Origin of the sequence: Streptomyces sp. DSM 40868 (assembly GCF_011820545.1) — a bacterium.
In the GTDB taxonomy this organism is placed as follows: Bacteria; Actinomycetota; Actinomycetes; order Streptomycetales; family Streptomycetaceae; genus Streptomyces; species Streptomyces eurythermus.
Genome location: NZ_CP050504.1, coordinates 7,556,335 through 7,614,005 on the forward strand (window position 1 = coordinate 7,556,335; position 57,671 = coordinate 7,614,005).

Sequence of the window (57,671 nt, forward strand, 5' to 3'; positions counted from 1 at the left end):
TCCCGAACTGATGCCTGCGGAAGTACAGCCAGCGATTCCCCACTCCGGCCGCCAACTTGAAGCACGCGGTTTCACAGCGGAGCATTCCGAGTCTCACGCGGAGGAGTTGGTCGCGATGGCAGACTCCTGCACACAGCCCCCCGAACCGACGAGCAGTAATGTCACCGACCGCATTGCACAGTTGCGCGACAAGCTGGAGCTCGGCGTCATGGTCGTCATCGGAACAGGGCTGTCCCTTTCGACCCCGTACCCAACCAGTACAGGGCTGACCGCACTGCTATGGGACGCCATCGACGCCGATCCCGAGGCTCGAGCGCTGCTCGCTGCTGAACTTGGCCAGCCCGATCAACCTGCGAAGATTCTCATCGGCGACGACTCTGCTCGTAGCAATCTCGCGTGGCGCACTGTGGACAACCACATACTGGCCAGACGGCGCTTCCAACAAGAGATGGCCAACCTCGATCTCCGTCGCAGCGCACAGCCATCCACTGCCCACGAGGAACTCGCGGCGCTGATCCACGCCAGCGTCATTGAGTGTGTCGTCTCGCTCAACTGGGACACCTTTCTTGAGTCTGCTTATCGCCGCCAGTACGGAACCGAGATCCCTTCCGGAATCCTGTTCAAACCCAACGGCGATGCTGCTCGTCCTGAACGGCCATGGGTGCTTCCTCATCTGCCCGGAACCCTCAGCCCTGAGCTTGATGCCCGCATACAGCACCTCGTAGCCCACCACCCGCGCACCCTGCTCCTGGTCGGATACTCAGAACGCGACCGACACATGGTCGAGCAACTTATCGCCCCTCTCGGCCACGGGTGGCTCATCTGCCGCATTGGGCCTGAAGCGTCTGGCATCGACGACATCCCCTCCACAGCCGACACAGCTCTGACCTTCCTTGCCCGCAACGTCCGCGAACGAGAAGCCATGTCGGCATGGCACTCGGTCACGTTCACCGGCAAAGGAGATATTGGGCGTGCTTTGGCCGGAGCACGCCTCGGGCCTCGCGACGTGGACGCCTGTCCGCGACTCCTCGAAGTCGATCTTCTCGCCGACGCGCTACGCCGCGATCACGCCGTCGTGCTCAACGGGGACAGTGGCTGTGGCAAGTCGATTACCGCGTATCAAGCTACGAGTGATCTCCTCAAGGGCGACGGCTACGAGGTACTGAGGCTGCGCGACGATGCTCGCAAGCGCGATCCGCGGCAGTGGGCGGCCGATCTCGCCCTGTATGCACATCCCAAAGTCCTTCTGATCGACGATGCGCAGGACCTGTCTGCAGATCTTGTACGTGAGTTGGCCGAGACCGCCACCACAGATCAGCTGATACTGATCGTCGGAGTGGATCATGTGGCAGGCGGCGTCAGCACTTACCGCATCAGCGGTGCTGCTGCGGTAGGCACGCTTGCCTACGAAATGCGCAAGCGTGCGGACGAGATCCTCCCTGCGGTACGCAGGCTAGACGACTCCGTTGGGGAGCAGATCGGTGACGAGCGGCTGCTTGACCGCCTTACCGAAGCCGGTCAAGCAGAGTCTGCCTGGCGTTTCTTCTACACGCTTACCGGCGGCTGGCGGCGCACCGAACGCGACGTGCTCGACTTGCGCGACCATGACCGTGCGGATCTGCTTCTGCTAGCGCTCGCCATCGCGCAGGTTGCCAGTGTGGATGCCGGTGTGACGGCTCGCGACCTTGAATCCTATGCTCACGCGCTTGGCCGTGACCGCGCCTGGATCGTTCGGGGTCTGCGCATCCTGCAGGTCAAGCGCCTGACGATTGTGAGTGACGGGATTCTGCGCTGCGCACACCTCAAGGCTGCTTGGGCGCTGATCACGTGGATGCTGCATCCACCACAGGTTCCCCTCCCGTCCCAGTCACGCATCGTGATTCCGTCTATCGCCTCAGCAGTGGCTCCCGCGCCACCGACGCCCGTGCCTGCTGCTCGCCGGTCGCGCCGTGTCCGAGCCGCACTGCCTGAGAGTCAGATTGAAGCAGATCGTGAGGCTGCAGCGGTCCTTCTCTGCCTCGCGCTGGACGCACCCGGAATACCGATGCGGGGCGCCGCGTGGCTCATTGGACGGAATCACAGTTCGGAAGCGCGTTGGGTGCTCGCGCGGCACGGGGTTCTTACTCGCTCACGTATTTGCGCGCTGGCCGAACGTGCGCTCTCCACGCCTGCCGGAGCTGATGCCGGCATGGCTGCCCATCTCCTCGAACGACTCCTGCTTCTGGACGAGAGTGTCTGCCTGGATCTAGTTCGCAATCGTTTCGGTAACATCCGTGAATGGCTAGTCGACGTCTCACCGGAGAACGGGTGGGCAATCGGAGACTTGATCAATTCTCTATCTTACCATGATAGGGAATTCACTGAGAATCTTCTCGTCGATGTGGACCCGCATGCGCTCGCGCGGCTTGTTTCCGAGGGTGGGTGGCCGCATATCTACTCCACCACCCGCGCCGTAGATAGAATCACGCAGGGAGGCGGGCTGCGTCTTATGGAGAGAGTCGGCGACGCCTATGACCAGAATTCCTTCCAGATGCTTGTCGACCACCCTCCTGCGAGTATTGAAGGCATCAGCGAACTGCTCAAGACTCTGGCCTACACGGCTCGGGATCTAGGTCTTTCGATATTTGAAAAGTTGATTCCCTACCTTGCGGCGCAGATCTCAAAGAATCCTCCCGTTGAGTCTCAAAAGATATTTGATACCTGGGCATTTCTCCTCGGGTTTGCTCCACGATTCCTCCGGGGAAGGCGAGCCCCCGACCGCGCGGCTCGCCGACTGGCCAAGAAGTTTGCCCGGAGCCTTGACCTTGACCAACTTGCGCAATCCCTCTCACGGCCTCGCGCAGACCTGACCTGGCACAACTTCCACTATTTCGTCTCCTTCGTTTGGGAAGCCGATCCCGCGATAGGCAAGGCCGTAGTAGGCCGGATGGACCTTGACACGCTCGCAGCTGAGTTCGAGCGAAGCCTGCCGTCTCCTCCCCAAAACCATCTGTATGCGGTCGAAGTTCTCCACGAATTCAGACCGGCCGAGGCCCGGGAACTCCTCGAACGATACGAGGCTCAGTACGCCACGATCGATCCTTTCCTAGCCCACATGGCCCCAGAGATGACGATCCGGTTGCTTCGCCGCGGTCTGCCACTCGACCTCGGCCTGCCCAGCCAGCACTGGGAATTCGCCGCAGAACTCCTGAACAGCCTGGCGAGCTATGACACTCAGGTTGCAGTCGAACTCGCCGCTGCCAACTGCTCTGGATTTGTCGCAGGATTGTCCCCTAACTACACAGACCCGTTCGAAGGTCTCTCCGCCTGGGTGCAAGCATGCGACACCCACGCTCCCGGGCTTGTAGACGATGTAATTCGCCTGCTCCCCTCCGGCGCCGTTGCGAATTGGGCGCGAGCGCTTCGGAAGCGTAACCGGAGGCGCGAGATCGCACCACTTCTATACCGAGCTCTGGAAACGGATGGGGCAGCCGTAGCGGAAGCGCAAGAGTTGATGCGCCAATTCCCTAGCTTGAAACAACCCTGAACCGGGCGAACGTGGTTGTGCGGGCGTCCTCTGGTCGAGGCAATCCTTGCGGACGCTTGGAGCGCCGCCTATTCGGCAGCATCTGCGAGATCAGCCTTGGCGACTTTGAGGTGAAACGGGCGACACATCTGAGCCCGGACCCCGAGACGTACATCAGCATGTCTTCAACGTCCTGGATTGTGCCCGCCGCCACATTCCCCGCTCCCTCTGATCACTTGGGCGTACCGGGGCTGGCTGGATATGAGCTTGCCAGTACGAGGATGCGGCTTCGCTTCACTCTCCCGCGGTAGCGGGTTTCCGCCTATGGAGGGCGTGGAGGAGGCACGACCGGTAACAGGTCACAGATCCTCGACGTACACCTCGCGGAGTACGAAGCGATAGGGGCGAGGTTAGCCGCAGATCCCGCTTCTGGGTCAGTCAATAGAGCAGGTGCTTAGAAGGCGCCTGCTCTATCCCGTGTAGATCTACTCTGACCTGCGCCTTATCGAACGTATGGCGGGGACGTTGGTGCCTGTGCATGGTTCCGAGGAAGCCTTTCACGCCCTCTTCACATTCTCGAAGCCTCTCGTGGAAACAATTCCGCACCTCCTCGGCGTTGATGATCTACGAGCCGTGGAGGGGAAGGTGTCGGGCCTGAAGTTGTTTCGCACGGACACGACGAAAAGCGGCGTGACCGAGGTCATGCCGCGTCTTGCTGAGGTCGAGGCAGATGTGCAGCGCTTCGTCGAGGCGCATATGGAGATGCTGCTGGGAGTCCGGTTCCTGGCGAGCGAGTACGGCACCGGGCCCGTCCACGGGGGCCGGATCGATTCGCTCGGGCTGGACGAGAACGGGTCGCCAGTCATTGTGGAGTACAAGCGCGGCGTCGATGCCGGCGTCATCAACCAGGGGCTGTTCTACTTGAGCTGGCTCGTGGACCACAGGGCGGAGTTCGAGCGTCTGGTCCGCGACCGGCTCGGAACCTCGGTCGCGGCCCAGGTGCTCTGGAGCAGCCCGAGGCTGATCTGCGTTGCCGGTGACTTCACCCGTTACGACGTCCACGCCGTGCGTGAGCACCGGCACAGCATCGATCTGGTCCGCTACCGGTTGTTCGGTCGCGACCTGTTCGGTCTGGAGACCGTTGCATCCGCCGTCGGTGGCGGCCGGGTGCCCGGGGAGGGGCGGGTTCGCCGACAGGGGGGTGCGAAACGGGCTGGCCGTGGCGTGGAGGCAGGGCCGGCCGAGCTGGTGGGGCTGGTTGAGGCGGTGGACGAGGCGCTGCTGGGCCTCGGCGGTGAGGTGAGCCGGGTCCAGCGCAAGACGTACCGTGCGTATCAGCGGTTGCGGAACTTCGCCTGCGTCTGCCCGCCGCAGAGGTCCAAGCTCCTCATCTACCTCAAGGCCGATCCCAAAGAGGTCGACCTGGTACCCGGCTTCACCCGGGACGTGACCGGACTCGGTCACCACGGCACGGGCGACCTTGAGGTGCAGTTGCGCACCCTTTGGGACGTTGAGCGGGCAGAGGATCTGTTCCGCGCGAGCTACGCCGCGGCGTGGGGCACTGTTGCGCGGGGTGGCAGGCAGCTTGCGTGACGTGCAGTGAGCAGGTCGCGTTTGCGGCACCTTCCGACGTGGGGTCAGGGCGTGGCGGTGGACTATCTATGATGCGCGGGATCGCCGGTTTGGCTAACCGGTGATCCCGCGCTATGTTGCTCGATTCGTAGGATGCCGGCGTGCATTCACCGTCTCGATGGCATCCCCAGGTGAGCGGCCCCGAAGACCCCGCAGCTCCTCACGGACTGGTGGGGCGGTCGCGACAGATCGACGAGAAGTCGCATGTCGCGCAGGTGTCGCACCATGTGGTTTTGCGGGGCATGTCGTTGCGGCGGATCCGGTCTCCGGCTTCTGCGATCTTGTCTGCAATGTCCTTCATGAGGACATCGTCCACCGGCTCGCGAACGCTTCGGCTGCGCTCGTCCAGGTTGAGGATCTCGACGACATCGGCACGGTTGCCGCTGAGTTCTTCGTACCCAGCGACGTAAATGTGCAGTTGGTCGCGTGTGACTTCTTCCGCGTGGGCGCGTTCGTCCGACTTGTAGTCGACGATTGACTGTTCGCCGGTGTCGAGGCGGCGAATCAGGTCGATCCGGCCGGCGACGGCAACGCCTGGGGTGAGATGAACTTCGACCGGGAGTTCCGAGTGCTCGGTCCACGGCAGCCGGGAGCGGTTCTCGGTCAGGTAACGGCGAACTGCACGAATGGCGGCGAGGCGCAGCTTTTGCTTCAGGGGGTCGGGAGCGAAGGGAGCATGTAGGTGACGGTCAACGAGTCCTTCGACCTCGGTGTCATTGACGATGTCACCCTTCACAGCGCGCTTGTGGACTTCCGCCATGACGTCATGCAGGGACTTGCCATAGCCCAGCTCCTTCTGCAGGGGGGAGTCAAAGCCATACAGGAAACGCAGCTTGAACTGGTAGGGGCACTCGAATAGGTACTTCAGCTCGCTGAAGCTGAAGACGATGTCGGGCTTGCTACCTGCGGGGGTTGGCTCGATCCGGTTCAGTGTGGACTCGTCCGGGACCGTCGGAGCCTTCGTCATGACGTAGGTGTTCCGGGTGGCCTCGACGAAGAACTTTGACTCCTTGCGGTAGAGCTGGCTGGTTCCGGGAGAGAACGACAGGGTGAGGTACTTCTGGGCGCGTGTGGCGGCGACGTAGAAAAGGCGGCGCTCGTCTTCCTCGCTGCCGCGATAACGGTCGGCGTCGCTTACGGCGGCCTGGGGGACAACGTGGAAGACGTTCAGGCCGCCATGCTTCTTACTCGGGAAACGGTTGCTACGCATGCAGGGGATGAATACTGCCGGCCACTGCATGCCTTTGGCCTGATGGACAGTGGCGATGGTCACGGCCTCCGGCTGCGCGTATCCGTCGTCGGCGTCGCTCTCCTCGTAGTAGTAGCCAGCCTGATATTCCAGCCACTTTGCGAAAGTGGTGAATCGGTCGGGCGGGCTGCTGAGGAAGTGGATGCGCTCGTAGTCCCCAATGGCTGTGCTGAATCGTCCGAGGTTGTAGAAGGCCAACTCGCTGCGCTGCGGGCCGATGCTGGCTTCGAGATGGTCCTCGCGGAGGCCGATTTCGCCGAGGAAACGTTGGTAAATTCCCTGGATGGTGTAGGTGTCCCACGGCGTCCCCTGCGTCCAGCCGCGAGCGTCATCGAGGATCTTGATTCCTCGCCGCAGATCTTCCTCACGCAGGCCGAGCTGGGCGTCCAGCCAAGCCGCGATGACGGCGCTGCTGTCCACCGTGTCCGCGATGTAGTCGAAGCAGCTCTTGGCCGCCTTGACTTCAGGCGTCTCGAACAGGCGGTGCAGGCCCTTGATGATGTAGGGGATACCCCGTGCCCGCATTTCGGCCACCAGAGCGTCAGCGTCCTTGGCCACGCTGCGGAACAGGACGGAGAAATCCGAATAGGTCAGCCCCCGCGGCTCGCCCCCCGGCCGGTCGATGAAAGGAAGGCCGAGCATCCACTCGATCCGGTCGCAGATCCCGGCTGCCTCCTCCTGGGGCGACTTGAAGGCAAGAGCAAGCAGGTCGCCTCGGTCGTAGCGCTGGTGCCCGCTGGCGGTCATGGACTTGGTCAGGCGGTGGGACGGGTCGATGCGCTCCACGACTTGGCGAGCCAGGTCCACCACGGCCGGCGAGGAACGAAAGTTCTCGTTCAGGTCAACGATCTTGGCTCCAGTGTAGCGACTGGCGAACGTCAGGATGTTGCTCACCGCGCTTCCGCGCCACTGATAGATGGTCTGGTCATCATCCCCGACGACGCAGAGATTCGCGCCGAACTGGGTGAGTCCCTTGATCATCTGCTCCTGTACGGGGTTGGTGTCCTGGTACTCGTCCACGACGACGTGCTGCACCGTCTCTCGGACGTGGTCCCGGAGGTTGACCACGGGCGCTGCTGCGGTCGCGGCGGTGCTCGACGGCGGAAGCAGCAGATCTGCGGTTAGGCGGATAATTTCCGTGTAGTCAAGGTAGTGATGGCGCCGTAGGAGCATGCGGTACGCGTTCAGGCCGTCGACCACATCCGCAGGCAACTGGTCAATGTCTACGTGATCTTCCCGCATGAGGTCCATGGCCCGCTGGTAGAGACGGGACTCACGGTACCGCTTCATCTTGCGTGGCGGCTTGCCGGTAGAGCGGATGTACGTGTTCGTCAGGCCGCTGCTCTTGCTGTTCCTGTCGATCAGGACCCGGGACTGCACCTCGCTGAGGACGGTGCACTTGAACGTCTCGGGCACATGCGACTGCAGCAGGTTCAGCGCGTAACCGTGCATGGTCCCGACGAACAGCTCAGCGAGCCCACGAACATCTCCGAGCTGCTCACGGACACGCGAGAAAATGCGCTGCTTCAGTTCCGCTGCGGCTCGCTCGGTAAACGTGAAGGCCACGATGTTGCGCGGCTCAACTCCCGGCTGGCGCAGCAGGTTCACTACTCGCTGAGCGATGACTTCCGTCTTCCCGGATCCCGCACAGGCCACGATTCCCAGGTGACCATTGACAGTCTCGATCGCTGCTCGCTGCTTGGTTGTCAGCCGCATCTCACACTCGCTTCCCACCCCCTGAGACCATCTCCGGGGATGTGAACGGTGTACCGCCGGGCACTGACAAACAGATGGTCACCGTAACAGCGAGGCGGCCATATGTTTGATTCCGATTTTGGTGGTCAGTGTGTAAATTGGCCGATTGATGCTAGCCGTGGCCTCGAAAGGCGCCCGGCGTCACTCACTCTCACGTGTGCAGTCGTTCGATTTCTGTCTGAAAGGTGAGGTGCTGATGTCGACGAGTCGGGCTGCTCGGCATCGCCCGAAAGGGGGCGTGCATCAGCGGTCTTCTGGTTCGGTCAACGCAGACGCGGGGCTGGTGGCTCGTACGGCGGTCTGGACGGCAGCGTGGTGGCGGACGGGGAGGCCAGCTTCACCGGCCGTGGATGATGCTGACGCGCTCCGATTCCGTGAGCCAGCTCGTCGGCGAGGTGGGAAAGGATGCTGGTAGGAGTGTAGTTGGAGGCGCGGATGGCCCACTAGGGGCGATTCATGTCCTGCCCTGCCCAGATCATCCAGGTGTTGAGGATATCGCCGGGGTCCTGCGCCGCGAAGGCATCGAAGGTCAGCCTGACGTCTGCGTCATGGGGCTTCCAGTGCAGGTAGCGTCCTCGGAGTGTGCTGCCAACCGACGTCGGCGAGGGGGCGTGTTACCTCGGTGACGGTCTTCTCGCTGATCAGGTCACCATCGGTATTCCTGACGTCATCGGTAGCGAGCACGGTGAGCACGGCCTTGATAAGCCGAAGCGGCGGGTCCACAACCGGCTCGGGTTCGCGGTGCAGATGACCACGGTCCGGTTCCTCGGGGTGTTCCTGGACGATCCGACCGACGTGCCGGCGGAGGTGGTCGACTACCTAGCCGAGCAGCTCGGTATCGGGGACGCGTCGGCGCTGAAGGCGTACGGCGAGCGGGAGAACACCCGGCTCGATCACGTCCGTGAGCTGCGGTGGGTCCTGGAGTACACGGAGTTCGCCGAGGCGGAGGCGGAACTGCGGGCGTGGGTGGACGCGCGGGTCTGGACGACCGGTGAGGGTCCGAAGGCGCTGTTCGACGCGGCGGCGGGGCGGCTGCGTGAGCGGCGGGTGCTGCTGCCCAGGGTGACGACGTTGGCCCGGCTGGTGGCCGCGGTGAGGGAGGCGGCGAACCAGCGGCTGTGGGACACCCTCTACGGCCTGCTGAGCGCTGGTCAGCGGGCGGTGCTGGACTCCCTGCTGACGGTGCCACCGGGCGCCCGGGTCGGAGCTGGACCGGCTGCGCCGGGGGCCGGTGCGGATCTCCGGGCCGCAGATGAAGTGGGCGTTGGAGCGGGCGGAGGAGGTCGCGGCCTTCGGGATGGGCGAGGTGGAAGTGTCGGGGATACCGCCGTGGCGGCTGACGGAGCTGTCGCGGTACGGGGTCGACGGCAAGGCGTCGCTGCGGCGGCACGGTGACTCCCGGCGCCTGGCCACGCTGCTGGCCACTGCGGTCTACCTGACGTCCCGGGTGGTCGATGAGGCCCTGGACCTGCTGGAGGTGCTGATCGCGGCGAAGCTGCTGGCCAGAGCGGAGCGGGAGACGGCGAAGGAGAAGCTGAAGACGCTGCCGCGTGTGGAGAGGGCGTCGGCGCAGCTGGCCGCCGCGTTCCAGATCGTGTTCGACACCACCAGCGAGCAGGTCAACACCGACACCGGGGAGATCAGCCCGCCCGAGGTGGAGACAGCTGGAGACGATGTGGGAGCGGATCGAGCAGGTGGTGCCCCGGCACGAGCTGGCGGCGGCGATCGCCGCGCTGTTCGAGCTGACCCCGCCGCTCGACTCGGACGCTGACGAGGCATGGCGGGCCCAGCTAGTCACCCGGTTCGGCACCGTGGGGCCGTTCCTGAAGCTCCTGGTGACGGTGGTCGACTTCGGCACCACGCCGGAGGGCGCGGCGGTCCTGAAGGCGCTCAAGTCGCTGCCGGACCTGATGGGACGCAAGAAGGTCGGCCCGGCGGAGATCGAAACCGGCCTGCTCACCAGGTCGTGGCGGCGCCTGGTGCTCTCCGCTCCGCACCTGGAGCCGGGCACGGTCGACTGGAAGGCGTACGCGTTCTGCGTGCTGGAGCATCGTTCCAGCTTCCTGAGCTGTCCGGCGGGCTGCGCCCGCTGCGGGACAAGGACGCCACCGACGACGAATAACACCAAGGAGCAGCGGTCTCGGAGGTTTCCGATCGGCACGCGAGATCCTCGATAATCTTCCTCTCCGAACCGGGACTTGGGCCACGTGGCTAGGGGGATTACGTATGCCGAACTCTTCAGGCACCACCGGCGGAAACACGAGCGGAAGCTCTGCGGCCGATGGAGCGGGTGCTCAGGTGCCCCCTGCTGCCGCACCAGGCGCGCAGGGGGCACCAGGGGCCCCCGCGCCGGCTCCACAGTCTCCTCCGACTCCCCCCACCACGCCGCCGCCGGGGACAGCACCAACGTCAGCCGGTTCGTCGGCCACCCCGTCGGCCTCGGCAGGGGCGCCAACCGCGCCTTCGGCGACCGGCACCCCGTCTACACCTGCCAGCGATCCGGAATCGAGATGGAGGCACAAGCCCAACCTCATCGGCCTGCTGACCCTGGTCGCCACCGTCGTGGGCATCGTTCTCGCGATCTATTACGGCAACGACTCCTCCGAGTCGGGGCAGTCGCAGGCGAAGAGCGGAGATGTACAAGCAAGCACGGGTGTGTCAGAGGCAGCCCGCCAGCCCAATCTCAAGGTCGCGAGGATCGCCGCCTACATCAAGGAGGGCATCGACGGCAAGGAGCAGACCGATGAGGGACAAGAGGCCCTCACGGATCTGCGGGGCCCGCACCTGGACATCACGTTTGAGAACCGGGCCCCTGGTCCGTCTCTGATCACCAAAGCTACGCTGCGGGTTCGTGAGGCCGGAGTACTGCCGGGGTGCCATCAGATCGGAGGCGAGCTGGCGATCTCCATGAATTACGACTTCCCCCTGCCCGACCGGCTGCCGAAGACGCCTTATGAGCAGTCGAAGGACATCAGCTTCACGATCGAGGACAACAAGCTCGATCGCCTGACCCTCACCATGGGGCCGGAAAACCACGGATGGGAGAACCCGTGGTACGGAGTGGTAGACATCGTCTTCGAACACGACGGGACCAAGACCACTGTCGGCCCCATCGCTGTGGTCGACACAGGAGGCGATGCTGAGTTCTACCCCGATGGCGACACGTGGGTCATCGAGAACATCGACATCCCCACTTGCTTGGACGAGAATGCCGCGCTGGTGGACCGCCTCATGAGCATCCCTGATGTCACCGTCTCGAAGGAATTGAAGACGCTGCGAGAAAAGCTCACCTCGATGGGCCACTGATTCCCCGCACGGGACCCTGGCAGGCCGCCGACGGGCACGCTTCAGCGCCTGCTGCCGCCGGGAGCGAGCAGGCTGGTGACCTCGGCGATCGCCTCCGCCGAGGGGTGGAAGTAGCGCCGTACGTTCTCCTGCTTCTTGTGCCGGGACTTCGCCATCAGCATCTGCAGGCTGGCCCCGGCCTCGCCGAGGTGTGTGAGGCCGGAGTGCCGGTACTCGTGAAGGTCCCAGCCCGTGCCCGGCGCCCCGCCGACCGCGGTGTGGGTGTCGAGCAGGGCACGGGCCTGCCCGTACGACAGCCGCACCAGCCCCGTGTCCGGGCAGACGTCATGGGAGCTGAGAACCTTGCCGGGCCCGGCTTGCGGTGGGTGACGAACACCGGCCCCCGGGTACGGCCCTTGATCAGCCGGAGCAGCAGGCGGACGGTGCCGGCGTCCCAGAACACGGTCTCCAGCACGAACTTCTCGCGCGGGGCGCCCCGGCGCCGGGTCCGCGGCCGGGCACCCTTTGCTTTCACCGGGGCCCGGCGACCGGCCAGGTCCATCTCCTCGATGTTGACGCCGAGGATCTCCTCCGCCCGCGCGTAGGTCTCGTAGAGCATCCGTCACAGCGTCTTCTCCCGCGGGTGGACGTCGCGGCGGGCGATCAGCCGATCGACCGCCATCTTCGAGCGGGCGGGGGTCTCGGAGTCCGGCGGGGTGAGCTTCACTCAGGCCGGGACCGCCGGGCCGTCGTAGCCGCGCTCGGCACACCAGCTCAGCCACGACAGCACGGAGGTCCGGCGGGCGTTCCATGTGTTGACCGCGGAGGTGCCCCACAGCAGTTCGAGAGTCTCGCCGATCTCGTCGTCCGCGACCGTGGCGAGCGGGCGGCCCTCTCCGAGGCGTTCGGCGGTCTTGCCGACGCCGATGCCGTACGAACGGGTGGTGTTCGGGTTGTTGAGCGAGTCGAGGAACACGTCTGCCGCCGTGCGGACGGTCAACGCCTTCCCGGCGGGCAGCTGCACGACCGCGGGCACGGTCTCCTCCTTGCCGCAGATAACAGGGTCGCTTCGCGCACGACCCCGAGAACGTCTCCGCAGGTCGTGATCAGCGTTGCCACGGATAATAGGGCGTTATCCGTGGGACGACTTCAGCCCGGTTCCACGGCCGACGCCCCGTCAGCCGCCCACCAGGGCCGACGGAGGCTTAGACGCCGTTTCTGTTGGTGTGTTCGCTCGTTGATCCGTGCATGACGGATCTGGTGGAGCGGTTGGTGCCGGGCGAGTTGTGGACGTTGTTCCGGCGGGTGGTCCCGCCGACGGATGTCATTCGCCCGCAGGGTGGCGGTCGCCGACGGGCCGGGGACCGTGAATGCCTGGCGGCGATCATCTTCGTCGCCACCTCGGGCTGCGCCTGGCGGCAGTTGCCGCCGGTTTTCGGGCCGGCCTGGCCCACGGTCTACCGGCGCTTCGCCCAGTGGAGCCGGGAGCGGGTGTGGGCCCGGCTGCACCGCGTCATCCTCGACGAACTCGGTGCTCGGGGTGAGCTGGACTGGTCGCGGTGCGCGATCGACTCCGTCAGCGTCCGGGCGGCAAAAGGGGGCCGCTGACGGGACCGAATCCGACCGATCGCGGCAAGCCGGTATCGAAAATCCACCTCATCACCGATCGCAACGGCGTGCCGCTGTCGCTGGGTGTCTCCGGCGCCAATATGCACGACAGCCTCGGCCTGGAACCGTTCGTGCGCGGGATCCCACCCATACGTTCCCGCCGCGGACCCCGCCGCCGGCGTCCGGCCAAGCTTCATGCCGACAAGTGCTACGACTACGACCACCTGTGGAAATGGCTTCGCGAGCGTCGCATCCGCCACCGAATCGCCCGCAAGGGCATCGAGTCCTCCACGCGGCTCGGCCGACACCGCTGGGTCGTCGAGAGAACGGTCTCCTGGCTGGCCGGATGCCGAAGGCTGCACCGCCGTTACGAGCGAAAGGCCGAGCACTTCCTGGCCTTCGTCGGCATCGCCGCGGCCCTCATCAGCTACCGCAAACTCACCAACTGAAACGACGTCTTAGCGCCGGTTTTCGTTCCGAGGTTCCTCAACCCCCGTGAGGCCCGTGGGTTCAGGGAAACCGAAGTCCCTTCAGTGGGAACTCGCGGGTCGGTCCGTGTGCATCAGCTGGGCGAATCCGTGGGTTCGGCGGGAACCGTGGGGTGGGCTGCGAGGCGGCGGGCTTCGGCGGTGACCTCGGCATCGATCTGGTCCACGGTTCTGTCGCCGTATTCGAGGATGTCGTACTCGTCGTCGAGTTCAGCGAGGCGCTCGGTCAGGGGCAGCTCATGTCCATGGCGCTGGTGAATCCGGAGGGTGAACTCCCGAGGCGTGAGCTCTCCTGCGAGCATGCGGCGTGCGAGGGCTCGGGCGGCGGCTTCCTGACCGGCCTCGCTGCCGACCGGATAGAAGGCGAGGCCGAGTTCGTCGAGTGCTGTGGGAAGCAGGTGGTGGACGTCGTAGTCCGCCTCGGCGCGCGTGCAGGCGGCGAGCATGCGAAGGCCGGGGGTGTCGAGTCCGGCGACGAGCGCATCACAGGCGGCATTCACGACATCGCTCGCGCGGATTTCCCCCATGCTCCAGAGAGCGGCATGGTCCTGAAGAGTGATTGCTGCTGCTTCGGTCGACGTCACTCGTCCATGATTCCTGTCATGCTGCGTCCTGGCGAGCAGATTTCATCGAAGGTGCTGTTCAGCGGCCTGTTCCAGCAGAGATCGTGCGGAGTCCGCGTAGCGCATCGCTGTCTTCTCGTCGAGCCCGAAGACCTCCGCGAGATGCAGTGGGTCAGGCCCGTGGGTCAGGGCCTCTTCGAGCTGCCGTCAACGCGAAGCCGCTCCAAGGTGGCGTCCTGCCCTCGATGAGGAGCACGGAGGGTTTGTGGACCTTCGCGATGGCCCCATCGTGCTGGCCGACCACATTGCGATGCACCGGGCGTCAGACACAGGAGCCGTTTGGACGGACGTGCCCCTTGGGGACCAGTTGGGGACCAGTTGGGGACCAGAGGGTGTCCGCGCACCTGAACGGAGCGCACGGCACCGCGCGCTCCGCACCCTAATTTCTCGCTGTATATGCGAATAAATGGGATACCCCCTACTCCTGGGGGTCAAGGGGTCGCAGGTTCAAATCCTGTCGTCCCGACTGGAGACAGTCGCAGGTCAGGGCCGGTATCGGAGAAATCCGAGACCGGCCCTTGATCGTTCTTTTGGTCCCCGCATCGTCCCGGTTCGACGAAGGAACTCGTCACACTAGTTCGCGCACTTCACCCACATCGGGAGTTCGACGAGACCGTTCATGACCGCGGTGTCGTGGAAACGCAGCTCTGACGGCTTTACGGTCAGGCCGAAACTCGTCGTTCCCGAGAGGAACACGCGCAGGGCCTGCGCCGCGATGAGACGTGTGACCGGAATGCCCAGGCATGAATGTTTTCCGCGGCCGAAGGTCAGGTATTCGAAATCCCGACCGCGAGTGGGGTCGAACCTGTGAGCATCGGGAAGCACGGACGTGTCCCTGTTGCAGACGTCCACCCCGATGACGAGCAAAGTACCCGCGGGAACCGCGTACCCGCCTATCACGGATGACGCCTTCGTCATCCGGTAGATCCCCCGCGCGATCGGGCTCGCGTACCGCTGCACCTCATGGATGAGACCGGGCAGCAGCTTCTCGTCCTCGCGTACGAGACTCTGCGTGCTCGGATCTTGCGCCAGGCAGAGAATTCCATTCGTGATCAGGGCCGCCAGCACCTCGACACCCGACAGCGCGAGCAGTCGAGTGTTCGCCGCGACCTGTCGATCGTCGAGAGAGGGAAGTTCCGCCATCAGGTCCGACACGAGGTCGTCGGCGGGGTCAGCACGCCTGTCGCGCACCCAGTCGACGAGCGTGGCGTCGAGCTCGCGCACCGGGTATCCCTCGTAGACCGCGGTCCTCAAGGCCGAGACGAGGTTCTCGTCCAGCCCGAGCAGGCGCGACATCACGCTGTCGGCGATGGGCACGCCGATCGACGCGACCGCGTCGAACCTTCCCAGGGCGAGGGCGCTCTCGACCACTTGCCGCACATCCTGGACCAGCTGGTCCGAGACATCGCGCACGCGGGCGTCGATGACCCTCCGGAGCGCGCGCCGTACCCGACGGTGCTCTTCCCCGTCGGTCTGGTTCACCGAGAAGACCGCCTCGGACGACGCGTCCGGATGCGACTGGTCCGGCTCGTCGAAGACGCTCGCCATGAGTTCGCCCGCGCTGCCGTAGGTCTCGACGTCGGACAGGATGCGGGTGGCTTCGCGGTGATCGTTGACGAGCAGTCCCAGCCCGGCCGTCCCCATGCGCATGGGGACGACGGCGGCGGCCGGATCCCCCGGCCCTCGCAACACCGTCCGCTCGTCGAGCGTCCCGCGGAAGAGGACGTGGCCTTCAGACACACCAGACTCCTTGTCTCACGGCGATGCCCACACCGTGGTCGCCGGCACGAAAGACGAGGTCGTGCAGTTCGAGAGCGTCCAGACCGGCCGACTCGGCGGGGGTGAGCGCGCGCCCCCAGCGGCTCTCGTCGAGGACGGCCGCCGCCGGTTCCGAGCGGTCGACGTCGATGCGTCGGCGCCCCCCGTGGCGCGTGTCCTCGACGGCCAGGAACGTCGGACCGCGCCGGACGACGAGGGATCCTCCCCGCTGCGCCGACCACGCGAAGGAGCCGTCCGGCCGCCGCGGCGGGTCGAGGTGGCAGAGGCCCCCGACCTTCAGGGCACCGCAGTCGCCGCTCCACGAAACCCGCAGACCGACCCCGCGGGCGTCACGGAGCAGCGCGATCAAGGAGACCAGTTCGGCGTCGCCCATCTCCGGCATGACCAGGTGGCCGGCCAGCCGGATCCCGGCGTATCCGGACCGGCTCAGGGCGACGAGGTCCTCCCTGCTGCGCACGGAGTGGAGATCCACCGGCGCGAAGAGCCTCCGGCGGCTCGACCGCCGCTCTGCCGTCTGCTTCGTCACCAACGCAGTCCCGTCCTTCGTCACCAACGCAATCCCGTCGCGAGCGCCAGATGGGTGGAGTCCTCATGGAAGACGATGCCGAGCTCCGTCCAGTTCTCGACAAGCTCTTCGAGCCGGCCTTCCCGCACGGCGATCCCGAGCGAGCGCATCGCGGAAGCGAGCGCGGGAAGCGTCCTGCCCTTGGCCAGTGCCCGGTACGCCTCGGCTTCGAGCCCCGGTCGCAGCACCAGCTCACGGGAGGGCCAGGCGGGCCGGTCGTCGACGACGACGAGCGAGTCGTCCGGCGCCGGCAGGGCGACCAGCCGGGAGACCGATGCGGTGGCCTTCCAGTTCGCGACCGCCTCGCGCAACAGCTCGCCCGTCTCGGGGGAGAGGCCGGCCGGCTCGGACTCGAACACGTAGACGAGGTCGTCGAGGCCGTCCGCCACCCCCTCGTAAGCGCTCACCAGGTTGAGCGAGGGGCCGAGAGCCTGGAGACCGAGGGCGGGATCGTCGAAGTAGGGGCTGAAGCGTTCCAGTTTGATCGGGAACGCCCCGGCGGGCGGCGTCAGGTGATGGAGGGCCGGGAGCGAGTCGATCAACGCCTCGTAGTCGCTGTCCTGCTCCCCGGGGAAGCCCAGGAGGATGTTCCACGACGGGTAGATCCGGCAGGTGGCGCAGTCCCGCAGGAACCGCACGTTCTGCCACCCGGTCACCCCCTTGCGCATGATGCGCAGGATGGGCGTGCACAGGCTCTCGACACCCGGCTGCAGCTGCGTGAAACCGGCGCGCGCCAGGGACTCCAGTTGGCTGAAGTTGAGGTTCGACTTCACCTCGGCGAACAGCCGGACGTCCCATTCGGCGGGCAGCGCCAGATCCGTGGTCAGCTGCACGACGTGCTCGGGCGCCAGAATGTTGTCGGAGAACACCAGGTCGAGCACGTTGTGCCGGCGGATGGCCCGGCTTGCCTCCGCCTGTACGCGCTCGGCGGGCTTCGCGCGATGGGTCATGGCCGACCCGTTCAGGCCGCAGAACGTGCAGTGGTGCTTCGCGCCCCACCAGCAACCGCGGCTGGCCTCCAGTGGAATCTTGACGTCGATGAACGGAGCGGCCGGAGACTTCCCCAGATCGCGGAAGTAGTGATCGTAGGTGGGCTCCGGCACCACGTTCATGGAGACGGGCGTCCGCCCGATGGGGTTGCTGACCGTGGCTCCGTCGGCGTCGGACCGCCAGCACAGGCCGGGCACGGCGTGCAGCGGCCCGTCGTCCTTCTTCCCGTCACCGCTACGGCATTCCGCGATGTGGGCGATGAGCGGCGCGATCGAGTGCTCCGCCTCCCCCCGGATCACGTAGTCGAACTCGGGGCGGGCGCGGTGGACCGCCGTGCCCTGGACGCCGTCGCAGTTCGCCCCGCCGAGGATCGTCACGATGTCCGGCCGAAGCTCCTTGACGCGGTGCGCGAGCGCGAACGAGGCGATGTTCTGGTCGAAGGTCGACGTCAGCCCGAGGACGTCGACGCCCGACGCCACGAGATCCCGGGCCAGTTCGTCGATGAAGGCGGGCGCCGCACGGAACATCGCACAGTAGGCGTCGACGTGCTCGCTGTCGCGCACGAGGTCGTAGAAGCTCGTGTGGCGCGGGTCGACACCGGGGCGGAAACAGCTGGAGAAGACCCACTCGCCGACCCCGAACACCTCGGCGTCGACGATCAGCTCGTAGTGTCCGCCTTCGAGGCCCGCCTCCCGGACCAGGTGGTCGAGCCACCGGATGTTGCCGTAGACGACGTCGAGCTTCTCGACCTCTCCGCGCCGCTCGAACAACGGGGCGATCGTGCTCAGAGCCAGGGAGGGCATGTCGACCACGGCCCAGGGCATGCAGACCAGCGCAACCGAAAGGGCGTCCTCGTGCACGACCGGCGGGGTGAGATCCGGCACCGGTTGTGTGTGCCCGATCTGCATCAGTTCCACTTCGGCTCCTCATCGATCGGGGGCGTTGTCCGAAACGGGCTGTTTCAGGATTCGTTCGGGCCGGCGGTCCGCTCGCTCCCGGTGGTCACCCGCGTTCCCCGGATGAGCACCGGGAGCCACAGGAGACACGCCAGCAGGGGGACCGCGGCGTAGACGGCCATGCCCGCGCCGGAGCCCAGTCCGCCCATGAGCGCGCCGAGGACGAGATAGCCGATGCCGATGAGCACCGACTCCACGAACGCGATCATCGACAGCAGGCTCGCCCGGTGGCGCGACGGCACCGCCTCGTTGAACACGTTGTCCACGAGCACGGCGGTGATCTCGGGAATTCCGACCAGGAGCAGAAACGCGGCGATGGTGACCCAGACGAGGCCGAGACCGGTCAGACCGAGCGCCGCGGCGAGCGCCAGGAGGGACAGCGGGGCGATGATCCGGTACCCGACGCGCCGGTCGGCGCGGTCCGACAGCAGGGGAGTGAGGCCGCCGATGAAGAATCCCGCCGAGACGACCACGCTGACCAGCGCGGTGCTCGCCCCCTGATCGGAGAGCGTCTTCTGGGTGAAGATGATGTACGGCGTCAGCGTGGCGTGCATCAGTCCGGACACCACGACGAGCGTCACGAGCGCCGGTGTGGCGACCCGGAGCATCGCCCGCCATGCCGTGGTGTCGACGTGCTCCTTCCCGGCTCCGTCCTGCTTGTCCACCTCGTCCGCGCCGCGGATCTCGGGCACCCGGGCCAGCAGCACCAGCACGGCCACGACGAGGCACGACGCCGAAGCGGCGTAGACGATTCCCCAGGAGAACTGCTGCAGTTGGCCGCCGAGGACGATGGCGATCCCCGAGGTGACCGTCCCGAGCATGGTGAACCGGGACCTGATCCTGACGTAGCCGCTCGTCGCGCCGCGGCGCACGAGCAGGTCGTACAGCAGGGCGGTGTCCGAACCGGACACGCAGGCCATGCCCACGCCCTGGCCGATGAACAGCGCCAGGAACAGCCAGTAGTCGGAGGTCGCGACCTGACCGAGCAGGCATCCGGCCACCAGCACCTGGCCGATCACGATGCTGGCGCGCCTGCCGATCCGGTCGGCGATGATTCCCGTGGGCAGCTCCGCGAGTCCGCTGACCAGGAAGAGCAGGGTCTGGAGGAGGGCCACTTGCCCGGCGGAGAAGCCTTGCTGGTAGAGGAAGATGACGAACACGCCGCGCTGGAACATCGAGTTGGAGAGCACGGCGTAGATGTAGAACGGACGCGTGACGCTTCGTGCCGCGTCGACCGCCGCCGGTCCGTCAAGGACCTCCGTGGTGCCGGTCATGCTGCGGGTTCCCCCTGGTGTATCCGGTGGTCAAGGACGTTCTCCACCATCACGGGCGGACTCGGCTCCTGCTCGGCCGCGTTCACTTACCAGCTCACCGGCATTCCCTTGAGACCGTATCCCAGCCCGTCGTCCATGAACGGGAGGTCGTCGGGGTCGACGGCCAGGGCCAGGGTCGGGATGCGCCGGAACAGGGCGGTGAACACGACCTGGAGCTCCAGGCGGGCCAGTGGCTGGCCGGTGCACTTGTGCACACCGAACCCGAAGGCGAGGTGCCGGCCGGCGTCGCGGCGCAGGTCCAGCGTCTCCGGGTCGGGGAACACGCTCTCGTCGCGGTTGCCGATCTCCTCCGGGAGGATCAGGCCCTCGCCGGCGCGGATCAGCTGCCCGGCGATCTCGATGTCCTCCACGGCCACGCGGCGGCGGCCGGGCTGGACGGTGGTCAGGTATCGCAGCAACTCGTCGACGGCCCCCGCGACTCCGGTTTCGTCGGCGTCCCGCAGCACGGCGATCTGGTCGGGATGGAGCAGCAGGGCCAGTGTGCCGAGCGCGATCATGCTGGCCGTGGTCTCGTGTCCCGAGATCAGCAGGAACAGGACCAGCATCACCAGTTCGTGCCGGTTCAGCTGGCCGGTGGCCAGCCGTTCGGTGGCGAGCTGGGACAGCAGGCCGTCATCGGGGTGGGCGAGCTTGTGGCCGATCAGCTTGGCCAGGTAGTGGTACAGCTCGCGCTCGGACTTGCTCGCGACCTCGGCCGGGACGTCGCTCTCGGTCACCGCCCTGATGGCGCGATGGAAGAAGTCGTGGTGCTGGTAGGGGACGCCGAGCACGTGGCAGATGACCCTGGACGGGATCGGCAGGGCGAACTCCGACACGAAGTCCGCCGGCTCGGGGCCGGCCAGTAGGGCGTCGATGCGGTCGTCGACGATCTGCTCGATCGTGGGCCGCAGCTTCTCGACCATGCGGGGGGTGAACGGCCGGGCGATCATCCGGCGCAGCCGGAGGTGCTCGGGGCCCTCCATGGCGGTCAGGAACTGGCCTTCGCTGTGGTGGTCGCGCAGGAACCGGGTGTGGAACGGGTAGCCCGGCTGCATCCAGTCGGCGCTGACCCGGCGGTCCGACAGCAGCGCGCACTGCTCCGCGTGCCGCGTCACCAGCCACGGAGTGCTGCCGTCCCACAGCCGGACCCGGACCAGCGGCGCCCGCTCCTGCAGCTCGGCGAGCTCGGGTGCCGGATCCAGCGGACAACCGGACGCCCGGGGCATCGGAAAGTACGGGATCGCCGTGAATTCCGGATCGGAAACGTTGGCCTGCGAAGACGTCACAATCCTAGCTCCGTTCCGAAGTCCCATAACAGAAGACACATGAACAATGGGGCCGATGCTCGCTGAATGATGTGATCGCCGAATCGGCTTCCGCGGCCTGCGGATTCCGGTGATCGATCTTCTTGCGTCACAGGGCGGAAAACCGGCCATACCGGCCCTCGCCCGCCGAAGGCGGGCACCGTCGATCGATGACCTCTCCGCTTGGCGCTGTTCCGACCCGAAGCAGCCTACCCAGAATTGATCAAGCCGGGCAAGAGGCGGGAAGGCACTGTATCCGTCGTCCGGTGGAGATCGGGCACGTGCCGGAAGTGAGATTTCGGGGATGTGACGGGGATGTGAAATGGCCCGAATCGCTGGGGTTTTCAGTGGTTCCCGCGCCGCGGAATATCCTCCATCCGGAGCGGCGAGGTGCTCCTCCACGCTCCGGCGTGACAAGGGTCCTGACCAGGGAATTCGCGGCCTGCCGCGCCGGCGGTCGGGGGAGGAGCGGAACCGATCGACCGGCGGCGGTCCCTCCGTTCGCCGACGGGAACCGGGATCGGATGCCGCGCCGGATCACGTGTGCGCTCACCATTGACAGGACCTCAAGACCTGTATGGGATGGAGATGTTGGTGCGAGTCGAGGGCAAAGAAAGGAAAACGATGACGCAGGAACTGCAGGAGCGTCCGGTGATCGCGATGACCGAGGCGGAGGCAGAGCCGGACATGGTGCTTTTCACCGATGGCGAAGGGTTTGACCTCGTCGACGACGTGGAGCTCATCTCCCTGTCGTCGGCCACCCTGGGTGCCATCGTCGCGCGGCGCTGCTGAACGCATCTGATGGCGACTCCGAAACGACTGGCCCTCTCGTTCGCCGGGGAGGGCCAGGTGTCGGTCCGGTCGTCCATGCGGAACGTTCGCGTAACGCTGGGCCGGCCCCTGATCAATTCCGACGTCAATTCCCCGTTCTTCGTCCCTCTCGGTCTGCTCTGCATTGCCTCGCCCCTGATGGCGCATGGCCACCCCACCGTCGTCGTCGACCTGGAGTACGAGCACCGGATCGGTGCCTTCGAGCCGGGTGACGCCGACTGGCTCGACCAGACCTGCGAGCGCCTGCTCGCCGCCGATCCCGACGTGCTCGGCCTCACCTGTCTCGCGGACACCCTCCCGTCGTGCCTTCTCATCGGGCGCCGGGTCAAGCTGCTCCGGCCCGATGTCACGGTGGTGCTCGGCGGACCCGGGACGTTCGGTGTCTTCCCCGACGCCCTCCCGCGCTTCGCCGACTGCGTCGACTTCGTGTGCCGCGGCGAGGGAGAGCTCGCGATCACCGCTCTCGCGGACGCCCTCGCCGACGGGACCGATCCCGCCGGGGTGCGCGGCTTCTGGTCGTGCGAGAACGGCAAGGTCGTGTCCAGCGGGCCGCAGCCGACCACGAACCTGAACCTCGTGCCGATGCCCGCGTACGACGCCGTCCCGATGGGCGACTACATCCGGCTCTCGACCCCGCACATCTTCGATGTGCACATCGGCTCAGGGTGCACCTACTCGTGCAAGTTCTGCATGACGTCGACGTTCTGGGACCGTGACTTCCGGATCAAGGACCCCGCGGTCATCCTCGAAGAGCTGCGTTTCCTGCACCGCACCTACGGGGTCACCCAGTTCAACTTCCTGCACGACAATTTCGCCAACAAACGCACTTATCTCGACGAGTTCGTGTCCTATTTCGCCGAGCACAACGACATCTTCGAGTGGGGCTGCGCGGTCAGGCCGGACAACGTCAATCCGCCCCTTCTGCGGCGTATGGCCGATGCCGGGTGCTTCAACATCTTCTGCGGCACGGACGCGGGATCGGAGAAGATCCTCAAGTCCATGCTGAAGATGCCCTCGACCAAGCGGACCTACGAGTTCTTCCGGTCCGCCCAGGAAGTCGGCATCCAGTTCGAGACGAACACGATCGTCGGGTACCCGGAGGAAGCCGCCGAAGACCTCGAGAAGTCCCTGGAGGTCGTGTTCGACGCGATCGCCTACGGGGCCGTCAACAGCGACCTCAGCGTGCTCCAGCCGCTTCCCGGTGCCGAGATCACCGGTGAGTACCGGGCCGAACTCGAACCGCTGGAGGGCGAACTCGACGTCATGGGAACCTTCCTCCCGCCGGACGTCCGCGCGCTCATCAAGGACGAGGCGGAGATCTTCACCGGCTTCAGCTTCATCCGCAGCGGAAACCGGGAATACGACTACTACCAGGACGTGCTGCGTCTTTCGCGGTACTTCACGCGCCGCTACTACCACCTGCTGCGCTTCCTGAAGCAGGGCGCGGGGCTCACGTACGTGGAAGTCGTCGACGCACTGCTGGAGCGGTCCGCCATGCCGGTCGAGGAAGCACTCGAAGAGATTCTGGCCAAGCTGGACGGCGCGCCTGCGCGAACCGCCAAGGCGCTGTACACGTACGACTCGATGCTCGCGGAGTTCCGCGGCGACGAAGTCGAGGAAGAACTCGTCAACGTGTACCGGCGGCCTGCCACCGTGGGGGAGAAGCCGCATTTCCTGACCGCGGACCTCGACGTCGACGTCGTCGCGATGGTCTCCGACCCGCGGGAGATCACCTGGGAGCCGGAGCTGGATCGCCCGACCGTCGTGGTCGTGTACCGCGCGAGCGAGGCGGAGGTGTCGACTCTCCGCCTCACGCCGGCGCAGGCCAAGATGTTCCGGGCCCTCATGCCGCGCGGGCCCGAGGAACGCGAAGCCCTCCTCGCCCGGGTCGTCCCCGGCCGGCTGCGCGAGGTCGCGACGGCGGTGGCGGGACTGTGTGCCCGGATCGACGCCTCGCCGGACGCCCCGGAGCGGACTCTGCCGGCGGCCGCCAGCCCCCTCCCGGTCACGTGAGCGCCATGCGCCCCGTCGTCGTCGAGGTGGACGACGACCCGATCCGATGGCACGGACCGACGGGAGGCGACTACCTGAGCCGCTGGTTCGCCTCGGCGAGCCAGCACAGTCGGCTCGACCTCCTCTGGGTCACGGACGACGGGCTCAGCCAGCACTACCGCGTCCAGCAGGGCGCGTCCTTCTCCGACGGGAGCCCGGTGCGTGCGAGCGATCACGCCCGGGCGATCCGGACCGCGCTCACGGTGCCGTCGCTCCAGCGGTTCCTGCTCGACATCCGCGCGGTCCGCACCTCGAAGGACACGCTCGTCATCGAACTCCGCCGCCCGGTGCCGCACCTGCCCGGCCTGCTCCAGAGCGTCGACCTCGCTCCGATCTCGGCGTGCGGACAGCTGTCCTCCGGCGCGTACCAGCGTGCCGTGCGCACCACCGACGACGAGTACTGGCTCGAACCCGTCAGGGCCGGTACACCACCCGTGCGGGTGCTCGTACGCCGGGATCCGCACGGTGCCCCGGAGCGGTTCCGGCGGGGCGAGGTCGACGTGACGTGCGCGACGGCGTTCCCGCTCGACCGCGTCACGGACTTCGCGGACAGCCGGGCGTTCCACACGGCACCGACCGCGATCGAGATGTGCCTGGAGGTCGTCCCCGACAGCCGGTCGGCGGTGCGGGACGCGGAGTTCCGCCGCCAGCTCCTCGGCGCGCTCCGCTACGAGCGCCTGGTCGCCCGGTGCTGGAACGGCGTGGAGCCGGCGGCGCCCGACCACCACGTCGAAGCGCCGCCCAGCACCGCCGGCGCCGGTGAACGCCTGCGCCTGGGGTACTGGGACTACTACCCCAACCTGGACGTGGCCGAAGAGGTCGCGGCCCAGCTGACCGAGAACCTCGGCGTCGAGGTCGAGCTGGCACCCGCCGACTTCGTTACGGGCTCGGCACACTCCTTCGACCTGCTCCTCGCCCTGCGGGGCCCGCTCTTCGCGGATCCGATCGGCGCCCTGGACCTGCTCGACCCGGCACGCCGCGACCCGGTCCTCGCGCCGCTGCTGAGCCGGCTGTCCGAGGACCCGGACGACGAGGACGCGGCCGGCGAGCTGCGGCGAGCGGTGCGCGAACAGTGCCCGGTCCTGCCGCTGCTGCGGCTCAGGGGCCACTGGCTGCAGCACGAGGCACTGGCGGGCCGGCCCTGGCCGTCGATGGACGCCGTGCGCTTCCCCCGCTTCAGCTGGAGCGCCGATTCCCCCTGACCCCCGGCAAACGGTGATCTCGCTACGAAGGAAGGCCAGGGATGGCTGACGGAAGCGACCGCTACGTGCTCTCGCCTGCGGCGACCTGGTCCCGCGACGGCGACGAACTGCGCGTCTTCTCCGACGACGTACTGCTGGTCCGGCGCTGCCCCGAAGCGATGTTCGCATGGCTCGACGCGGTCTCCGACGACCCGCTCGGCCTCCCGGTGCCGAGCGGAGGGAACACGGACGTCATCGTGCGCACGCTCCTACGGCTCCGCCTCGTCGTCGCACCGTTCGACCGCTCGTGGCAGTCGTCCGCCTGGCGGAACCAGGTCGAGTACTTCGCGGCCCTGGGTCTGGACGCCGGCGCGGCACAGGAACGGCTGCGCGCGGCGCACGTGACCGTGCTCGGCGTCGGCGGCATCGGCGGCGTGGTGCTGGCCGAGCTGGTGGGCGCGGGCGTGGGCGGACTCACGCTCGTGGACGGCGACCGGGTCGCGTTGGAGAACCTGAACCGCCAGTACCTCTACCGGCGTCGTGACGTCGGCCGGCCAAAGGTCGACGCGGCCGGCGAGTGGGTGCGTGAGCGCCTCCCCGAAGCGGAACTCACCACCGCCATGGAGACCATCACGACCAGCGAGGCGCTGGTGCCGCACCTGCGCGAAGGCGGGTTCCTCGTCGTGGCGGCCGACCGCCCCGCGGCGCTGCCGGAACTGTGCGCCCAGGCGTGTCTGGAGCGCGGAGTGTCGATGATCACGGGCGGCTGCGGCCTCCGGGTGGGATCGAGCGGCCCGCTGATCCGGCCCGCCGACGTCCCGGCCTTCCTCGCGTCGCTCCAGGAGGCGAAGGCCGCGGCCGGAACCGCGGTCACGCCGATGGCGGCCTCGTTCGGCCCGGTCAATACGCTGGTGGGCGCGACGATGGGCCGTGATCTCCTCTTCGGCATACTCGGTGTGAGCGCCCGGACGACTTCGCATCGCGTCGAGCTGCTGGGGACGGCCCTGACCTGAGAGCGCGCGTGCGCTGGCCGAGAGCGCGTCGCACCATGTGCCTGCCCGCTCAGGTCCATGCCTGACGTTCCTGGCCGTGAGGGTCGTCGACCTGTGTCCAGTCGGCGTCGACACGCATGGTGGCCCGGCGTGCGGTGTCGTACGGGTCCCAGCCGGGATCGCCGGTCCTGGCGAACCGGATCCAAGTCCCGTGCACACGGGAGGCCAGAGCGGCGGGCGGTCTGTCGGGGCCGAGCAGGGCATGGGCACCGTGCAGCCGGGACAGGTGCGTGAGATCGAAGACGAAGGGCAGCTCCACCGCGTGGGCGGCACCCAGTCGTCCGTCCAGGGCGCGGGAGCGCCACGCGAACTCGTAAGCGTAGGTGGCGCCACCGGACCGGTCGGCGTGTGCGTCGGCCAGGGCCCGGCTGCCCGCGCCGAACAGGGCGTCGCCCATGATGGCCGACCGCAGCTCGCCGAAGGTCGCCCTCGGGCGGGTGCCGCGGTACGTGTCCACGAGCCGGACCGGATCGGGATGCACACGTGCCGCGACGGCGTCGACGTCCGCACGGGTCGAGGTGGCGTAGGCGTCCAACGGGACGAGATAGAGGTTCCCCTCCTCCGTGTTGGTCCCGACGAGCAGGTCGACGTCGGCGCCGGGGCCCGCGGCGACGGATTCCGCGGGCTGGGTGTCCAGGACCAGGCTGAAAGGGCTGAGCCCGACCAGCGGATCGTGGTGGGTGGCCGTCCGCAGGTCCGTGCCGGCGAGCGCGGAGGCCGCTTCCACCAGGCGGGCGTCCGGGATCTCCGCGAAGGCGTCGACGTGCGGTTCGACGCCCAGGACCCGGGCCGCCGCCCCGGTGACGCGGGCGGCCTGCTCGGGCGTGAACGCGCCCAGACCGTTGCCGCTCTGGACGATCGCCCGGCGGAACAGGCCCGCGGCTTCGGGAGTGGCCAGGACGCCCCCGACGACGGTCGCTCCCGCCGACTGGCCGAACAGGGTGACGTTGTGCGGGGCACCGCCGAAGGCGGCGATGTTGTCCCGTACCCAGCGCAGCGCGGCCACGACGTCGAGCAGCCCGCGATTGGCGGGCGCACCGGGAAGGTCGAGAAACCCTCCGATGCCGAGTCGGTAGTTGAGGGTGACGAGGACGACACCGTCGCGGGCGAAGGCGGAACCGTCGTACAGCGCGGACCGCGTCGACCCGGCGACGAACCCGCCGCCGTGGACGAACACCATGACGGGCAGGTCGCCGTCCGTGTCGGCGGGCGTCCAGACGTTGACCGTGAGGTAGTCCTCGCCACGGCTCCAACCAGCCCCGAAGTAGGGGGACATGTCCAGCCGGCCGAGCGTGCGTCCGGGCTGCGGAGCGTTGGGTCCCGGCGTCGTGGCGTCCCGTATGCCGTCCCACGGTTCGTGCGGGCGGGGCGCCGCGAACCGGCCGGCGCCGCGGGGCGGGGCGGCGTAAGGGATGTTCAGGAATGCGGCGACGCCGCCCTGGCGCAGGCCGCGGACGGGTCCCCGCGTCGTGGTGACGACAAGGGTGGTGCGATGGTTCACCGGAGTGCCTTTCCGCAGGGCTCAGCCCTGTTCGGTGTAGGGGGCGAAGGAAGCCCAGTCCTTGATCGCGAACTTGCCGCCGTGGCGTACCACGTGCGCGGCGCCGTGGCCGCCCAAGTGCGCGGGCACGACGAGGGCGTGGTTGTCCGCGGCCCAGCCCAGGATCTTGCGGCGGGTGGCGCGCGCCTGCGCGGGGTCCTCGCAGAAGCAGCTGTTGGAGTCCGGTTCGAGGATCTGCACCGGGCTGTGCAGCAGGTCGCCGACGAAGACCGCGCGGTCCGTCCCGGAGGTGAGGGTCAGTACGGAGGACCCGGGGGTGTGCCCCGGGGCGGACTCCAGGCGCAGAGCGGCGTCGATCTGGTGGCTGTCCTCCCACAGCAGTGTCCGGCCGGCCTGGTGCACCGGGGCGACACTGTCCTCGAACACGTTCTGGTTGCCGCGGCCGAGCACGCTCGTACGGCCGTTCTCCGGGTTCCAGAAGTCGAAGTCGTCCTTCGGCATCAGATAGGTGGCGTTGGGAAAAGTGGGCACCCAGGTACGCCCGTCGAGATACGTGTTCCAGCCGACGTGATCGATGTGAAGGTGTGTGTTGATCACGATGTCCACGTCCTCGGGGCGGACTCCGGCGCGGGCGAGGTTGTCGAGGAATCCGGTGTCCATCCGGCTCCAGACCGGGGCGTACGGGCGCTCCTTGTGATTGCCCACGCCGGTGTCGACGAGGATGGTCCTGCCCTCGCTGCGCAGGAGCCAGGTCTGGACCGCCGAGTTGACGATCCGGGTGCCGTCGTCCAGGAAGTCCGGGACCAGCAGGGCGCGGTGGTCCTCCCACGCCTTCGCGGGGCTGTCCGGGAAGAACGTCTCGGGGGTCATGTCCACGGGCCCGAAGTACTCCCGGACGCGGGTGAGCGTGACGTCACCCAAGGTGATGGTGTCCATGGTGGCTTTCCTTACGAGAGGTGTGCCGCACGGGGTGCCGTCGTCGCGACGGGTGAGCGGTGCGGGACCCATGTCAGCGGCATCACGGCGACCGGGCCAGACCGGACCGTGCCTATCCCCGGCCGGGTCAGGTTCCCGTCCGGCGAGGCCCGCATACTGGGCCACATGAGCGGACAGCGAGAACTCGGGAACTTCCTGCGGACTCGGCGGGCTCAGCTGCGCCCGGAGGATGTCGGGCTGCCGGACTACGGAGACCGGCGCCGGGTGCCCGGCCTGCGCCGTGAGGAACTGGCACTGCTGGCCGGTGTCAGTTCCTCGTACTACACCCGTCTGGAACAGGGCCAGTCCATGAGCCCCTCACCAGAGGTCCTCGACGCCATCGGCCGGGCGCTGCACCTGGACGAGGCCGAGCAGCGCCACCTCCACGACCTGGCGGACCGCGCGAAGCGGCGTACGGTCGTCCACCGCCCACCCGCCGAACACGTCGACGCGGCGACCCTCGACCTGCTGGAGGCTGTCGGTGACGTTCCCGCCCTCGTCAGCGGGCGGCGCAGTGACATCCTGGCCTGGAACCGGACGGGGCACGCGCTGTTCGCCTCCCACCTCGACCCGGCCGGCCCGGCGGATCCCGGCAACCGGCCCAACCTGGTCCGCCTGATCTTCCTCGACCCGCACACCCGCGCGCTGTACGCCGACTGGCCGGGCAAGGCACGGGCCGTCGTCGAGAACCTCCGTATGACGGCCGGCCGGCACCCCGACGACACGCTGCTCACCTCGCTCGTCGACGAGTTGACCATGAGGAGTCCGGAGTTCGCCGCCATGTGGGCCGATCACAGGGTCGGCCCCTGTGACTCCGCGGTGTACGAGATGCGCCATCCGCTGGTCGGCAGCCTCACCGTCCGGCAGCACAGCCTGCGTCCCGCGCAGGACGAGGAACGGCACATCGTGCTCGCCCTCGCCGAACCCGGCTCCCCGTCGCAGACCGCCCTCCACCTGCTCACCCGGGCGACCGCCCCGCCGGCCCGTCAGCGGTGACGTGCCGGCGACGTGTGCCGGGAGCACGGGACGACCCGCACGGCCCGGCCCGGGGTTCGTGCACACCGTCCCGCACGAGGGGCCTTCCGACCGCGCCCGGTGAGCCGACCGGATGATCCCGGAATCCGCCGACTCCATCGAGGAGCTGTTCGAGCGGCCGGCGGAAGCGGCCGTCCTGGCCGGGGAAGCATGGATGCGGCTGTACCCGCTGCTGACCGAGTGCTTCACGGTGCCCGTGCTGATGCCCGAGTTGAAAAGCGGCAGCCCCGACGCCGAACTGCTCGGCCGGTGCCGGGACTTCGTGGAGCGGATCGTCGCCCACCCCAGTGCGCTCGTCAGTGGCGCTGTCTGCTTCGAGGTTCTCGAACAGCTCCTGAACGCCGACGGGCTGGTGGAAGCCGTCTGGCCCCATATGAAGGGCCGGACGCGGACGGAGACCTTGCGCATGCTGGACGGCTACGGTGTGCGGCTGCGCGGCATCAACCGGCGTTGACGGACTGTCAGGCGGCTGGTCGGCGGAACAGTCCCGCACCCAGCGGGCGTTGGCGGTCGAATCCCGGGAGGATGAGGAAGGTCGCCCCGGCGGTGGTCGTGGTGTAGCGCAGCAGCGCGTCGGAGCCGTCCATGTGGGCCAGTGTCTTGGTGAAGGTGCGCAGGTCGTTCTGGAAGCTGATGAAGAGCAGGCCGGGAGTGGGCCCGTCGGTGCTGTAGGAACGGCGGAGCATGAGGCCGACGCCGACCACGCCGGGATGGGCCCGGCGGACGTGGGCGTCGGCCGGGATCAGATAGCGTCCGTCCGGTGTCTTGGCGCCGAGGTCCGGGTCCGAGGCGGCGGTCCCGCCGGACAGGGGCGCACTGCCGGCTCTCCGCCGGCCGAGGACCGCCTCCTGCTCGGCCACGGAGAGCGCGGCGAACCCCTGCAGGTCGAGTTCCATGCGCCGTACCACGGCGATCGTGCCGCCGGCGACCGGAGCGGGTCCGGCCAGCCACAGATGGCGTCGTTGTTCGGCCGTCGTGTGCGGGCCCACGATGCCGTCGACGAAACCGAGCAGGTTGCGTGGCGCGGAGACGTCCTCGGCCACCCGGACGTCCGGGCCGCGGCGTCCGGACTGCCGCCAGCGTTCCCGGATCCGGTCCCCGGCCTGCCCGAGCAGCGCGGCGGCGACGACCGGCAACAGCAGGGGGTCGCCGGCGCAGATCTGCAGCAGCAGGTCCCCGCCGCGCGACCGCGGGGCGATCCGCTCGCGGGAGAACCGGGGCAGGTCCGCCGCGCCGGGCAGGGCGGGACCGGCCCCGCGCACCAGCCGTGGTCCCACCCCGATCGTCACGGTGAGATCGCCCGGTGGCAGGCCCAGCAGGCGCGGATCGGTCCCCGCGGTGAGCGTGCGGACGGCCTCGCCGAGTTCGGCCAGCAGCGGGCCGACGGCCACGCCGTCACCGACATCGGCCACCACCGCCAGGAGGTTCGGCTGGGCCGTTCGCGGCAGCGTGACGCCCGCCTGGTGACGACCGGTGGGGGAGACCCGTGGAGTGGGCGTGGGGGAAGGGGGGCGGTCCTGCCGGACCGCGGGCGATTCGCACCCCGCCGTGAGTCCGGTGGCCGCCACGGCCCCACTGGCGCCGATGAACGCGCGGCGTGACGGGCGGGGTTCGGCTCGGCTCACGGTGTGCAGGATGCCATATCCCTTCCAGGCCGGGCGAGTTGACCGGCCCCGCGGCGGGCCCGCTTCATGCCAGGATGAGGCCATGCCTCGTCTCCGTCTCCGTCTGATGGCCGCGTTATTGAGCACACTGGCATGCGTACTGGCGGGCTGCGGGTCCGGCGACGACGGGCCGGACCACGGCCGGCGACCCGACGGGGCGCACGTGACCATCAGGGTGCCGGCCGACGCCCCGACGATCTCGGACGCGGTGTCCCTCGCCCGCCCCGGTGATCTGGTGCTGGTCGCAGCGGGCGTCTACCACGAGTCGGTGAAGGTCGCCACGCCTCGGGTCACCCTCCGGGGAGAGTCCCGGGACAAGGTCGTCATCGACGGGCGGACGCGGCAGCCGAACGGCATCGTCGTCTCCGCGCCCGGAGTGGCCGTGGAGAACCTGACCGTGCGCAACAACACGCAGAACGGGGTCCTGGTCACCGGTTCCGCGAAGGCGGCCGCCGGGCTGCCGGGGCGTGCCGGGGGCTACGACACCGGCGACGAACCGGTCACCTTCCTGAAGTCGTTCCTGGTCTCCCATGTGACCGCGACCCGCAACGGCCTGTACGGCATCTACGCGTTCTCCGCGCAGAACGGTGTCATCGAGCACTCGTACGCCTCGGGCGCGGCCGACTCGGGCATCTACGTCGGCCAGTGCAAGCCCTGCCGCATCGTGGTGCGGGACAACATCGCCGAGCTCAACGCGGTCGGTTACGAGGGCACCAACGCCGGCGGGGACATGTACGTGGTCGGCAACCGCCTCGTCGGCAACCGGGTCGGGCTCACCACCAACTCCGACCACCAGGAGAAACTGCTCCCCCAGCGGGACGCCGTCATCGCGGGCAACCTGATCGCCGGCAACCAGCAGCGGAACACCCCGCAACAGGCCGACGGCGGATGGGGCACCGGCATCGGCGTCGACGGCGGCAGCGACAACGCGTTCCTGCGCAACCGCGTCACCGGCAACAGCACCGCCGGGCTGGTGATCACCGCGACCGCCGACATCCCTCCGGTCGGCAACCGGATCGAGGACAACACGTTCGACGGCAACGGCGTCGACGTCGGCTGGACGTTCCCCACCGCCACGCGGGGACGGGGCAACTGCCTGCGCGGCAACGAACTGGACAGCACCGTGCCGGCCCGGCTCACGACGACCGCGGCCTGCCCGCTGCCCGCCGGGGCGCCCTCGCCGGCCGGCACCTGGGCGGCGCCGGCGGCACCCGGTGGCATCCCGTTCACCGAGGTCGCCCCGCCCGGTCCGCAGCCGCAGTTCCCCCACGCGGCGACTACGGGCGCCACCGCCGTCCCGGCCGTTCCGGCCCTGCCCGAGACGGCGGACGTCCCCCTGCCGCCGGTGTCCCTGCTCGCCGCGCACGCGCGGGTACGCATGCCCTGACCGGCGGCTACCGGGCCGGGGTCACCCCGGGCGCCGGCTCCACCGGAACGTACTTCCGGGTACCGAAGGCGATGACCACGGGCTGTTCCTCGGACTCCACGCGGACCCGGACCCGGTACATGGTGCCGTCCGGGCCGACCCAGTAGCGCACATTGCCCGCCGTGCCGGAGCGGTCGGGGGAGGACGGCCCGGTCATGACGTCCACCCGGTGCCCGTCCACCTGGTCCCGTCCCCACCAGGCGGCCCCGTTCTGCGGCAGCAGCTCGGCGTTGTCCGGCCGGTCGCTGCCGAGCTTGAGCGCGATGGCCAGCGAACTGTCCAGCGCGCTGCCGGACGCCTGGAGCGGACGCTCGTACCAGCCCGAGCCGGGTGGTGACGCGGGGGCCTGCGCCGGGGCGTGCGCCATCGGGTGGACGTGCACGGAGGTGGCCGTCCACTGGATCAGCCCGTCGCTGGACGTGTCGCGCCCGGAGCCGCGTACCACGCCGTACCCGACCTGGCCCCGGTAGTCGACGGACCCGGTGACGGTCAGCCCGCCGGCGGTGCCCGGCACGGTGATGGTCACCGTACGGCCCCGCACCTCGTAGTTGCGGAACCGGGTGATGGCCAGCCGGTTCGCCTCGTCCTCGGTGAGCGCGCGCGGACCGCTCGCCTCCGAGCCGCCGCCGGCGAGGAGGAACACGGTCACCGCGACCGCCGCCAGGCCGGCGGCGGCCGCCGCCCAGTGTGGCCACCGCCATCGGCGCCTGCCGGGCGCGCGGCCCGGTGGGGCCTGCCGGATTCTCCCGCCGCGCACGCGGTTCGACACGGGCACTTGGCTGCTTCACCCTCTCGATCATCACCACCCCGGCCGGGCGGGGTGCTGGCGGACGACACCAAGGCCGGCCCTCGCCGGGCCGGCCGGGACGTGATCCGCCCGTCGGCGCCGTCCGGATCACGGACGGGCGTATCGCGGACGGGCGGATCACTGTGGTGCGGTGTGTTCAGTGGCGCGGTGCGTTCAGTGCTGCCGGACGCGACGACTCCGGGTCACGAACGCGATGACCAGGCCCGCGCCCACCAGCAGACCGGCGAGGCCGATCAGCGTCGGCACGCCGGACATACCGGTGTTCGCCATCGAACCGCCCCCGCCCCCGCCCCCGCCGCCCGGGGCCGGGTTGGCCGGCGGCACCGGTGACGACGGCGGCGTCGGGACGGGAGACGAGGCCGGCGGGGAGCTCGGGACGGGCGTCGGTGTCGGTGTCGGAGTCGGGCTGGGGGTCGGGGTCGGGCTGGGGCTGGGGGATTCCTTCGGGATGTACACCCCGGCGTCGATGGTGTGGTCGACGCCGCCCGGCTTGTCAGGAGCGGTCACGGGCGCGTAGCCGTTGCACAGCTCCCCGGTGGTCGGCGGGGTCACATTGGAGTCGTGCGCACGGTTGTCACCGGCCCGCGGGAGCGTGAACCGCAGTTCGCTCGCCGCCGGCTGCTCGGGCACCTGGCTGGTGTCCGCGGTGCACACGTCGAACTGCACCGTGTACTTCGCGCCGGGCGTGAGCTGGTACGCGGCGCCGACACCGCCGAAGTAGTACTCTCCGGCCGCGTTGGTCCTGGTCGTGGCGACCTGTTCGCCGTCCGCGTCCAGCAGGTTGATCGTCGCCCCCGGCAGCAGTACGTGCCCCGGGTCCTGGATCCCGTTGTGGTCGCCGTCGAACCACACGACGTTGCCGATCTGGATCGGCGCGTTCGCCGCCGCGTACGCGATGTCACCGAGCCCGCCGGCCTTGCCGAACCCGCCTTGGTCCGCGCTGACGAACTGGTATCCGTTCTCCTTCGGGGCGTTGCCCGGGCCCTGACCGGTCGTGATGTCGAAGTACCCGGTCCCCGAGGTCGCGACGTGCTCGACCGGGTCGAACTCGGTGCTGACGACCCACTGTTGCTGCGGGATGTAGGCCACCGACCCCAGCGAGGTCTCCTGGTGGGTGTTGGCGAAGGAGTCTCCCGGGAAGTATTCGACGACATCGGCGGGCTGGCCGCCGTTGTTGGCGGGGGTGGCGTTGCTGGGGCAGCTCCCGGTGCCCTCCCACTGGTATTCACCGGTGGGAGTGGCGCAGACCATGGTGATGTCACCACCGGACATGGCGGTTTCCGGATAGTCCTTGCCCGGACGGGGGTCCAGCCCACCCCAGCTGAGCACGTCCATGAACCGGTCGCGGAAGCCCAGGATCATCGAGCCGTCCCGGGCGAAGGCGAGGGAGGCCAGCTCCGGCTGCGGATCGATGAAGTTGTTGTTGTGCGCCTTCCGGTCGTCCCACGTGTCCAGGCTGGTGTTCCACGGGTTCCAGTGGGTGGCCCGGTCGCCGGTACCGTGGACGCTGCCGCGTTCGTACGTGAGCGGGTGGCTCAGCACCGTGGTGAACCGCTTGCCGTCGAAGGTGGCGACGACGGCCTTCAGGTCCTCGCGCTTCTGCGTGCTCTCCGCGCTGCACACACCGCCGACGTACAGCGTGTTGTCGTGGGTCTGGAGCCCGAACGGCCGCCAGTCGGCGCGGTTCGCGCACCCCGGGTCCGGGATCGGGACCGTCGACTTGGGCGCGGAGGCGGTGGCCCCGGTCGCGTCGAAGCTCACCAGGCTGCGGGTCCGCAGGTTCACCGCGTACAGCGTGGTGCCGTCCTCCGACAGGGCCAGGCCGCCGATGCTCTCCTTGCCGGGCGCGTCGGTGAACCCGGCGTCCTTGATCATGTTGGTGGTGTCGTGCCGCGTCACCGTGGCGTCCGGCACCCGCGCGAACAGCTTCGGGGCACCCGAGCCGTCGACGGGCACCGTGTAGATCGCGTTTCCGCCCTGCGGCCCGTACGGGGTGTACCGGCGGGCGAACGCGCTCTGGAACAGCCGGGTCCGGTACGTGTCGTACGCCAGGCCGAACGTCGTACCCACCTGGTCCTGGGTGGCCAGCGTGGTCGGGCACGCCGCGTCGGTGGGACACGTGCGCCGGACCTCCGTCCCGAACGCCACCAAGGCCCGCTTGTCGTTCCCGTTCGGGCCGTTGTGGACCGGCACGAAGTACCGGGTGTCCGGCAGCGCGTAGTCGGCCGGGTCCCACACCCCGGTGACCACCGAGGCGTCCTTCCCGTCCGACACGTCCACGAACGACGTGAAGCTGTCGAAGTGGTTCTCCGCCGTCGACGCGGGCGCCGCCCGCAGATAACGGCGGTACGGCTCCGGGACGCTGACGTCGACGCGGTACCGGCCGCCGTCGAGCGCGTTCGTCCCCGACACCACGACCTTTCCGGTGGTGTCCGTGACACCGGCAACCCGGTGCCCGGCGGGATCGGAGACCTCCACCCTGATGCCCCGCTGCGGCACGTCCATCGCCGTGTTGATCACGCCGGTGCCGAAGAAGTCACGCAGTACCTGGACCGTCAGCGTGCCGTCTTCGGGCGCTGCGGTGGCCGTTCCGGTCGTCACCCCGGCGGCGGCGCCCGCCAGTAAGAGGAGGGACAAGCCGGTGCGCGCCAGCGGCTTCGCGAGCCCCCCGGCCGCCCGGCGCGAGTCTCTGCCGACTCGGTTCATGGCATCACACTCCACACTTCCTCTGTCTTGAAAACGAAGTCCCCGTGTCTGGAAAACGAAGCCCCCTAGGCAAAGAAAAAGGGCCCGCGCCGCTGTGCGTGGGCCGCTTTATGGTGATCGCCGGAGGATATCGCGGGTGAGCCGTAAGGAGTGCGGGCCGAAAAAAGCGAACACGCGTCCAGGCTCTTGGGCCGGGCCGCCCGGGGCCGGGAGTTTCCGCAGCTCGAACGCCGGGAGTCTGCGCAGCTCGAACACGGTTCCCTCGCCCCCACCACCGACCTCGCCGACCGCCATCGCGAGCGGCGCGCGACATTCTATCCATGGGGATCTCGCCGTTACCACCAGAACTCCCCACATGCGCGAGGATCCGCATTCCCGAACACCCTCACGGTTATCGGCTCCGTACCGTCCGGTCAGGGCTACGAGACCTTTCGGAGCCAGGCCAGCGCGCGGCGCGCGGCGTTGTACCCGCACATGCCGTGGGCGCCGGCCCCGGGCGGGGTCGCGGCGGAGCAGAGGTAGACCCCGGGGATGCCCGTGGCGTACGGGTCGAGCGCCGCGCGCGGCCGGAACACCAGCTGCCGGGCGTCGTTGGCACCGGCCACGATGTCACCGCCGACATGGTTCTCGTTGCGCCGGCTCAGCTCCGTGGTGGACCGCACGTACGTCGCCCGGACCCGGTCGCGGAACCCGGGGGCGTACCGCTCGATCTGCGCCGTGATCGCCTCGGTGGCGTCGCCGGTGTAGCCGGCCGGCACATGGGCGTAGGTGTACAGGGGGTGCACGTCGCCGGCCGAGCGGGACTCGTCGGCGAGGTACTGCTGGCCGACGAGCACGAACGGCCGCTCGGGCATCCGGCCGGCCGCCACGTCCCGTTCCGCGGCGGCGATCTCCGCGACCTGGCCGCCGAGGTGCACGGTGCACGCGAGGCGCGAGCCTTCGTGGGCCCACGGCACACCGCCCTCGACGGCGTAGTCCACCTTGAACGCGCCGGGCCCGTGCCGGTACCGGGTGTACGCGCGGCGCACCCCGGCCGGCAGCCGGCCGCCCGCGATGCGGACGGCGGCCGACGGCGAGGTGTCCAGCATGACCAGGTCGGGGTCGCCCAGTTCGGCCAGGGAGGTGACCCGGCGGCCCGTCTCGAACGCGACGCCGTACTCGGCCGCGCGGCGGACGATCGCGTCCCGGATCGCGGCCGAACCGCCCTGGGCGACCGGCCAGCCGCAGGCGTGCGCGGCCATGACCATGGCGACCCCGATCGCCGAGGACGCGAGCGTGCCCAGCGGGCGGAAGGCGTGCGCCGCCACGCCGATCCACAGGGCCCGGGCCTCGGGGGAGCCGAAGCGGCGGGCGAGCAGGGTGGCCGGCAGCCCGGCGCAGGCGCCGAAACGGGCCAGGTGGAGCGGGTGGCGCGGGAGGTGCGGCACCGGCCGCAGGAACTCCTGGCTGATCGTGCCGAACCGCTCCGTGAGCGGGCCGAACGTGCGCCGCCACCCCGGTCCGCCCGCGCCGAGCCCGGCGGCGGTCGCGGCGACGGACCGGACCGCCACCGCGCCGCGCCCGCCGTCGAGCGGGTGGGCGAACTCGGCCGGGGCCCAGCGCCAGGTCAGCCCGGCCCCGGCCAGGTCGAACCGCTGTGCGAACGGTGAGCCGGGCCCCAGCGGATGGATGCCGGAGCACTCGTCGTGCACGAGGCCGGGCAGCGTCAGCTCGGCGGAGCGGACGCCGCCGCCGAGGACGTCCGCGGCCTCGACGACCCGGACGCGTACGCCCCCAGCGGCGAGGGTGAGGGCGGCGGCGAGCCCGTTGGGCCCGCTGCCGACCACGACCGCGGTGGTCATCCGACCACTTCCTCTCCTGTACGGGCCGGTGTACGGGCCGAGTTCCGCACCCAGACCACGAGCGTCCGGTGCCGCCGAGCGGCCGACCGCTCGCAACTGCGTGCCGTGCGCCACCCGGCCGGGTGGCGGTCCGGCGGATCCGCGGAATCGCCGTGTCCGCAAGGGTAGTTTGACGGCCCTCAGTCGTGGACGCAGCAGGAGGAAGCACAGTGGCCGACTCACCTCAACACCGGATCTTCGCGATGCTGGACGTGGACGGCGACGGCGCCATCACCCACCAGGAGTACCTCGCGCGGGTCGACCGGGTGGCGGCCGCCGTGGGCCGCGACGCCGGAGATCCGGTCGTCGCCGCCTCCCGGGCCGCTCATGAGGCTGTCTTCAGGGACATGGACGCCGACGGCGACGGACGCGTCACGTTCGAGGAATACCGCGCGTGGGTCGGGCACGAGGCGTTCGAGCGCTCCTGCCGGCCCGCCCTGGGCTCCCTGTTCGACCTCGCCGACACCGACGCCGACGGACACCTCGACCGCGCCGCGTTCACCCGGCTGCGCACGGCGGCGGGGAACGCCGAGACCGACGCCGGCGCGGCGTTCGACGCCCTCGACACCGACCACGACGGACTGATCGACCGCGACGCCTACCTGACGGGCATCCGGGACTTCGTCACCACCGGCAGCTCCCCCATGGCCGCGGCCTACGGCGCCGGGCCCGCGCTCGGTACCCGCTCCTGACGGGACGGGGACCCGGTGGCGCCGGTGACCGGCGCCGGCCGGGAGCTGTCCCTTTGGTTTTGGGGTGCGTACACTCCACTGCGACGTGTGATCTTCGCGGGCCGGAGGGCGCGGCATGGGTGGACCCGGGACTCCCCGACGTGAAGTGGTCACGGGGGCTCCCCGGACGTCCCGCCCGGCCCCCGGGCCGGTTCCCCCCGCCCGGACGAGCCCCCAGGACACCGCCGCACTCAGGGATTTGATGCGCCGTCAACTCCGGCTCGGCGTCCTGGCCTTCGGGATGCTCGTCGCGGTGATCGGGCCGCTGCCCCTCGTCTTCGCGACCCTGCCCGACCCGGCGGTCCGGCCGGGCAGCGCGCTGCTCGTCTGGGCCGTACTCGGCGTCGGCGCCTACCCCGTGCTCGTCGTCATCGGCCGGTGGTACGTCGTGCGGGCCGAGCGCAACGAACGGGACGCCGCGGAACGGGACGAAGGGGCCCGGGCGGTGAACGGGGGCCGGGCGTCCGGAGCCGCCGGGTGAACCAGACGTACGGCATCGTGGCCGTGTCGGCGGCGGTCCTGGCCACGCTGGTGATCGGCTCGGTGGGGCTGCGTGTCTCGCGCACCACGTCCGACTTCTACGTCGCCTCCCGTACCGTCCCGCCGTACCTCAACGCCATGGCGGTCAGCGGGGAGTACCTCTCGGCCGCCTCCTTCCTCGGCATCGCCGGGCTCGTCGCCGCCGAGGGCGTCCAGATGCTCTGGTTCCCCGTCGGCTACGCGGCCGGCTACCTCGTCCTGCTCGCGTTCGTCGCCGCCCCGCTGCGCCGCTCCGGCGCCTACACCCTGCCCGACTTCGCCGACTCACGGCTCGGCTCCACCGCCGCCCGGCGGGTCGCCGGAGTGCTCGTCGTCGGCGTCGGCTGGCTCTACCTGCTGCCCCAGCTCCAGGGCGCCGGCCTCACCCTCGGCCTGGTCACCGGCGCGCCGCACTGGCTCGGCGGTCTGCTCGTCGCGGTCGTCGTCACCCTGGCCGTGGCCGCCGGCGGCATGCGCGGCATCACCTTCGTGCAGGCGTTCCAGTACTGCCTGAAGCTGACCGCGCTCCTCGTACCCGCGCTGTTCCTGCTGCTCGCCTGGCACGGCGACCCGCGCCCCGCCGGCGCCCTGGAGGAACCGCCGGCCTTCCGCCGGCACACCCAGGTCACCGTCGACAGCACCGTACGGCTGCGGATCGAGGCGCCGCTGCGGGCCGTGGCGAGCGGTGCCGTGGACGGCAGGGCCTACGACGGGGCCCCGCTGGCGCTGGACCCCGGGGTGCACGAGATCCGGGCCGGGACCACCCTGCGGTTCCCGCCCGGGACCCCGGTGCCCGAGCGCGTGCCCGGCGACGGCGGGCCGGGCGCCGCAGGCTGGGCGGCGCCGCTGTCCGGCGGCGAGGAGGAGCACCCGCTCTACGCCACGTACGGGCTGATCTGCGCCACCTTCCTCGGCACCATGGGACTGCCCCACGTCCTCGTCCGCTTCTACACCAACCCCGACGGCCGCGCCGCCCGGCGCACCACCGTCATCGTGCTCGCCCTCGTCGGCGGCTTCTATCTGCTGCCGCCCCTCTACGGCCTCCTCGGCCGGCTCTACGCCCCCGACCTGCTGCTCACCGGCAACACCGACGCCGCCGTCCTCGTCCTGCCCGAGCGGCTGCTCGGCGGCACCGCCGGTGATCTGCTCGGCGCGCTGATCGCCGCCGGTGCCTGCGCCGCCTTCCTGTCCACCGCCTCCGGGCTCACCCTGTCCGTCGCGGGCGTGCTCAGCCAGGACGTGCTGCCCTCGCTCGGCGTCCGCCGCTTCCGGCTCGCCACGCTGCCCGCGGTGGCCGTACCCGGCACCGTGAGCGTGGCCGCCGGCCAGCTCCCCGTCGCCGGCGCCGTGGGACTCGCCTTCGCCGTGGCCGCCTCCGCCTTCTGCCCGCTGCTGGTGCTCGGCATCTGGTGGCGCGGGCTGACCCCGCCCGGCGCGATCGCCGGACTCCTCGCCGGCGGAGGCGGCGCCCTCACCGCCGTCACCCTCACCATCGCCGGGCCACCGGCCGGCGGCTGGGCGCACTCCCTGCTCGCCTGGCCCGCCGTGTGGTCCGTCCCGCTCGGCTTCCTGACCATGATCCTGGTGTCCCTGGCCACCCGGGACCGCATACCGCCCGGCACCGAGGCCGCCATGGCCCGCCTCCACCTGCCCGAACACCCGGCCGGCCGGGACCTGCCCAGCACCCGCCGAGGAGTGACGACGCCATGACGACCCACCGGTACCGGCGGTACGCGGCCCACGGCACCCGCCCGTGAACGGCCTCGCCCTGCTCGCCGCCGGCGCCCCGCTGCTCTTCGCCGCCGGGCTCGCCACCGGACGCCTGCTGGCCCGCCGGGCGGCCCGGGGCGGCCCGGACCGCGGCACCCCCGTGGAACGCGCCACCTTCCGCACCCTGCACACCGCGTCCGTGGCCGCGCCCCCGCTGCGCGCCGGACTCACCCCGGACGCCGCCCGCAAGGCGGTCCGCGGGCTGCGGCCGCTGTTCGGCACGGCCGCGCTCGGGCTCACCGCCGAGGACCGGCTGCTGGCCTGGGAGGGACCGGGCCGGCACCACGCGGAGGCGGCCCTGGAGCGGGTCCGCCAGGTGCTGGCCACCGGCCGCGCGCAGACCTTCGCCGTCGCCTGCCCGGACCCGGACTGCCCGGTGCGCTGGGGTGCCGCCGCGCCGCTCACCGTCGACCGGCGCGTTCCCGGCGCCCTCGTCGTGCTCGGCGCGGGGGAGCCGGGGTCCGGGGCGCGGGCCACCGAGGAGGTGGCGCGCTGGGTCTCCGTCCAGCTGGAACTCGCCGACCTCGACCGGACCCGCACCGGGCTGATCGAGGCGGAGATCCGGGCGCTGCGGGCGCAGATCTCCCCGCACTTCGTCTACAACTCCCTGGCGGCGATCGCGTCCTTCGTGCGCACCGACCCCGAGCGGGCCCGCGAGCTGCTGCTGGAGTTCGCCGACTTCGCCCGCTACTCCTTCCGCCGCCACGGCGCGTTCACCACCCTGGCCGAGGAACTGCGCGCCGTCGAGCAGTTCCTGGAGCTGGTCCGGGCCCGGTTCGGGCCGCGGCTGGAGGTCACCCTGCGGATCGCCCCCGAGGTGCTGCCGGTGGCCGTTCCCTTCCTCTGCCTCCAGCCCCTGGTGGAGAACGCGGTCAAGCACGGGCTGGAGGGCAACGCCGGGCGCGGCCGGATCACGATCACCGCGCACGACGAGGGGGCGACGGCCCGGATCGCCGTCGAGGACAACGGGGTGGGCATGGAGCCCGGCCGGCTCCGCCGGATCCTGCGCGGCGAGAACGGACCGACGGCGGGCATCGGATTGCGCAACGTGGACGAGCGGCTGCGCCAGGTCTACGGCGACGAGCACGGCCTGGTCATCGAGACCGGCGTCGGCGCCGGTATGAAGGTCACCCTCCGCGTCCCCAAGTACCGGCCCGGGGTTCACAGCACGCCCCAGGAGACCCCGCCCGCGGACACCGGTCCCGTGAACACCGGACCCCCGGACACCGAGGTGCCGGGGGTCGCGGAGCCGGGGGACGGCGGGCTACGCCGCCTCGACCGCTGAGGCCTCGGCCGTCGGCGTCCCGCCCGCCTGCGCCCGCCCGCGCTGCCGGCGCGCCGCCATCACCGCGTAGACGATGATCCCGACGAACAGGAACAGCACACCCTGGTACACCGCCGCGTACCCGGCGCCCGCCATCAGCCAGACGGAGAACGCGGCGGCCACGGCCGTGATCACGGAGTCCCGCACCAGCCGCCCCCGGTCGACCTGCCCGGGCCGCCCGGCCACGAGGTGGAAGATCTGCGCGGCGGTGGCCAGCAGATACGGAACCGTCGCGGTGAACGTGGTGACCAGGACCAGGACGTCGAAGACCTTGGCCGAGCCGGAGAAGTAGTTGTAGACGGTGAGCAGCGAGGCGAGGACGACCGTCACGCCCACGCCGACCGTGGGCACGCCCCGCCGCCGGCGGGCGAAGGCGCTCGGGAACAGTCCGTCGCGCGCCGCCGCGTACGGCGTCTGGGCGCTGAGCAGGGTCCAGCCGTTGAGGCAGCCGGTCATCGACACCAGTGCGGCGAGCGCCACCGCCGTACCGCCCCAGCTGCCCCCGAACATCGTGTTCACGGCGTCCGAGAACGGCGCGCTGGAGGACACCAGCCGGTCGTGCGCGACCGTGCCGAACACCGACACCGTGCCCAGCAGGTACACCAGCGCCGCGCCCGCGGTGCCGATGACGGTGGCGCGGCCCACGTTGCGGCGGGCGTTCTTGACCTCGCCCGCGCTGACGGCGGCGGACTCCACCCCGAGGTAGGAGAAGAGCAGCAGGGCGGCGGAGGCGGAGACCGCGCCGACCGCGCCGTGCCCGCTCGCGTTGAACGGCCCGAGCCGGTCCGGGTCGAAGAAGAACAGCCCGCCGACCGCGACCAGCAGCAGCGGTACGAACTTCAGCACGGTGGAGACCAGCTGGACGGCGCCGACGTACCGGGTGCCGGCGAAGTTGGCCAGGGCGGGCAGCCACTGGAGGACCAGCGCGGCCAGGCAGGCGGTCCAGCGGTGGTCGTTGACCGGGATCAGCACGTCCAGGTAGCCGACGGCGGCGACGGCGAGCGCCGCGTTCGACACCCACGTGGTGATCCAGTACGACCAGGCCGCGAGGAAGCCGGCGAAGTCACCGAACGCCTCGCGGGCGTAGACGTAGGGGCCGCCGGTGCGCGGGTCCCGGGCGGCCAGCCGGCCGAAGACCAGGGCGAGCGCGATGGCGCCGACGGTCAGCACGACGAACGCGACCAGGCTGACCGTGCCGTAGGGGGCGATGGAGGCCGGCAGCAGGAAGATGCCGCCGCCGATGATGTTGCCCATGACCAGCGCGGTGGCGACGGGCAGGCCGAACCGGCGGGCATGCCGGCCGGCGTCGCCGTGCGGGTCCTCGGCGGGAACCGTGGGCGGCGCCGCGGGAGTCTCCGCGGAGGCCGGAGCCGACCGTGCGACGGTTCCGGTGTTGTGCATGGGTGGTGCGCCTCTCATGGAACGGATGTTCCCGGGATCACCGGGACGGGCTCCATGGTCGGGGATGCGCCGATCTGGCTCAAAATCGCCGTTTTTTGTTCCGTGCGGGCCGCTTGATCACGCAAAAAACGTCGCGGCGCGGACCTCCCGCCGCCAGATGTCCGGCGCCGGTCGCGGTCAGTCCGCCGCCCACAGCCCGCGCACATGACCCAGATGCCGGGTCATGATCGCGTCGACGGCCTGCTCGTCGCGCTCCAGCAGGGCGTCCAGCAGCTCCAGGTGCTCCTCGGCGGAGGCGAGCAGCCGGCCCGCCCGGACCAGCGCGGTCAGCCCGTACAGCCGGGAGCGCTTGCGCAGGTCGGCGACGACCTCGACCAGGTGCGCGTTGCCCGCGAGGGCGAGCAGGCCGAGGTGGAAACGGGTGTCCGCCTCGACATAGGCGATCAGGTCGCCCGCCGCGGCGGCCTGGACGATCTCCCGGGCCGCCGGGCGCAGCGCCTCCAGCGAGACCCGGTCCGCGGTGCGGGCCAGGGCCGTCACGGTCGGGATCTCGATGAGCGCCCGGATCTGCGTGTACTCGTCCAGCTGCCGGTCGGAGACGACGGTGACCCGGAACCCCTTGTTGGGCACGGTGTCGACCAGTCCCTCCTTGGCCAGGTCGAGCATCGCCTCCCGTACCGGCGTCGCCGAGACGCCGAACCGGGCGGCCAGCGAGGGCGCCGAGTACACCTCGCCCGGCCGCAGCTCGCCCGCGATCAGCGCGGCGCGCAGGGCGTCCGCGACCCGCTCGCGGTAACTGCTGCGCCGCCCGCCGAGCCGGGGGAGGGCGGACAGCTCCGCGTCGCGCGTGTTCTGTGCCATGTCACGCATCACCGGGGTGAGTGTAGAGGAGACCGGCGGGCGGGGGAGGAGCCCGGGGGAGGCTACAGGACGAACCCCTCGGGGAACGGGTCGTCCGGGTCCAGCAGGTACTGTGCCGTCCCGGTGATCCACGCGCGGCCGGTGAAGCTGGGCAGCACGGCCGGCACCCCGGCGACCTCGGTCGTGCCCAGCAGCCGCCCGGTGAACCGGGTGCCGATGAAGGACTCGTTCACGAACTCGGTGCGCAGCGGGAGTTCACCGCGCGCGTGCAGCTGCGCCATGCGCGCGCAGGTGCCGGTGCCGCAGGGGGAGCGGTCGAACCAGCCCGGGTGGATGACCATGGCGTGCCGGGAGTGCCGGGCCGTGGCGCCGGGCGCGTACAGGTGGACGTGGTGGCAGCCGCGGATGGACGGGTCCTGCGGATGGACCGGCTCGTCCTGCTCGTTGACCGCCCGCATCAGCGTCAGCCCCGCCGCCAGGATGTCGTCCTTGCGGGCGCGGTCGAAGGGCAGCCCGAGGGCGTCGACGGGCAGGATCGCGTAGAAGTTGCCGCCGTAGGCGAGGTCGTAGCGGACGGTCCGGCCGTCCGGCAGGGTGACCTCGCGGTCCAGTCCGGCGGCGAACGACGGCACGTTCCGCAGGGTCACGCTCCGCGCGGCGCCGTCCGCCACCGCGACCTCGGCGACCACGACCCCCGCCGGGGTGTCCAGCCGGATGGTGGTCACCGGCTCGGTGACCTCCACCATGCCCGTCTCGACCAGGACGGTGGCCACCCCGATCGTCCCGTGACCGCACATCGGCAGATAGCCGGAGACCTCGATGTAGATGATGCCCCAGTCGCAGTCGGGGCGGGTCGGCGGCTGCAGGACGGCGCCGCTCATCGCGGAGTGGCCGCGCGGTTCGTTCATCAGCAACCGCTTGACGTGGTCGCGGTGTTCACGGAAGTACAGCCGCCGTTCGTTCATCGTCGCGCCGGGCACGGTGCCGATCCCGCCGGTGATCACCCGGGTCGGCATGCCCTCGGTGTGCGAGTCGACGGCGTGCAGGACGAGCTTGCTGCGCATCTTCCGGCCTCCTTCCCCTCGTCAGGCCGGCCCGGCGGCCAGGGCCTTCCCGGTGGCCGCGCGGACCTCGGCCTCCTGCTCGGGCAGCAACGGCACCCTCGGCGGGCGCACCGGGCCGCCGTACCGTCCGGCGAGGTCCATGGAGAGCTTGATCGCCTGGACGAACTCGGTCCTGGAGTCCCAGCGCAGCAGCGGATGCAGCTGCCGGTACAGGGGCAGCGCGGTGGCCCGGTCGCCGGACACGGCCGCGCGGTACAGCTCCACCGAGGCGCGGGGCAGGGCGTTGGGGTAGCCGGCCACCCAGCCCTTGGCGCCGGCCGTCGCCAGCTCCAGCAGTACGTCGTCGGCACCGGCCAACAGGTCGAGTTCCGGGGCGAGTTCGGCGATCCGCCAGGCGCGGCGCACATCACCGGAGAACTCCTTGACGGCCTGCACCAGCCCCTCGCCGTGCAGCCGGGCGAGGAGTTCGGGCACCAGGTCGACCTTGGTGTCGACCGGGTTGTTGTAGGCCACCACCGGCAGACCGGCCCGGGCGACCTCCGTGTAGTGGGCGAGGACGGAACGCTCGTCGGCGCGGTAGGCGTTGGGCGGCAGCAGCATCACCGCCGCGCAGCCGGCCGCGCCGGCCTGCTCGGCCCAGCGGCGGGCCTCCGCGGAGCCGTACGCGGCCACGCCCGGCATCACCCGTTCCCCGCCGACCGCGGCCACGGCGGTCTCCACCACCCGGGCCCGCTCCTCGGGGGTGAGCACCTGGTACTCGCCGAGCGAGCCGTTCGGTACGACGCCGTCGCAGCCGCTCGCGACGAGCCAGGCGCAGTGCTCGGCGTAGCGGTCGTGGTCGACCGAGAGGTCGTCGCGGAAGGGCAGTGCGGTGGCGACGAGGACGCCGTGCCAGGGGCGGCGCGGAAGGTCGGACATCGGAAGTCCCCCATTCTCGGCAGGTAACCCTCTTGGTGAGGTGTGATATGGCACTGTTGCCACGGCTTACTCGGTATCCGGCAGTCCGGCCAGGACGCCGAGCGGTACCGGCCGGGCGAACGGCCGGCGTCCGGGATCGAGCGGGCAGCCCGTCAGACCGGCCACCGCGGGTCCGCACATCCGGCCCTGGCACCAGCCCATCCCGGCCCGGGTGAGCAGCTTCACGGTGCGCGCGTCCCCGGCGCCGAGCGTGCCGACCGCCTCGCGCACCCGCCCCGCGGTGACCTCCTCGCAGCGGCACACCACCGTCTCGTCCGGCAGCCGCTCCGCCCAGCCCGCGGGCGGGGCGTACACCGCGTCCAGGGCGGCGGCGAACGCGCGCGCCCGCGTCCTGGCCCGGTCGGCGGCCGCCCAGCGGCGCGGGTCCGGGGCGGTGCCGTACAGCCGCGCGGCGGCCGAGTGCCCGGCGATGCGCCCCTCGGCGAGCGCGAGCGCCGCGCCGCCGACCCCGGTGGCCTCCCCGGCGGCCCAGACGCCGGGCACGTCGGTGCGCTGCTCGGCGTCGACCCGTACGGCGGTGCCGGACAGGGCGCAGCCGAGGGTCTCGGCCAGGTCGGTGTGCGGCAGCAGTCCGTGGCCCACGGCGAGGGTGTCGCAGCGCACCCGGCGGGCGGTGCCGGGCCGCGGGCGTCCGGCCCGGTCGAGCGCGGCCACCGTCACCGCCTCCACTCGTTCGGTGCCGTGCGCCGCCAGGACCGTGTGCCGGGGCAGGACGCGCACCCCGTGCCACAGCAGCCGGGCCGCGTACCCGGCGCCCTCGGCGAGCCTGCCGGGCTTCGCGGCCAGGGCGGGCAGCCGGCGGGACAGCGCGGCCGGACCGGCGGACTCCACCAGCGCCGCCACCCGGGCACCGGCCGCGGCCAGCCCGGTCGCCACCGGCAGCAGCAGCGGCCCGGTCCCGGCGACCACGGCCGTCCGTCCGGGCAGCACCAGCTGTCCCTTGAGCATGGCCTGCGCCCCGCCCGCCGTGACGACCCCGGGCAGCGTCCAGCCGGGGAAGGGCAGCACCCGCTCGTAGCCGCCGGTGGCGAGAAGCACGGCGTCGGCGCGGACGGTGACGCCCTCCTCCTGCCCGGGGCCGCGCAGCGCGTACACGGTGAACCCGCGGGAGCCGGACTCGGTCCCGCGCGTTACGCACCACACATGATGGTCCGTCAGATGAGTGATCCGGCCCGCCGCGCGGTGCCGTTCGAGGCCGGTCCGCAGTCGCTCCCAGGTGCGCCACCGGTGGTGCGGGGCGTGGGGGCGGCGGGCGCCGAGACCGGAGGCCGGCTGCCGGTAGAACTGCCCGCCCGCCTGGTCGGCCGCGTCGACCAGGAGCACCCGGACCCCCTGCGCGGCGGCCGTCAGGGCCGCGGCGAGACCGGCCGGGCCCGCGCCGACGACGGCGAGGCGGGGGCGCTCAGTCATCGTCCCGGCCCGTCCCCCGCTGGGTGCGGATCACGTCGCCCGGGCGCACCGGCACCAGACAAGCCCGTTGGCCGGTGCGGTCGTTGACGGTCACCAGGCAGTCGAAGCACACCCCGATGCCGCAGAACACCCCGCGCGGCTCGCCGGTGCCCCGCGTGCCGCGCCAGGCCGTCACACCGGCCGCCCACAGCGCCGCCGCGACCGTCTGACCGGGCAGCGCCCGCAGGGGCCGGCCGTCGAAGGTGGCGGTGTGGACCGGGCCCGGCCGGGCCCGCGTCGGCTCAAGGGGATTCACCGTCGTTTCCTCCCTGTGTGTCGAACCGCTCCGGCCGGAACGGCGTGAGGTCGAGCTCCGGCGCCTCGCCGGTGAGCGCCCGCGCGATCAACAGCCCGGTGGCCGGGGCGAGTCCGATGCCGGCGCCCTCGTGTCCGCAGGCGTGGAACAGGCCGGGCACCCGGGGGTCGGGGCCGATCGCCGGCAGATGGTCGGGCAGATACGGCCGGAAGCCCGCGTACGTCCGCAGCGCGCGGACCCGCTGGAGGAACGGGAACAGCCCGACGGCCCCGGCGGCGAGGGCCCGGACCGCGCGCAGCGACAGCGAGCGGTCGAAGCCCACCCGTTCCCGGGTGGCGCCGATCAGCACCGGCCCGGCCGCCGTGCCCTCCACCACCGGCGAGGCGCGCAGCCCGGCCGAGTCGCTGGCCACGTCGGCCACGTAGTCCGCGGCGTACACCTTGTGCCGGACCCGGCGCGGCAGCGGCTCGGTGACCAGGACGAAACCGCGCCGGGGGAGCACCGGCAGCCGGATTCCGGCGAGCGCCGCGAGCTCGCCGCCCCAGACGCCGGCCGCGTTCACCACCGCCGGGGCGTGGATGTCCCCCCGGTCGGTGCGGACGCCGTACACCGCGCCGCCCGCTCCGCGCAGCACCCCGGTCACCGTGTGGCCGGTGTGCAGCCGGGCCCCGGAGGCGCGCAGCAGATGGGCGGCGGCCAGCGCGGGCATGACCTGGGCGTCCTGCGGATAGTGCACCCCGCCCGCCATCCCCGGCGCCAAGTACGGCTCCAAGTCGGGGAGTCGGTCGGCCGCCACCGGTACGGCCGTGACGCCGGCGGACCGCTGGCGGGCGGCGAGGTCCCGCAGCGCGGCCAGCGCGCCGGGCGTCGAGGCGACCACCAGGCCGCCCTTGGGCTCGTACTCGACCGCGGCGCCCAGCTCCTGCGCCAGCCCGTTCCACAACCGGGCCGACAGCAGGGCCAGTCGCAGCTCCGGGCCAGGCTCCTTGTCGGAGACCAGGACGTTGCCCTCGCCCGCTCCGGTGGTGCCGCCGGCCACCGCGCCCCGGTCCACCACCCGTACCTCCAGGCCGGCCCGGGCGGCGTACAGCGCACAGGCCGCGCCCGCCATCCCGGCTCCGACGACCACGACATCGCAGGTCAGCCGCTTCGCCACGGCAGTACTATGTCACATGTTTCTCACCATGAGGAGACCCCCGACTCCGGTGCGTGGACGCCCCCTTGACGTCGTATCGAGCCCGATCGACACTCCAGGGAGGGAATCCTAGTGAACAGGTAGGAAATCATGGCGCGCCTCGCACCGGGCACCGGCCGAACGGACCGGACCCCGTCGCGCGCGCCCCTGCTCACCTCCCGCCGTCACATCGACCTCCAGCGTGTCTGCAGCGCGATCAGCCGCCACCGCTGAACCGGGCCGCCCCTCGGCCCCCGCCGGCCGGCCGTCGCCCGTGCCGGAGCGCCCGTCCGCACGCCCACCACCCGGGGAGACGCATGTCCATCACTCCGCTCGCCGCCGTCCGGCCCGCCCACCGCCCCGCCCCCCTGTTCCGGGGCCGGATCGGCCGGGACGCGCGCAGCGGCCACTACGCCGTGCCGCACCGCTACCGGCTCCACCTGTCCACCGCCTGCCCCGACGGGCTGCGCCTCGCCGTCGGCCACAGCCTCCTCGGCCTGGACACCCGTTGTCCGGTCACCCTCCTGCCGGCCGTCCCCGACTGTCCCGACGGCGGCCACACGGCGCTGCGCCCGCTGTACGAGGCGAGCGCCCACCACTACACCGGCCCCGCCCACGAGCCCGTGCTCAGCGACGACTGGTCCGGACGCATCGTCAGCACCCACACCCCCGACATCCTGCGCGACCTGGACCTGCTGCGCCCGGACGACCGCGCCGGCCTGTACCCCGCGGGCCTGGAGTCCGTGATCGAGGCGGTGGAGCGGATGTGCGCCGAGGGCATCGAGGAGGCCGCCCAGCGGGCCGGCCGGGCGGGCGCCGACCCGGGGGAGCGGGCCGCCGCGCTCGACACCCTGCTGGACACCCTGAGCCGGCTGGAACGCCGGCTGAGCGGCGAGGAGTACCTGGCCGACGGCCGGCTCACCGCCGCCGACATCGAGCTGTGGGTGACCCTGGTGCAGCTCGACACCGTCCACCGCTGCCACCTCGACGCCTCCGCCGTGCACCGGGTGGCCGGACACCGGGCGCTGTGGGCCTACGCCCGCCGGCTGGCCGCCCACCCGGCCTTCGGCCGCCATCTCGACCTCGACGGCATCGCCCGCCGCCACCACGGCCGCTGCCAGGGCCTGGAGGCCGCCGGAGCCGCCGTCCAGATCCTGGACTGGGCGAGCCACGCCGCGCACACCCCGGGCGCCTGCCGCAGGTGAGGGCGGTCCGCCGGGGTCCACTGGGCGGACGGGCGTTGACATTCGAACGGTCAACTGCCTTACTTACGGCTCAGAACGGTCATGAGCGTCAGCGCCAAGCCCTGGCTCGCTGACCGGCAACCCTCGCACCGCGGTGGGGTGCCCCAGGTGACGACCGGACCGGACGACGCATTCGGTAAGCGCGAGGCTCCCCGGGGCCACGACAGTGACAGGTGACGCCATGTACGCAGCTTCCAGGACGGCCCCGAGCCGCCCCCAGGGCCGCATGCCGTCGTACGCCGGTCTCCTGGTCGCGGACCGTGCCGTCGATCTGCTCCGTGTGAACAGCGCGCTGTGTACCGTGCCGGGCATCGCCCGCCGCCAGGGCTGACCGCTCCTCATCGCCCTCGCGTTCCCGCCGCACACCCCGCTCGCCCGGTGTGCCGTTGTCCGCCCAGCCCCCGGTTAGCGCCGGCCCGTGCGCCGCCCCGTGCCCCAGAGCCGTCGCGGCGCGCGTCCGCCCGGCCGCGGCCCGGGGTGTCCGACCCCGCCGGAGCCCCTCATGAGTGAACCCCCAGGCGCCGCCGTCTCCCTCGCCGAGGCGCCCGCCACCGCCGACAGACCGTCAGAGAAGCGCGAGGCGCCGCGAGTTCAGCCGCAGCGCCGACCCGGCCGGTGGGCCGTCACCGCCGTCGTCCTCGTCCTGCTCGCGCAGATCCTGCACGGACTGGTCACGAACCCCTTCTACCAGTGGGACCGCTTCCGTTACTGGTTCCTGCGCCCCGCCGTCCTCGACGGGCTCCTCGTCACCCTCGAAGTCACCGCGCTCAGCGCCGTACTGGGGCTCCTCGGCGGTGTCCTGCTCGCGCTCGGCCGGCTCTCCGGCAGCGCGGTGCTGCGCGCGGTCAGCTGGACCTACACCTGGCTGTTCCGCTCCGTCCCGCTGATCGTGGTGCTGATCTTCCTGTACAACTTCAGTGCCCTGTACAAGACCCTGAGCCTCGGGGTGCCGTTCGGCCCGGCCTTCGTGACCTTCGACGAGTCCCGGCTGGCCACCGACATGACCATCGCCGTCGTCGGCCTCACCCTGAACGAGGCGGCGTACGCGGCCGAGGTGGTCCGCGGCGGCATCCTCTCCGTCGACCAGGGCCAGCACGAGGCCGCCGCCGCGCTCGGCCTGCCCCGGGGCCACCGGTTCCGCCGGATCGTCTTCCCGCAGGCCCTCAGGTCCATCACCCCCAACTACGTCAACCAGCTGATCGGCCTGATCAAGAGCACGTCCCTGGTCTTCTACGTCTCCCTGCTCGACCTGTTCGGCGTGGTGCAGTCGATGGGCAACACCTACCCCGGCGACGTGGTGCCGCTGCTGATGGTCGCCACCGTCTGGTACCTGATCCTGACCAGCGCCGTCTCCGTCGCCCAGTTCTACGTCGAGCGGTACTACGCCCGCGGCGCCACCCGCACCCTGCCGCCCACCCCGCTCCAGCGGCTGCGCGCCCGACTCGCGGACTTCCGGGCCCGGTTGCGCCGCGAAGCCGCCGTATGACCGCCGCGCGGACCCCCGAGGAGCCCGCGCCCGCCCCACGACCTTCCGCCCCGCCACGCCCCGACACCCGAACGACAAGGACAGCCATGCCCAGCCAGTTCTCCCGACGCCGGCTCCTGCGCGGCCTCACCGCGGCGACCGCGACCCTCTCCCTGGCCGGCTCACTCGCCGCCTGCGGGGGAGACAGCGACGCCGCCACGACCGGCGGCCGGGCCGGCACGGTGACCGTGGGACAGCTGTCCAACGGAGCCGCCGAACCGGTCGAACTGAAGGTCTCCGAGGTCAAGTCCATCAGCGCCGAGCTGCCCGCCTCCATCCGCAAGAGCGGCAAGCTCGTCATCGGCATCGGCGGCCTGCCCTCCGGCTCCGCACCGCTGAACTTCGTGGGCAGCGACCAGAAGACCCTCACCGGCTCCGAACCCGACCTCGGCCGGCTGGTGGCCGCGGTGCTCGGCCTCAAGCCCGAACTGCGCAACTCCACCTGGGAGAACCTCTTCGTCGGCATCGACAGCGGCAAGAACGACGTCGCCTTCTCCAACGTCACCGTCACCGAGGAACGCAAGAAGAAGTACGAGTTCGCCTCCTACCGCAAGGACGACCTGGCCTTCGAGGTACTCAAGAAGAGCACCTGGAACTTCGACGGCGACTACCGCAACCTCGCCGGCAAGACGGTCACCGTCGGCGCCGGCACCAACCAGGAGAAGATCCTGCTGGAGTGGAAGGCCCGGCTGGCCAAGGAGGGCAAGAAGCTCACCGTCAAGTACTTCCCGGACCAGAACGCCATCAACCTGGCGCTGCGCGGCGGCAAGGTCGACGCCTACCTCGGCCCCAACCCCGCCGTCGCCTACCGCACGAGGCAGACCGCGCACACCCCCGACCCCACCCGCAGCGCCGGCACCTTCTCCGGCGCCGGCGAGACGGTCCAGGGCCTGATCGCCGCCACCGCCAAGAAGGACAGCGGGCTTGCCAAGCCGCTCGCCGACGCCCTCAACTACCTGATCGAACACGGGCAGTACGGCAAGTGGCTCGCCGCCTACAACCTGTCGAGCGAAGCCGTGCCCAAGGCCGAGATCAACCCGCCCGGCCTGCCCCTGGACAACTCCTGACCCGGCCCGGGAACAACCCGCGGCGGCGGTGTGTTGCAAGTCGTGACGAGATCCACCCGGCGGACGCCGCACCGGCCCGCCGCGACCGACGGAGGGAGGTGACGGCCGTGACCCGGGTGCCCGAACGGACCCGACCGCCGCGCCCGTACCGCTCCGTCCGGCTGCACTCCCGGCCGCACATAGACCTCCAGCGCGTGTCCGCCGCGCTCTGTCGCCACTGATCTCCGCCCGGCCCCCCGGCCCGGCCGCTTCCCCCGCTTCCGCTCCCGCGCGCCCGCCCGGCCCGCGCCGCGTGCGCCACGGCCCCCGCCGCGCGCACCCCGGCCCGCGCCCGGCCGCGCGCCGCTCACCGACGTACGGACATCAAGGAAGGCACCGACGTGTCGCCGACTCCCTCCGCACCCCTGCACCTCGCCGTCGCCCTGGACGGCACCGGCTGGCATCCCGCGTCCTGGCGCGAGCCCGTGGCCCGCCCCCGGGACCTGTTCAGCGCCGGCTACTGGGCCGACCAGATCACCGAGGCCGAACGCGGTCTGCTCGACTTCGTCACCATCGAGGACGGCCTCGGCCCGCAGTCCTCCCGGCGCCACGAGCCCGACGAGCGCACCGACCAGGTCCGCGGCCGGCTCGACGCGGTCCTCATCGCCTCCCGCGTCGCCCCGCTCACCCGGCACATCGGCCTGGTCCCGACCGTGGTGGCCACGCACACCGAGCCGTTCCACATCTCCAAGGCGATCGCCACCCTCGACTACGTCAGCGCCGGACGCGCGGGCCTGCGCGTGCGGATCAGCGCCCGCCCCGACGAGGCCGCCCACTTCGGCCGCCGCACCATCCGCCGGACCGACGCCCCCGACGGGGGCCAACCGATCACCGAACTGTTCGACGAGGCCGCCGACTACGTGGAGGTCGTCCGCCGGCTCTGGGACAGCTGGGAGGACGACGCCGAGATCCGGGACGCCGCCACCGGCCGCTTCATCGACCGGGACAAGCTGCACTACATCGACTTCGAGGGCCGCTTCTTCAGCGTCAAGGGCCCCTCCATCACCCCCCGCCCGCCGCAGGGCCAGCCGCTGGTCACCGCCCTGGCCCACCAGACGGTCCCCTACCGGCTGGTGGCCCGCCAGGCCGACATCGGCTACGTCACCCCGCACGACGCGGACCAGGCCCGCGCCATCGTCGCCGAGATCCGCGCCGAGCAGCAGGCGGCCGGCCGCGCCGGAGAGCCACTGCACGTCTTCGGGGACCTCGTCGTCCTCCTCGACGACAGCGAGGCCGCGGCACGGGCCCGGCTGGACCGGCTCGACACCCTCGCGGGCGAGCCGTACCGCAGCGACACCCGCGTCTTCACCGGCACGGCCGAACAACTCGCCGACCTGCTGGAGGAGTTGGCGACCGGCGGGCTGACCGGCTTCCGGCTGCGGCCCGCCGTCACCGGACACGACCTGCCCCGCGTCACCGGGGACCTGGTGCCCGAACTCCAGCGCCGCCGGCGCTTCCGCACGGCCTACGACGCCACGACCCTGCGCGGCCTCCTCGGCCTCACCCGCCCCGCCAACCGCTACGCCACCACCGCCGCCTGAGCCGGGAGGACTCGCCCCACCATGAGCAAGCCGCTGAAGCAGATCCACCTGGCCGCCCACTTCCCCGGGGTCAACAACACCACCGTCTGGAGCGACCCGGCCGCCGGCAGCCACATCGAGTTCAGCTCCTTCGCGCACTTCGCCCGGACCGCCGAACGCGCCAAGTTCGACTTCCTGTTCCTCGCCGAGGGCCTGAGGCTGCGCGAACAGGGGGGCAAGATCTACGACCTGGACGTGGTCGGCCGTCCCGACACCTTCACCGTGCTCGCCGCGCTCGCCGCCGTCACCGACCGGCTCGGCCTGACCGGCACCATCAACTCCACGTTCAACGAACCGTACGAGGTGGCCCGCCAGTTCGCCAGCCTCGACCACCTCTCCGGCGGCCGGGCCGCGTGGAACGTGGTCACCTCCTGGGACGCCTTCACCGGCGAGAACTTCCGGCGCGGCGGCTTCCTGCCACAGGAGGAGCGCTACTCCCGCGCCAAGGAGTTCCTCGCCACCGCGCACGAGCTGTTCGACTCCTGGCACGGCGACGAGATCATCGCCGACCAGGCCACCGGCACCTTCCTGCGGGACGCCCGGGCCGGCGCGTTCGTGCACAAGGGACAGCACTTCGACATCCAGGGCCGGTTCAACGTCCCGCGCTCCCCGCAGGGCCGCCCCGTCATCTTCCAGGCCGGCGACTCCGACGAGGGCCGCGAGTTCGCCGCCGCCGACGCGGACGCCATCTTCAGCCGGTACTCCACCCTGAAGGAGGGCCAGGCCTTCTACACGGACGTCAAGTCCCGCCTCGCCAAGTACGGCCGCCGCCCGGAGGAACTGCTCATCCTGCCCGCCGCTACCTTCGTGCTCGGCGACACCGACGAGGAGGCCGCCGAACTCGCCCGCGAGGTACGCCGGCAGCAGGTCAGCGGCGCCACCGCGATCAGGCACCTGGAATTCGTGTGGAACCGGGACCTGTCGGCGTACGACCCCGAGGGTCCGCTGCCCGACGTGGACCCGGTCGTCGCCGAGGAGCACATCTCCCGGGGCCGCGCCCAGGTGCGGATGTACCGCGACCCGGTCGCCATCGCCCGCGAATGGCGCGAGCTCGCCGAGGCCAACAAGTGGTCCATCCGCGACCTGGTGATCAACACCGGCAACCGGCAGACCTTCATCGGTTCGCCCGCCACCGTCGCCCGGACCATCAACGAGTTCGTCCAGGCCGACGCCTCCGACGGCTTCATCCTCGTCCCGCACATCACCCCCGGCGGGCTCGACCCGTTCGCCGACCAGGTGGTCCCGCTGCTCCAGGAACAGGGCGTCTTCCGCGCCGACTACGAGGGCACCACCCTGCGCGACCACCTGGGCCTCGCCCACCCCGACGCCGCCCGGGGCACCGGCGCCCCCGCCGAGCGGGCCGCGTCGTGAAGTTCCTCGCCATCACGCTGATCGTGCACCGGCCGGACCCCGCCACCGGCCTGCTGAAGACGGCGCACGAACGGTTCCGCGAGGTGCTGGACGACGCCATCCTGGCGGAGGAACTCGGCTTCGACGGCTTCGGCGTGGGGGAGCGGCACGAACGGCCGTTCCTCTCCTCCGCGCCGACGGTGGTGCTGGGCCACATCGCCGCGCTCACCCGCCGCATCCGGCTGTTCACCGCCGTCACCACGCTCAGCCTGCTCGACCCGGTCCGGGCGTACGAGGACTACGCCACCCTGGACCATCTCTCCGACGGCCGGCTGGACCTCATCATCGGCAAGGGCAACGGCACCGCGCAGCGCGAGCTGTTCCAGGTCACCCCCGAGGACCAGTGGGCCCGCAACGCCGAGAGCTACGAGGTGTTCCGGCGGCTGTGGCGCGAGGACAAGGTGAGTGCCGACACCCGGTTCCGGCCGCCGCTGAGGGACGCCGAGGTGTGGCCACGGCCCTACCAGCGGCCGGTGCGCGTCTGGCACGGCAGCGCCACCAGCGAAGAGTCCGTGGACCTCGCGGCACGCTACGGCGACCCGCTGTTCTCGGCGAACGTCACCCACCCCATCGAGCCCTACGCCGCGCTGATCCGCCACTACCGGGAGCGCTGGGAACACTACGGCCACGACCCGGCGGACCTCGCGGTGGGCGCCGGCACGGCCGGACTGTACGTCGCCCGCACCTCCCAGGAGGCGCTCACGGCGTACCGCCCGGTCTTCGAGGCCGACCTGGCCATGAAGCGGGCGGCGGGCCTGCCCGTGGTCTTCGAGACCCTGGAGGACTTCGTCGCCCGCAGCTCGGCCCTGATCGGCAGCCCCGAGCAGGTGATCGACAAAGTGCACCGCTACCACGAGGAGTTCGGGCACACCGTGCTGCACGTGGCGGCGGACGCGGGCGGGCTGCCGCCCACGCGCCACCGCGACTCCCTCGAACTGTTCCAGTCCGAGGTCGCCCCGGTACTGCGCCGTCACATCCCCGACCCGCCGTTCCCCTGGGCCCCGGTCGTCCCCCGCCCGGCGCCCGCACCGGCCCCCGTGCCGGCCGGCCGCTGAGCCGCCGCACGTCCGCATCCGCGCACACCTGAGCTTCGTACCGAGGAGATGGACATGACCA

At 70.5% G+C, this 57,671-nt stretch carries 45 protein-coding genes, 2 pseudogenes and 1 riboswitch (2 of these 48 only partly in view); of the genes and pseudogenes, 26 read left to right on the forward strand and 21 right to left on the reverse strand.

Translation table 11 applies throughout. The features are described from left to right. Both HB370_RS34170 and HB370_RS34175 read left to right on the forward strand, forming a co-directional pair. Positions 1–3,526, forward strand: the 3' portion of a protein-coding gene (locus tag HB370_RS34170) for a trypsin-like serine protease (protein ID WP_106980828.1). Its footprint begins 647 nt before the window's first position; only the last 3,526 of its 4,173 coding nucleotides appear in the window; the start codon falls outside the window, past its left edge; the stop codon is at positions 3,524–3,526. Positions 3,527–4,150: 624 nt separating this feature from the next. Then, the gene (locus HB370_RS34175; protein ID WP_051816297.1) at positions 4,151–5,098 is read left to right on the forward strand and encodes a DUF5655 domain-containing protein; all 948 of its coding nucleotides are present in this window, start codon (positions 4,151–4,153) and stop codon (positions 5,096–5,098) included. Between the two features lie 199 nt (positions 5,099–5,297). Here the strand turns inward: HB370_RS34175 and HB370_RS34180 are convergent, their stop codons facing one another. Continuing rightward, positions 5,298–8,102, reverse strand: coding sequence for an ATP-dependent DNA helicase (locus HB370_RS34180; RefSeq protein ID WP_030794850.1), 2,805 nt, complete (start codon positions 8,100–8,102; stop codon positions 5,298–5,300). 741 nt (positions 8,103–8,843) lie between these two features. On the opposite strand from HB370_RS34180, the pseudogene HB370_RS42735 reads away from it, so the two are divergent. Both HB370_RS42735 and HB370_RS34190 read left to right on the forward strand, forming a co-directional pair. Beyond that, positions 8,844–10,189 (forward strand): annotated as a pseudogene (locus HB370_RS42735) (DUF4158 domain-containing protein); the annotation flags it as partial. 514 nt (positions 10,190–10,703) lie between these two features. Further along, positions 10,704–11,447: a hypothetical protein gene (locus HB370_RS34190; RefSeq protein ID WP_030794847.1), complete on the forward strand. Its 744-nt coding sequence runs from the start codon at positions 10,704–10,706 to the stop codon at positions 11,445–11,447. Between the two features lie 41 nt (positions 11,448–11,488). Here the strand turns inward: HB370_RS34190 and HB370_RS41430 are convergent. Beyond that, positions 11,489–12,462: pseudogene (locus HB370_RS41430) on the reverse strand (site-specific integrase). Between the two features lie 212 nt (positions 12,463–12,674). On the opposite strand from HB370_RS41430, the gene HB370_RS34205 reads away from it, so the two are divergent. Beyond that, a protein-coding gene (locus HB370_RS34205) for an IS5 family transposase (protein WP_167513066.1) occupies positions 12,675–13,483 on the forward strand; the annotation gives its coding sequence in 2 pieces (ribosomal slippage) (positions 12,675–13,022 and positions 13,025–13,483; 807 coding nt in all). A gap of 113 nt (positions 13,484–13,596) precedes the next feature. Here the strand turns inward: HB370_RS34205 and HB370_RS34210 are convergent. The 6 genes from HB370_RS34210 to HB370_RS34235 all read right to left on the reverse strand — a co-directional run bounded on the left by HB370_RS34210 (position 13,597) and on the right by HB370_RS34235 (position 20,974). After that, entirely contained in the window at positions 13,597–14,106 is a 510-nt protein-coding gene (locus tag HB370_RS34210; protein WP_244405744.1) for a hypothetical protein, read from the reverse strand. Positions 14,107–14,718: 612 nt separating this feature from the next. Continuing rightward, the gene (locus HB370_RS34215) at positions 14,719–15,885 is read right to left on the reverse strand and encodes a cytochrome P450 (protein WP_030786838.1); all 1,167 of its coding nucleotides are present in this window, start codon (positions 15,883–15,885) and stop codon (positions 14,719–14,721) included. Next, positions 15,878–16,381, reverse strand: coding sequence for a DUF5825 family protein (locus HB370_RS34220; RefSeq protein WP_157855607.1), 504 nt, complete (start codon positions 16,379–16,381; stop codon positions 15,878–15,880). Before HB370_RS34220 ends, HB370_RS34215 begins: the two co-directional genes overlap by 8 nt. A gap of 89 nt (positions 16,382–16,470) precedes the next feature. Continuing rightward, positions 16,471–18,387, reverse strand: coding sequence for a RiPP maturation radical SAM C-methyltransferase (locus HB370_RS34225; protein WP_244406067.1), 1,917 nt, complete (start codon positions 18,385–18,387; stop codon positions 16,471–16,473). Between the two features lie 53 nt (positions 18,388–18,440). Further along, complete coding sequence (locus tag HB370_RS34230; RefSeq protein ID WP_030786829.1) at positions 18,441–19,709, reverse strand: MFS transporter; 1,269 nt, start codon at positions 19,707–19,709, stop codon at positions 18,441–18,443. Positions 19,710–19,795: 86 nt separating this feature from the next. Further along, positions 19,796–20,974 (reverse strand): cytochrome P450, encoded by a 1,179-nt coding sequence (locus HB370_RS34235; RefSeq protein ID WP_030786826.1) that lies wholly within the window; start codon positions 20,972–20,974, stop codon positions 19,796–19,798. Between the two features lie 702 nt (positions 20,975–21,676). On the opposite strand from HB370_RS34235, the gene HB370_RS34240 reads away from it, so the two are divergent. The 4 genes from HB370_RS34240 (at position 21,677) to HB370_RS34255 (ending at position 26,129) form a co-directional block, all read left to right on the forward strand. Beyond that, entirely contained in the window at positions 21,677–21,844 is a 168-nt protein-coding gene (locus HB370_RS34240) for a hypothetical protein (protein WP_157855606.1), read from the forward strand. Positions 21,845–21,919: 75 nt separating this feature from the next. Continuing rightward, positions 21,920–23,896, forward strand: coding sequence for a radical SAM protein (locus tag HB370_RS34245; RefSeq protein WP_280117797.1), 1,977 nt, complete (start codon positions 21,920–21,922; stop codon positions 23,894–23,896). A gap of 5 nt (positions 23,897–23,901) precedes the next feature. Next, the gene (locus HB370_RS34250; protein ID WP_030786817.1) at positions 23,902–25,137 is read left to right on the forward strand and encodes a hypothetical protein; all 1,236 of its coding nucleotides are present in this window, start codon (positions 23,902–23,904) and stop codon (positions 25,135–25,137) included. 41 nt (positions 25,138–25,178) lie between these two features. Then, positions 25,179–26,129: a ThiF family adenylyltransferase gene (locus tag HB370_RS34255; RefSeq protein WP_051815917.1), complete on the forward strand. Its 951-nt coding sequence runs from the start codon at positions 25,179–25,181 to the stop codon at positions 26,127–26,129. Between the two features lie 49 nt (positions 26,130–26,178). On the opposite strand, the gene HB370_RS34260 is transcribed toward HB370_RS34255, so the two are convergent. Then, positions 26,179–27,669, reverse strand: coding sequence for a carboxylesterase family protein (locus tag HB370_RS34260; RefSeq protein ID WP_030786811.1), 1,491 nt, complete (start codon positions 27,667–27,669; stop codon positions 26,179–26,181). Positions 27,670–27,690: 21 nt separating this feature from the next. After that, the gene (locus HB370_RS34265; protein WP_030786807.1) at positions 27,691–28,605 is read right to left on the reverse strand and encodes an MBL fold metallo-hydrolase; all 915 of its coding nucleotides are present in this window, start codon (positions 28,603–28,605) and stop codon (positions 27,691–27,693) included. 165 nt (positions 28,606–28,770) lie between these two features. Here HB370_RS34265 and HB370_RS34270 point away from each other — a divergent pair, with 165 nt between their 5' ends. Both HB370_RS34270 and HB370_RS34275 read left to right on the forward strand, forming a co-directional pair. Next, on the forward strand, positions 28,771–29,640 hold the full coding sequence (locus HB370_RS34270; RefSeq protein WP_030786804.1) for a helix-turn-helix transcriptional regulator: 870 nt from the start codon (positions 28,771–28,773) through the stop codon (positions 29,638–29,640). A gap of 112 nt (positions 29,641–29,752) precedes the next feature. Continuing rightward, positions 29,753–30,133 (forward strand): hypothetical protein, encoded by a 381-nt coding sequence (locus tag HB370_RS34275; RefSeq protein ID WP_030786800.1) that lies wholly within the window; start codon positions 29,753–29,755, stop codon positions 30,131–30,133. 7 nt (positions 30,134–30,140) lie between these two features. Here the strand turns inward: HB370_RS34275 and HB370_RS34280 are convergent, their stop codons facing one another. Continuing rightward, a complete protein-coding gene (locus tag HB370_RS34280) occupies positions 30,141–31,304 on the reverse strand; it encodes a Dyp-type peroxidase (protein ID WP_030786797.1) in 1,164 nt (387 codons plus the stop codon). 214 nt (positions 31,305–31,518) lie between these two features. Here HB370_RS34280 and HB370_RS34285 point away from each other — a divergent pair, with 214 nt between their 5' ends. Next, positions 31,519–32,730, forward strand: coding sequence for a right-handed parallel beta-helix repeat-containing protein (locus tag HB370_RS34285; protein ID WP_037702341.1), 1,212 nt, complete (start codon positions 31,519–31,521; stop codon positions 32,728–32,730). A gap of 7 nt (positions 32,731–32,737) precedes the next feature. On the opposite strand, the gene HB370_RS34290 is transcribed toward HB370_RS34285, so the two are convergent. From HB370_RS34290 to HB370_RS34300, 3 genes are all read right to left on the reverse strand, one after another. Next, positions 32,738–33,418 carry a hypothetical protein gene (locus HB370_RS34290; RefSeq protein ID WP_037702339.1) on the reverse strand — a complete coding sequence of 227 codons (681 nt, stop codon included), beginning with the start codon at positions 33,416–33,418 and terminating at the stop codon, positions 32,738–32,740. A 312-nt stretch (positions 33,419–33,730) separates the two neighbouring features. Further along, positions 33,731–36,283 (reverse strand): SdrD B-like domain-containing protein, encoded by a 2,553-nt coding sequence (locus HB370_RS34295; RefSeq protein WP_078637623.1) that lies wholly within the window; start codon positions 36,281–36,283, stop codon positions 33,731–33,733. A 419-nt stretch (positions 36,284–36,702) separates the two neighbouring features. Beyond that, positions 36,703–38,124: an NAD(P)/FAD-dependent oxidoreductase gene (locus HB370_RS34300; RefSeq protein ID WP_030786786.1), complete on the reverse strand. Its 1,422-nt coding sequence runs from the start codon at positions 38,122–38,124 to the stop codon at positions 36,703–36,705. Between the two features lie 209 nt (positions 38,125–38,333). Here HB370_RS34300 and HB370_RS34305 point away from each other — a divergent pair, with 209 nt between their 5' ends. From HB370_RS34305 to HB370_RS34320, 4 genes are all read left to right on the forward strand, one after another. After that, positions 38,334–38,855: an EF-hand domain-containing protein gene (locus HB370_RS34305; protein WP_280117769.1), complete on the forward strand. Its 522-nt coding sequence runs from the start codon at positions 38,334–38,336 to the stop codon at positions 38,853–38,855. Positions 38,856–39,096: 241 nt separating this feature from the next. Beyond that, positions 39,097–39,375 (forward strand): hypothetical protein, encoded by a 279-nt coding sequence (locus tag HB370_RS41435; RefSeq protein ID WP_342450983.1) that lies wholly within the window; start codon positions 39,097–39,099, stop codon positions 39,373–39,375. After that, positions 39,372–41,123, forward strand: coding sequence for a cation acetate symporter (locus HB370_RS34315; RefSeq protein WP_030786778.1), 1,752 nt, complete (start codon positions 39,372–39,374; stop codon positions 41,121–41,123). Before HB370_RS41435 ends, HB370_RS34315 begins: the two co-directional genes overlap by 4 nt. A gap of 43 nt (positions 41,124–41,166) precedes the next feature. Continuing rightward, positions 41,167–42,468: a histidine kinase gene (locus HB370_RS34320; RefSeq protein ID WP_078637622.1), complete on the forward strand. Its 1,302-nt coding sequence runs from the start codon at positions 41,167–41,169 to the stop codon at positions 42,466–42,468. Here HB370_RS34320 and HB370_RS34325 read toward each other — a convergent pair. The 7 genes from HB370_RS34325 to HB370_RS34355 all read right to left on the reverse strand — a co-directional run bounded on the left by HB370_RS34325 (position 42,448) and on the right by HB370_RS34355 (position 49,672). After that, positions 42,448–43,908: an amino acid permease gene (locus HB370_RS34325; RefSeq protein ID WP_030786772.1), complete on the reverse strand. Its 1,461-nt coding sequence runs from the start codon at positions 43,906–43,908 to the stop codon at positions 42,448–42,450. The two genes, HB370_RS34320 and HB370_RS34325, sit on opposite strands and share 21 nt — an antisense overlap. A gap of 177 nt (positions 43,909–44,085) precedes the next feature. Beyond that, complete coding sequence (locus HB370_RS34330; protein ID WP_208974467.1) at positions 44,086–44,778, reverse strand: GntR family transcriptional regulator; 693 nt, start codon at positions 44,776–44,778, stop codon at positions 44,086–44,088. A 53-nt stretch (positions 44,779–44,831) separates the two neighbouring features. After that, positions 44,832–45,833: a proline racemase family protein gene (locus HB370_RS34335; protein WP_030786767.1), complete on the reverse strand. Its 1,002-nt coding sequence runs from the start codon at positions 45,831–45,833 to the stop codon at positions 44,832–44,834. 21 nt (positions 45,834–45,854) lie between these two features. Then, positions 45,855–46,751 carry a dihydrodipicolinate synthase family protein gene (locus HB370_RS34340; RefSeq protein ID WP_030786765.1) on the reverse strand — a complete coding sequence of 299 codons (897 nt, stop codon included), beginning with the start codon at positions 46,749–46,751 and terminating at the stop codon, positions 45,855–45,857. 66 nt (positions 46,752–46,817) lie between these two features. Then, positions 46,818–48,221 carry an NAD(P)/FAD-dependent oxidoreductase gene (locus HB370_RS34345; RefSeq protein ID WP_030786763.1) on the reverse strand — a complete coding sequence of 468 codons (1,404 nt, stop codon included), beginning with the start codon at positions 48,219–48,221 and terminating at the stop codon, positions 46,818–46,820. Continuing rightward, positions 48,214–48,516, reverse strand: a complete 303-nt coding sequence (locus tag HB370_RS34350) for a (2Fe-2S)-binding protein (RefSeq protein WP_030786760.1) — start codon at positions 48,514–48,516, stop codon at positions 48,214–48,216. The genes HB370_RS34345 and HB370_RS34350 overlap by 8 nt, the downstream gene beginning before the upstream one ends. Further along, a complete protein-coding gene (locus tag HB370_RS34355) occupies positions 48,503–49,672 on the reverse strand; it encodes an FAD-binding oxidoreductase (protein ID WP_030786757.1) in 1,170 nt (389 codons plus the stop codon). The genes HB370_RS34350 and HB370_RS34355 overlap by 14 nt, the downstream gene beginning before the upstream one ends. A gap of 129 nt (positions 49,673–49,801) precedes the next feature. On the opposite strand from HB370_RS34355, the gene HB370_RS42740 reads away from it, so the two are divergent. From HB370_RS42740 to HB370_RS34395, 10 genes are all read left to right on the forward strand, one after another. Further along, positions 49,802–49,924: a putative leader peptide gene (locus HB370_RS42740; protein WP_342450982.1), complete on the forward strand. Its 123-nt coding sequence runs from the start codon at positions 49,802–49,804 to the stop codon at positions 49,922–49,924. A gap of 83 nt (positions 49,925–50,007) precedes the next feature. Continuing rightward, on the forward strand, positions 50,008–50,895 hold the full coding sequence (locus tag HB370_RS34360) for a glutathione S-transferase C-terminal domain-containing protein (RefSeq protein ID WP_030786754.1): 888 nt from the start codon (positions 50,008–50,010) through the stop codon (positions 50,893–50,895). Between the two features lie 77 nt (positions 50,896–50,972). Then, a riboswitch (SAM riboswitch) is annotated at positions 50,973–51,083 on the forward strand. Between the two features lie 32 nt (positions 51,084–51,115). After that, positions 51,116–51,265 carry a hypothetical protein gene (locus HB370_RS34365; RefSeq protein WP_157855604.1) on the forward strand — a complete coding sequence of 50 codons (150 nt, stop codon included), beginning with the start codon at positions 51,116–51,118 and terminating at the stop codon, positions 51,263–51,265. Between the two features lie 171 nt (positions 51,266–51,436). Then, positions 51,437–52,420, forward strand: a complete 984-nt coding sequence (locus HB370_RS34370; protein ID WP_030786751.1) for an amino acid ABC transporter permease — start codon at positions 51,437–51,439, stop codon at positions 52,418–52,420. A gap of 86 nt (positions 52,421–52,506) precedes the next feature. Continuing rightward, entirely contained in the window at positions 52,507–53,526 is a 1,020-nt protein-coding gene (locus HB370_RS34375) for a transporter substrate-binding domain-containing protein (protein ID WP_030786749.1), read from the forward strand. Between the two features lie 116 nt (positions 53,527–53,642). Beyond that, positions 53,643–53,747, forward strand: coding sequence for a putative leader peptide (locus HB370_RS42745; protein WP_348273528.1), 105 nt, complete (start codon positions 53,643–53,645; stop codon positions 53,745–53,747). A 159-nt stretch (positions 53,748–53,906) separates the two neighbouring features. Further along, complete coding sequence (locus tag HB370_RS34380; protein ID WP_030786746.1) at positions 53,907–55,106, forward strand: LLM class flavin-dependent oxidoreductase; 1,200 nt, start codon at positions 53,907–53,909, stop codon at positions 55,104–55,106. A 21-nt stretch (positions 55,107–55,127) separates the two neighbouring features. Next, positions 55,128–56,516 (forward strand): NtaA/DmoA family FMN-dependent monooxygenase, encoded by a 1,389-nt coding sequence (locus tag HB370_RS34385; RefSeq protein ID WP_030786745.1) that lies wholly within the window; start codon positions 55,128–55,130, stop codon positions 56,514–56,516. Continuing rightward, a complete protein-coding gene (locus tag HB370_RS34390; RefSeq protein WP_030786743.1) occupies positions 56,513–57,610 on the forward strand; it encodes an LLM class flavin-dependent oxidoreductase in 1,098 nt (365 codons plus the stop codon). The genes HB370_RS34385 and HB370_RS34390 overlap by 4 nt, the downstream gene beginning before the upstream one ends. 54 nt (positions 57,611–57,664) lie before the next feature. Then, positions 57,665–57,671 carry the 5' portion of a TauD/TfdA family dioxygenase gene (locus HB370_RS34395; RefSeq protein ID WP_030786740.1) on the forward strand. The gene runs 818 nt beyond the window's last position, so only the first 7 of its 825 coding nucleotides appear in the window; it begins with the start codon at positions 57,665–57,667; its stop codon lies off the right edge, out of view.

Bases quoted from the DNA above. Each gene is read 5' to 3' on its own strand.
- HB370_RS34265 (WP_030786807.1), bottom strand. From the start codon at position 28,605: ATGGACACCATCACCTTGGGTGACGTCACGCTCACCCGCGTCCGGGAG.
- HB370_RS34295 (WP_078637623.1), bottom strand. From the start codon at position 36,283: ATGAACCGAGTCGGCAGAGACTCGCGCCGGGCGGCCGGGGGGCTCGCG.
- HB370_RS34255 (WP_051815917.1), top strand. From the start codon at position 25,179: ATGGCTGACGGAAGCGACCGCTACGTGCTCTCGCCTGCGGCGACCTGG.
- HB370_RS34360 (WP_030786754.1), top strand. From the start codon at position 50,008: ATGTCCATCACTCCGCTCGCCGCCGTCCGGCCCGCCCACCGCCCCGCC.
- HB370_RS34275 (WP_030786800.1), top strand. From the start codon at position 29,753: ATGATCCCGGAATCCGCCGACTCCATCGAGGAGCTGTTCGAGCGGCCG.
- HB370_RS34370 (WP_030786751.1), top strand. From the start codon at position 51,437: ATGAGTGAACCCCCAGGCGCCGCCGTCTCCCTCGCCGAGGCGCCCGCC.
- HB370_RS34230 (WP_030786829.1), bottom strand. From the start codon at position 19,709: ATGACCGGCACCACGGAGGTCCTTGACGGACCGGCGGCGGTCGACGCG.
- HB370_RS34340 (WP_030786765.1), bottom strand. From the start codon at position 46,751: ATGTCCGACCTTCCGCGCCGCCCCTGGCACGGCGTCCTCGTCGCCACC.
- HB370_RS34330 (WP_208974467.1), bottom strand. From the start codon at position 44,778: ATGCGTGACATGGCACAGAACACGCGCGACGCGGAGCTGTCCGCCCTC.
- HB370_RS42740 (WP_342450982.1), top strand. From the start codon at position 49,802: ATGGCGCGCCTCGCACCGGGCACCGGCCGAACGGACCGGACCCCGTCG.
- HB370_RS34250 (WP_030786817.1), top strand. From the start codon at position 23,902: ATGCGCCCCGTCGTCGTCGAGGTGGACGACGACCCGATCCGATGGCAC.
- HB370_RS34345 (WP_030786763.1), bottom strand. From the start codon at position 48,221: ATGACTGAGCGCCCCCGCCTCGCCGTCGTCGGCGCGGGCCCGGCCGGT.
- HB370_RS34385 (WP_030786745.1), top strand. From the start codon at position 55,128: ATGAGCAAGCCGCTGAAGCAGATCCACCTGGCCGCCCACTTCCCCGGG.
- HB370_RS34365 (WP_157855604.1), top strand. From the start codon at position 51,116: ATGTACGCAGCTTCCAGGACGGCCCCGAGCCGCCCCCAGGGCCGCATG.
- HB370_RS34235 (WP_030786826.1), bottom strand. From the start codon at position 20,974: ATGCCCCGGGCGTCCGGTTGTCCGCTGGATCCGGCACCCGAGCTCGCC.
- HB370_RS41435 (WP_342450983.1), top strand. From the start codon at position 39,097: ATGCGCCGTCAACTCCGGCTCGGCGTCCTGGCCTTCGGGATGCTCGTC.
- HB370_RS34225 (WP_244406067.1), bottom strand. From the start codon at position 18,387: ATGCAGATCGGGCACACACAACCGGTGCCGGATCTCACCCCGCCGGTC.
- HB370_RS34325 (WP_030786772.1), bottom strand. From the start codon at position 43,908: ATGCACAACACCGGAACCGTCGCACGGTCGGCTCCGGCCTCCGCGGAG.
- HB370_RS34375 (WP_030786749.1), top strand. From the start codon at position 52,507: ATGCCCAGCCAGTTCTCCCGACGCCGGCTCCTGCGCGGCCTCACCGCG.
- HB370_RS34335 (WP_030786767.1), bottom strand. From the start codon at position 45,833: ATGCGCAGCAAGCTCGTCCTGCACGCCGTCGACTCGCACACCGAGGGC.
- HB370_RS34270 (WP_030786804.1), top strand. From the start codon at position 28,771: ATGAGCGGACAGCGAGAACTCGGGAACTTCCTGCGGACTCGGCGGGCT.
- HB370_RS34240 (WP_157855606.1), top strand. From the start codon at position 21,677: ATGACGCAGGAACTGCAGGAGCGTCCGGTGATCGCGATGACCGAGGCG.
- HB370_RS34245 (WP_280117797.1), top strand. From the start codon at position 21,920: ATGCGGAACGTTCGCGTAACGCTGGGCCGGCCCCTGATCAATTCCGAC.
- HB370_RS34300 (WP_030786786.1), bottom strand. From the start codon at position 38,124: ATGACCACCGCGGTCGTGGTCGGCAGCGGGCCCAACGGGCTCGCCGCC.
- HB370_RS34180 (WP_030794850.1), bottom strand. From the start codon at position 8,102: ATGCGGCTGACAACCAAGCAGCGAGCAGCGATCGAGACTGTCAATGGT.